Raw genomic sequence first — 57,671 nt, 5'->3', positions numbered from 1 at the left:
GAGCACATTCACCAGAAACTTTAACCTGAGCGTAGCCAAACTCACGTTCGTTAGAACCCGCTACTTTGCCTCCTAGCTGTTCCGCCATGGTTTGCATGCCGTAACATACGCCAAGCAAAGGAACACCAGAATCAAACACATATTGAGGCGCGCGTGGAGAGTTCTCTTCCGTTACGCTTTCTGGACCGCCAGATAGGATAATGCCATCTGGGTTGAATTCGCGAATATCCGCTTCTTCTACATCCCAGCTCCATAGTTCACAGTAAACGCCGATTTCACGTACGCGGCGTGCTACTAATTGAGTGTACTGAGAACCGAAGTCCAAGATCAGAATACGTTGGTCATGGATATTTTTAGTCATTTTGAGCAGTCTTTTTAAGGCTAAGTGATTAAAACCGAGGCGAGTGTACTCGCCTCTTCTTAATGCTTCAAGGAAAAAGCAAACGTTTCCGTTGGGTAATTAGTTCCCTAGACGGTAGTTCGGCGCTTCCTTAGTAATTTGAACATCGTGTACATGAGACTCTTGCATACCTGCACCAGAGATACGTACAAATTCAGCTTTCGTACGCATATCTTCGATAGTTGCAGAACCAGTTAGACCCATGCTTGAACGTAGACCACCCATTTGTTGGTGTACGATCTCTTTTAGACGGCCTTTGTATGCGATACGACCTTCAATGCCTTCTGGTACTAGCTTGTCCGCTGCGTTGTCAGACTGGAAGTAACGGTCAGAAGAACCTTGAGACATAGCACCAAGAGAACCCATGCCGCGGTAAGACTTGTAAGAACGGCCATTGTATAGAATCACTTCACCCGGCGCTTCTTCAGTACCAGCAAACATAGAACCAACCATCACACATGATGCGCCAGCTACGATTGCTTTACAGATATCACCTGAGAAACGGATACCACCATCAGCAATAACCGGAATACCATAATCATTAGCCACTTCTGCCGCATCTGCGATTGCAGTGATTTGTGGAACTCCCACACCCGTTACAATACGAGTTGTACAGATAGAACCAGGGCCGATACCAACTTTCACTGCGCTTACGCCAGCTTCGATTAGTGCTTTAGCACCAGCACCTGTTGCTATGTTACCACCGATGATGTCTAGATCTGGGTAAGCTGCACGTGTTTCGCGAATGCGGTTTAGAACACCTTCAGAATGTCCGTGTGAAGAGTCGATAAGTAGAACGTCAACGCCTGCTTCAACTAGAGCAGCAACACGCTCTTCGTTACCAGCGCCAGCACCAACGGCTGCGCCAACACGTAGGCGACCACGCTCATCTTTACATGCGTTTGGTTTACGTTCTGCTTTGTGGAAGTCTTTCGCAGTAATCATACCGGTTAGTTGGAACTCATCATTCACAACCAATACTTTCTCTACGCGAGCTTCGTGCATTTTCTCTTGCACTTCTTCTCGTGTTGCACCTTCTTTAACTGCTGCCAACTTCTCTTTTGGCGTCATTACTGAAGATACTTTCTTAGAAAGATCCGTCACAAAACGAACGTCACGACCAGTGATAATACCAACAAGCTCATTGCTCTCAGTGACAACAGGGAAACCTGCAAAACCATGCTTTTCAGTGAGTGCAACAACATCAGCGATGGTCGCGTCAGGGTTTACAGTAACCGCGTCAGTGACCATACCAGCTTCGAACTTCTTAACTTTACGAACTTCGGCTGCCTGCTGCTCAATAGACATGTTCTTGTGGATAAAGCCAATGCCACCCTCTTGCGCTAGCGCAATTGCTAGACGAGCTTCAGTAACAGTGTCCATAGACGCTGAAATCATTGGGATGTTTAGGGTGATGTTCTTAGTTAGCTGAGTGCGAAGATCAGCTGTGTTTGGGAGAACGGTGGAGTGTGCTGGCACAAGTAGTACGTCATCGAATGTCAGCGCTTCTTTGGCAATTCTTAGCATTTGCAATATCTCACAATTAGAGGAGTAAAAAGAACAATCCAATCTCATCGTTTCGCATAATGAGGGTAACCTGCGTTAGCAACTAGCTACATTTGGATTAGATATTGCGGAGGGATTATACGGTTAACGCAATCGCTTGACCACAAATTTTTTAATTTTTTTCTTGCAATTACCCCCTTGCTATGTATTATATTGCCGCTAATTTCCATACTCACGTCTAAGAGATTAGCTGTGCTCTCCAAGACCAATCAAAACATCTTTACTGTTTCTCGTCTCAACGCAGAAGTTCGTTTACTCCTTGAAAACGAAATGGGGATCGTTTGGCTCGTCGGAGAGATATCCAACTTTTCAGCTCCTGTCTCTGGTCACTGGTACCTCACTCTTAAAGACTCTCGCGCTCAAGTTAAATGTGCCATGTTTCGTGGTAACAATCGCCGCGTTACTTTCAAGCCCGCTAACGGTAATCAAGTCCTAGTAAAAGCTCGTCTGTCTCTTTATGAGCCTCGCGGTGACTACCAATTGATCATCGAAAGCATGCAACCGGAAGGTGATGGCCGTCTTCAACAAGAGTTTGAAGAGCTGAAAATGAAGCTTGCAGCAGAAGGGTTGTTCGCGCAAATCAATAAGCAATCTTTGCCTGAGCACCCTAAACGTGTTGGCGTCATCACATCGAAAACTGGTGCCGCGCTTTACGATATCTTAGACGTATTGAAACGTCGTGATCCTTCCCTACCTGTTGTGATTTATCCGACAGTGGTACAAGGTGAGGACGCAGCCATTCAAATTGCACAAGCCATTGGTCGCGCTAACAGCCGTGATGAATGTGATGTGCTAATTGTGGGCCGAGGTGGTGGTTCATTAGAAGACTTATGGTGCTTTAACAACGAGATATTAGCTCGCACGATTGCAGCAAGCCAAATTCCTATTATTAGCGCCGTTGGACATGAAGTTGACGTGACAATAGCTGATTTTGTCGCCGACGTACGCGCGCCTACTCCATCAGCAGCCGCTGAGCTAGTAAGCCGTGATAACAGCCACAAAGATCAAGCTTTAGTTACCCGCCAGCATAAGTTAGCGAGCGCGATGCGTTACTACCTAGCACAACAAAAGCAGCAATCTGCTCAATTAGTGCACCGTCTAGAGAGACAGCACCCAAGCTATCGCTTGCAACGTCAGACGCAACAGTTAGATGAGTTGGACATGCGCTTACAGCGAGCGATGAGTCGTTTTATTGCCTTGCGTCAACAGCGAATCGAGCGTCAACATTATCGGCTGCAATTGAATTCTCCTGTAACACGCCTTAGCGAGCAGAAGTCGAAGCTAGAACGTGTTGAGCAAAAGCTCATGGATGCAATGGATCGCAAGTTACTGACTATGCGCCATCAACTCGCGATTACTGCAGAAAAGTTGGACACCGTCAGCCCACTAGCGACATTGAAACGAGGTTACTCAATTACTCAAACTGAGCAAGGTAAAGTAATTACTCAATCTTCAGATGTAAAATCGGGAGATGTATTGATTACTCGATTAGCCGAAGGCGACGTTCGCTCTACCGTTAACTGAATACAAACTCTGGTTAACTGATTTTCTGGAACTCAAATCGGACACGTGATTTTGACTTGAGTTCATTACACACATTGCAAAAGTAACTCGCAGCACCGCATGCTTGCAGCTTCTCCAGCTCCGCCTCACAATCAGGGCAAAAACCTACTTTTTTAAAATCCGATTCACACTGTTCACAATGGTATTGTCCTGTCCATTCCAGTTCGACATTGCAAGTCGGGCAAATGTTCTGCTGCATATCCCGTTCCTCTCTCTAAACTAAGCAATTTCGAGTAACGCATGCTACTCAAAATAACGAACAAGTATGTTGATCTTCATCACCGCCCTAACAAGTTTCACGAGGCGATAACCATACTTGATACGTAGGATCTTATACTGATCGTCTGATATTTACTCCCTGATCAGCGATCACCCCTTAAAAGAATATTTATATAACCACACACCGAAAGCATAAGTTACATATTCTGCATTCCAATTTAAGGCAGAATAAAAAACCTTATAGGAATTTAATTAAACGAAAAATTAGAATTTAATAAAAAGATCTTATTCAGAAAGCAGTGTTTACATTGGTGTGCATTTCGATAGTTTGAGCGTCGAGCTCAACGAGTTTAACTTGGATAAAAGCAAACTCATTTAAATGGCTCGCATGCGTTCCACCACAAGGGATTACCGCTAATTGACCTTCCCCTAAATCGCACTTCCAATAGCGAGAATCCGTTAATCTATCGCCGTGGCATTCCATGGTGATCATCGCATCTCTTTGAAGCCATTCAACCAGTTGGCCATTCACTTTTTCTGCAATCGCCTGGAGGTCATTCAGCATATCTGCACTGTTTAATCCTCTTTTACGGAGTGTTTTGCCTAAACGGTACGTATCGAGGCACTTGTCTGGAGTGACATAACTAGTAACTTGCGCATAGCTATTAAAGTCATAATAACCATGTGGGTCTTTGCGGTCTGCGTCTTTTCGCCAATAGTCTTCCGATAGTACTTTATTCAACGCCAAATACGCTAAGTGTCCTGCTGTGTGGCCTCGACTCAAAGCATTTTGATAGTCTTTATCTACCGCTAATGTTACCAAGTCATTAATTGCAAATGATTCCGTACGTGATAAAACATGCACGACGACAAACACCCAACCTTCAGCATCACGCTTTACAGGGATGTCACTACCCACATACAGCGCACCACTTTTCTGCTCTACTGCGCCCACTTGGCAATCTATCACGTCATATTCAGCCCCATTCACCTTCAACGTTCCTTTGTCTGCAGGGTGGTCCGGCCATATGTGACTAACGGGATGGAACGGCGTGACATCTGTAATAACGTAAGTCACTTCTTCCGTATATTGAACGAGCTGTATTTGTGCTTCTAATTGCCATGTTTGATGACAAAAACGAGTCTTTGTTGCTGTGATAGTCATTTTTACGATTACTTTTGATAAAAAAATACCCAAGTAGAAACTTGGGTATTCGAATTTCATTATTTATTGCGGTTTTTCACCATCGACATCATACGCTTACGTTTACGCTCTTGTGATAGCGTAAGCTTATTCGTACGGTTCTCGTATGGGTTATCACTGTTGTGGAAGTTAATGCGAATCGGTGTTCCCATAATTTCCAGAGACTTACGGAAGTAGTTCATCAGATAACGTTTATACGAATCTGGTAATTCACGAACCATGTTACCGTGGATAACAACGATCGGTGGGTTGTAACCACCTGCGTGTGCGTATTTGAGTTTGATACGACGACCACGAACCATTGGCGGCTGGTGATCATCCACTGCCATCTTCATGATACGCGTCAGTACTGACGTACCCACGCGCGTTGTCGCCGAGTTATATGCTTCTTGGATAGATTCAAACAAGTGACCAACGCCAGTACCGTGCAGCGCAGAGATAAAGTGGATACGCGCGAAGTCGACGAATCCTAGACGGCGGTCCAGTTCTTTCTTCACGCTTTCTTTCACGTCACTGTCTAGACCATCCCACTTGTTAACGGCGATGACAATTGAGCGGCCAGCATTCAGTGCAAAACCAAGCAAGCTTAGGTCTTGGTCTGAAATATTTTCACGTGCATCAATCACCAGTAGAACAACGTTTGCATCTTCTACCGCTTTTAGCGTCTTAACAACAGAGAACTTTTCAACCGTTTCATTGATACGACCACGACGACGAACACCTGCGGTGTCAATTAGTACGTATTCGCGTCCATCACGTTCCATCGGGATGTAGATAGAATCGCGCGTTGTACCTGGCATATCGTATACAACTACACGTTCTTCACCCAGAATACGGTTAGTCAGTGTCGATTTACCTACATTCGGACGACCGATGATCGCCAACTTAATCGGCTGCTCTTGAAGGCGCTTGAATTCAGCTTCTGCGTCTTCTTCAGTGTAATCTTCAACAAGAGGCTCTTCGTCTTCGAATCCAGTCAGGTCTTCAATCTCACCTTCTTCAGATTCACTTGTTAATAGATCATCAAAGAATGGAGATAAAGCACGCTCAAGCAAAGCGGTCACACCACGGCCATGAGCAGCCGCAATCTGGTACATATCATCCACTCCGAGCTGCCAAAAATCAGCACACGCCGCATCGGCATCAATACCATCGATTTTGTTTACTACCAGCATCGCTGGCTTTTCAATTTTACGCAGATGCGCAGCAATTGCTTCATCTGAAGGTGTCAGACCAGCACGACCGTCAACAAGGAACAATACAACATCAGCCTCATCAATCGCGGCTAATGACTGTTCTGCCATCTTTGTTTCCACGCCTTCTTCTGTGCCATCGATACCACCAGTATCAATCACAATGAATTCGTGCTCTTCACCAAGTCTCGCCTGGCCATATTTACGGTCTCGCGTTAGGCCTGGAAAGTCCGCAACCAACGCGTCACGAGTGCGAGTCAATCGGTTAAATAGTGTAGATTTACCTACGTTCGGACGCCCTACTAGAGCTACAACAGGTACCATAACAACCTCTACAATAATCTTTCTTCTGTAGTTATAGGTAACGACTTGCTCGATGCCAAATCAAACCAGCTTTTTACCTATAACCACGTCAGGGTTAATAAATTCAAACAACAAAACGGCTCCTAGCTGTCACCAGCCAGGAGCCGAATGTGAATTATATCACGATATTATTCGTTAATGGTTAGTTTCTTTACATCGCCGTTGCGAGTTGTAATCACATAACCATCCGACAATAACGTCGGGCCAACAGCCAAGCCGCTATCATCGACAAACTGCTGCGCAACAAATTCGCCCGTTGAACGATCCATCCAGTGAAGGTAACCAAGCGTGTCACCGACAACGAGATAATTGCCAACAATAACTGGCGCTGTAAGTTGTCGGTGCTCAAGCAAGCTGTTTTTCCACAACTCAGTCCCGCTTCGTGAATCAACGGCAACAACATGATCTTTTTCAGTTATCACAAAGATGCGACTACCATCTGTAGAAATGTCTGTCGCAGATGAGTAATTACGCTTCCAAATCGGGTTCGCTGAACGCAAGTCAATAGCGATAAGTTGGCCATTGTATCCAATGGTGAAAAGAGTACCGCCTAGCACAATTGGCGATGAATCAACGTCAACCAAACGATCAATTTCTGTCGCGCCTTTTGGCGTACCAACAGGCTGTTGCCAAATCAACTGACCACGCTCAACGATAGCAGCTGCGAGTCGGCCATTTGCCGTTCCCCAAAATACACCGCCACCAATTGCAGTCGGAGTACTGTCGCCACGTAAAGTTAAGTTCGGCACTTCTGTACTCAATGCCCAGCGTTGCTCACCTGTACTCTCATTAAGGGCAATCAACATGCCTCGGCTAGTATTGATGATAATAAGGCCTGAATCTGCAACTGGCTTCGCCAGTACCTCACCACCAACTTTTACACGCCAAACAATTTCACCTGTTTCTTGGTCAAGAGAGATGACTTCACCATTCTCAGAGCCAATGTAAAGGTTTCCGTATGCCGCTGTGATACCACCAGAGAGACGAGCAATGACATCTTCTTCTAGGTCCGTTTGCCAACGTTGTTTACCATTCTCAGGATCCAGCGCTTTTACTAAGCCATCACGACTTGCCACGAACAATGTATCATTCGCAAATACAGGGGATAGCTTTGAAAAGTAATGACCAACACCATCGCCAACCGATGTGCTCCACTCACTACTGGTTGTAAACTGACTGTCTACCTGAGGTAGTGGCGCCATTACAATGGTGTCTTTCTCACCTGCACAACCGACAAGTACTCCCATTGTTAACGCCCCTAGCAAGGCTTTCTTAAAGACTCTTTTCATCCAATGCGGTCCTTATTTCGCCAGATCGTCCAATTTCATTTGTAGTGTCGGGCTTGCATCTGCCGCTTGCTGAGCTTCAGTATACGCAGCGTACGCAGCATCTTTGTCACCTTGGCGAATCGCAATATCGCCACGAAGTTCAGCAATACGACCTGTCCATGCTGTATCAGTGACGTTACTTAGCTCTGCCGTTGCAGCGTCGAAGTTACCCATTTCCGTCTCAATACGCGCAATGCGGTAACTAATCAATGGTAACAACGCAGCATCTTGAGTGTTGCTTTGCGCCCACTTCAGTTGCTCCAATGCAGCAGAAAGGTCTTGAGCTTCAACTTGTGCTTTAGCAAGTTGTAGCGCAGCCAATACTGAATATTCTTTTACTTCATTTGACTCAATGAAAGCTTTCACGTCAGCTTGAGCATCAGTGCCTTTGTCTTGCAAAGCATTCATTGCTGTCGTGTAGCTTTGAGAAGCTGCTTCACTCGCCTGAATCACAGAATCCTGGTAGTAACGCCAGCCAAATAGACCACCTAAACCAACAACCGCACCGATGATGACGGCTTTGCCGTTTTCCTTCCACCAGTCTTTAATGGCTTCAACTTGTTGCTCTTCAGTATCGTAAAGTTCCACTTCCTGTCCTCTTAAAACATGTAAATGGCAGCTTAGCTGCCATTGTTCCTATTTCGTTTAAAGGCTCCACATTTGGGAGCCTTAGCTTACGAACTAGGATGTAATTTTGTTAGATTACTAAAAGACTTAAATCAGTGCTGCGATCTTTTCTGCAACTTCTGCTTGGTTGTAAGTCTCTTGCTCACCACCAGCTAAGTCTTTCAGTACTACGGTATTATCCGCAACTTCGTTTTCGCCCAGAACCAATGCTACAACAGCACCAACTTTGTCTGCGCGTTTAAACTGTTTCTTGAAGTTACCGCCACCGAAGTGATTCATCACACGAACGCCTGGAACAGACTCGCGAAGCTGTTCTGCTAGCTTCATTCCTGCCATCATGGTGCCTTCACCCGCAGTGACTACGTACACGTCAACACTGCGACGAACGTCTGTCAGTTCCAACGTTTCTAGCATCAGTACTAGGCGCTCTAGGCCCATTGCAAAGCCAACCGCTGGTGTTGGTTTACCACCTAATTGCTCTACAAGGCCATCGTAACGACCACCGCCACATACAGTGCCTTGAGCACCTAGGCTCTCAGTGATCCACTCAAATACCGTGCGATTGTAGTAATCCAGACCACGAACTAGACGTTCGTTAACTGTGTATTTGATACCTGCGGCGTCTAAAAGTTCACATAGACCTGCGAAGTGTGCTTTAGATTCTTCACCCAAGTAATCTGAAAGGCGAGGCGCATCACCTAAAATAGCTTGAACGTCTGGGTTCTTCGTATCCAGAACACGCAGTGGGTTCGTGTGCATGCGACGCTTACAATCTTCATCTAGCACATCAATATGTTGCTCAAGGAATGCAACCAGTGCAGTACGGTAGTCTGCGCGGTCTTCTTGAGAACCGATAGAGTTCAGCTCAAGACGGACATGCTCATTGATACCTAGCTCACGCCATAGACGCGCCGTCATCATGATAAGCTCTGCATCAACATCTGGACCATTTAGACCAAACACCTCAACACCACACTGGTGGAATTGACGGTAACGACCTTTCTGCGGACGTTCATGGCGGAACATAGGCCCCATGTACCACAGACGCTGTTCATCACGGTTGATAAGGCTGTTTTGAATACATGAACGTACACAACCCGCCGTACCTTCAGGGCGAAGTGTTAGGCTGTCGCCGTTACGGTCATCAAAGGTGTACATTTCTTTTGAAACGACGTCTGTTTCTTCACCAACAGCGCGGCTGAATAGGTTTGTTTCTTCAACGATTGGCATGCGCACTTCGTTATAACCGTATGCGCTAATTACATTTTTCACTGTGTTTTCTAGTTTTTGCCACAGTGGCGACTGAGTTGGGAGGCAATCGTTCATGCCTCGAATTGCTTGAATTGTTTTTGCCACAATACTTACCGTAATTCTCGTTGAGATTAATCTTGTACTTTAACTTCGATGCGGTTTTCGCCATTCATCATAGCTGCTTTCGCACGGATCTTAGCTTCTAGCTTATTCACAAGGTCATCGTTATCAAAGCGCTCTTTCTGGCGTTTACCATCTTCGTAGAATGCGCTCTTCTTGTTACTACCTGCTAGACCTAAGTGAGAAACTTCTGCTTCACCAGGGCCGTTTACCACACAACCGATGATAGACACATCCATTGGCGTGATGATGTCTTCTAAACGTTGCTCCAGTGCATTCACCGTACCAATCACATCGAATTCTTGGCGTGAGCAGCTTGGGCACGCAATAAAGTTGATGCCTCGAGAGCGAATGCGCAGAGATTTAAGGATGTCGAAACCGACTTTGATTTCTTCAACTGGATCGGCAGCCAAAGAGATACGCAGCGTATCGCCTATCCCTTCAGATAACAGCATACCTAAGCCAACAGATGACTTAACAGCGCCAGCTCGAGCACCACCCGCCTCTGTGATACCTAAATGAAGAGGCTGATCGATTTTCTTCGCCAGCAGACGATATGAATCCACCGCAAGAAAAACGTCTGAAGCTTTCACGCTAACTTTAAATTGGTCAAAGTTAAGACGATCGAGATGATCTACGTGACGCATCGCCGATTCAACCAAGGCTTCTGGCGTAGGCTCACCGTATTTCATCTGTAGATCTTTTTCCAAAGATCCACCATTGACACCAATACGGATCGGGATATTTTTATCGCGAGCGCAATCAACAACAGCGCGAATGCGCTCTTCATTGCCGATGTTACCTGGGTTGATACGTAAACAGTCAACTCCGTACTCCGCCACTTTCAGCGCGATACGATAGTCGAAATGAATATCAGCCACTAATGGTACAGAAACTTGCTGTTTAATCAGTTTGAAAGCTTCTGCTGCGTCCATCGTAGGTACAGAAACTCGAACGATATCTGCGCCGACTTTTTCTAGTGCTCGGATTTGAGCGACTGTCGCTTCTACGTCAGTCGTGCGAGTGTTAGTCATTGACTGTACTGCAATTGGCGCACCATCACCAATTGGCACATCACCCACATAAATACGCGTCGATTTACGACGAATAATTGGAGATTCGTGTTGCATAATTTTTTATAACGGTAGAGTGAATCTAGCTACTTTGCCTGAAGTATACCCAGAAAGGTCGACAGGTTCACTTGCAAATGTCATTGTAACCCCTTCCGGTGCGCCTAATATCACTTTAAATGGCGCTTTTCCGGTAAGTTCTACATCTTGTCCTGGCTTATGAGTACCACTTACCAGCGTTTTACCATTGGTGTCTTTTACTTGAATCCAACAGTCCGCTTTAAACTTCATAGTAAGAAGTGTCATGCCTTCAGGTACTACTGGCGCAGGCTGTTCCTCTTCCGCCGCTTCAATCACGGCAACAGGTTCTTCAGAATCTACGCTTGTTGTATTTTCAGTTTCAGTCAGCAAAGGATCCGCCCCTTGCTCAACGGGTGCTTCAGTCAATTCAGCAACACCTTCATTAGTTGAAGCAACTTCTTCAGGAGTGCTTGCGATTAACTCTTCAGCCGTCATCAAATCGATATCAGCTAATTCTTGAGCAGTGGGCTGCGGCGCTTCAACACTTGAATCCGTTACTTCCTTAGTTAGGCTATTCTCTTGTTGGTTTTGCCACCACCATGCAGCTGAAATGCCAATAATGACTAGCCCGATAACCCAAGTAAGGAGCATAATACGGCTATTGTGCTTCTCGTCTTTTGTTTTACGAGAGAAGCTTTGCATTTCAATTTCTTGCTCTTGAGGCTGAGCATCAGCAGTCTGCTCTAACGCCGTCAAAACCACCTTCTCATCAAGACCTACGAATTTAGCGTAAGAGCGTAAGTAACCACGCGTAAATGTCGCGACTTGTTGAGATTCACATCGGTTATTTTCAATATCTTCAATCACAGAAATGCGAAGCCTCAGGCGGTCGGCAACTTGCTTTTGGCTCATTCCCAAGGATTCACGTTTGTTTTTCAGTAATGTGCCAGCTTCAATAGAGAGTGGCACTTCATTCGTATTTTCGTGTTCTGTCATAATGGCGGTATTTAATCTGTTTTAGTGGCTAACGTGGTCATGTATTTTCGTTATTGTTCTTAAGCCTCTTTAAAGATAGCTAGCCAAAACGCGTTAACCAAAAATAATAATTTTAAGAAACTCTCAGCGATCTGAGTGCGAATACCCGTTTTGCAAAAATCAGCAAAACGTATGTGAGAAAGTGCTGAGAATTATCGGTGTCATCGTTAGTGTTACATATCATGATAAGCGAATGCGCAACGAAGACAAAAACTCTTTACACTCAAACTAACAGATAGCTCAAGCTTTTGTCCAAACTTTGACAAAGGAATTCGAAATTATACCCAAATAACCTTAGGTTGAAGAGTGATAGTCCCAAATCTTGGCGAAAATGTCCTAAACAATAAACAAAATAGCCAGAGCGAATGGCTCTGGCTATTTTTGAATTCCGGTCGTTTATACAGCTTTCACTTCAATGGTATCGGCACCGCGTGACGCTTTCAGCATTGCCGTACGTTTAGTTCGGTCAATTACATCACCGACCAACTGACCACATGCGGCATCAATGTCATCACCACGTGTTTTACGAACCGTAACTGTGTGCTCGTATTGCATCAATGTTTTTTGGAAGCGATCAATACGTGAGTTACTTGGTTTCTTGTAAGGTGAACCTGGGTACGGGTTAAACGGAATCAAGTTAATCTTACATGGTGTGTCTTTCATCAATTCAGCCAGCTCGCGTGCATGGTCCATGTCATCGTTCACATGATCAAGCAACACGTACTCGACTGTTACCTTGCCACGGTTTGCATTCGATGAAGCAATGTAACGACGAACGGATGCTAGGAAATCTTGAATATCCCAACGATCGTTAATTGGCATGATTTCACTACGCAGCTTATCGTTTGGCGCATGAAGAGAGATCGCTAACGCAACGTCGATTTTGCCCGTCATCTGATCAAGACCAGAAACGACACCTGATGTTGATACGGTTACGCGACGCTTCGACAAACCAAAGCCAAGGTCATCCAGCATTAACTCCAATGCAGGAATCAAGTTCTTCATATTAAGAAGCGGCTCACCCATGCCCATCATCACGACGTTCGTAATTGGGCGACGGCCTGTTTCTTTCTCAAGACCAATTTCACGTGCAGCACGCCACACCTGACCGATGATCTCTGAAACTTTCAAGTTACGGTTAAAGCCCTGCTGTGCTGTTGAGCAGAACTTACATTCCAATGCACAACCTACTTGAGAAGATACACAAAGCGTTGCGCGATCATCTTCTGGAATGTAAACCGTTTCTACATCCTGATCACCAACCTTCATTGCCCACTTGATCGTGCCGTCTGAAGAATGCTGAGCTTCTGCTACAGTTGGTGCTTTAATTTCACACTTGTGTAAAAGCTTTTCGCGCAGCTTCTTGTTGATGTTTGTCATTTTTTCGAAGTCATCTACACCGAAATGGTAGATCCACTTCATAACCTGATCGGCACGAAACGCTTTCTCGCCAAGTTCTTCCGCGAAAAACTGACGCATGCCTTTGCGATCAAAGTCGAGTAGATTGATTTTTTCAGTGGTCATGTTGCCTCTCAATGACTGAAACAAGAATAAGGGCGCGAATTGTACAGCCTTTATTCAGCTACAACAAGGGGTGTAAGACCCTGAGTTTGCTAAGGCATTAAAATAAAAACGATTAAATTTTAATCAGACTTTACAGTGAGAATAATGATTAGACAACCGACAGCAAAAGCGTAGAAGTGGTGCAGAGAAAGCAGTGAGAAGAAACACACGTAACTAAGCTTTCCCCCCTGTAAGGTGCTCAGATTAGCCAACGTCTTCGCGAGTACTTACGAATGAACTAGCCGATGAAATGGAGAACGCGGAATAAAAAACCTCGGACAATTCCGAGGTTATTACGAACTAGATCATCACGCAAAAGTGATGCATGAACGAGTTAGCGAGAGAAAACTTCTGATTCAGGGAAGAAAAACTCAATTTCACGAGCGGCAGACTCAGGGCTATCTGAACCATGAACTGAATTGTGACGCATGCTGAGTGCGTAATCAGCACGCAAAGTGCCACATGCCGCGTTCTCTGGGTTGGTTTTACCCATTAGCTCGCGGTAACGTGCAATCGCATTTTCGCCTTCCAATACCTGAACCATAATAGGACCAGATGTCATGAACTCTTTTAGAGGAGGGAAAAACTCTTTACCTTCATGCTCTGCATAAAAGCCGCTTGCCTGATCTTCTGTCAGGTGAACCATTTTGGCAGCGATGATACGTAGGCCAGCCTTTTCAATACGATTGTAGATTTCACCAATTAGGTTTCGCTCTACAGCATCAGGCTTAATGATTGAAAATGTTCTTTCTAGAGCCATAAAATTTCCTTTCTGTACTTGTAATAATAGTTGTGCTTTTAAAGTGACTTACTGGGTAAGAGCAGCACTCAAACAAGAGAGTGCTGCAATCAATCTTATTTTCCAGCTTGCTCATTGAGGAAACGAGCAAGTGTACGGACACCCATACCCGTTGCTCCCGCAGCCCATTTATCAGAAGCGGCTTTACGATACGTACCCGCACAGTCGAAATGTAACCAGCCTTTTTTGTAGTCCTCAACGAAGTAAGACAAGAACGCAGCTGCAGTACTTGCACCTGGAGAATAATCACCAGAGCTGATATTCGATAAATCGGCAAAATTAGATGGCAACATTTCTCGATGGAAATCAGCAAGTGGTAGCGGCCACAAGCCTTCTTTTTCCTGGCTTGCCGCCGTAAGCGCTTGATGCGATAGCTCATCATCAAAGCTCATTAGCGCATGGTAATCGTTACCTAACGCATTCTTCGCTGCGCCTGTTAGTGTCGCGCAGTCAATGATTAACTCAGGCTTTTGCTCACTGGCGTAGATAAGACCGTCTGCAAGCACCAAGCGACCTTCCGCGTCGGTATTCATAATCTCAACGGTTTTGCCGTTTTTGTAAGTGATGATGTCGCCAAGCTTAAGGGCACGGCCAGAAACCATGTTCTCAGCACAACACAAGATCAGTTTTACGCGCTTGTTTAAACCGCGCAAGATAGCTAATCCTAGGCCACCAGTTATAGTACCCGAGCCACCCATATCTGCTTTCATTGCACTCATGAAGGTAGAAGGCTTCAAGCTGTAACCACCGGAATCAAAGGTGATGCCTTTACCCACAAGACATGCGAATACAGGTGCGTTTTCGTCACCAGTTGGGTTGTAGTCTAACTGAAGCATCGCAGAAGTACGCTCAGAACCACGGCCTACTGCGTAAATACCTTCCCAACCTTCTGCCAACAAGTCTTTGTCTTTGACGATACGTGCTGTCACAGTGCCTTTCGGCGCAACAGATTTGATGAATTCAGCAGCCATTGTCGCTAGCTGACGAGGAGCAACTTCTTCTGCCGTTTTGTTGATAATATCGCGGGTAAAATCAGTCGAAGTAATACGAGCTTGAAGCTCTGCTTGATCTTCATCAGACAATGCAGCCCACTCAACTGAGCCATGTTTTTTAGGGTTACGGAACCCTTGGTGGAAAGCCCATACGCTCTCTAGATCCCAGTTATCACCAGAAAGAAAAATAGAACGAATTCCTTGGCCATCTAGCTGACGAGCTGCACGTTGAATTGCGCCGAGATCATAACCTTCACCTAAGTGAATAGTTGCGCCGTTTTCGGCGAATGAAAGCAGTGCTTTTTCACCCCAATGTGGTGCTGCCGACTCTTGACTTAAAAATACAGACATCTGTGTAGACATGGTTTCTCCTTGTCTTATAGCAGCGTTGCCTACGCTGCTTCTTTTTAATAACTCACGGATGTTAGCATTATGTAGGGCAAAAATGTCAATTGGATAAAAAAACGGACCTAAAGGTCCGCTTTTTTTAGTAAGAATTGTTAACTAGGCTGTGTTTTACAGACTTAGTCTGCTTCGTCCATCCAGCACATGATAACGGCTTCTAGAATCTTTTCATTAGAACGGTTTGGCTCATCGTCAAACTCATCTAACTCCATGATCCATTGATGAAGATCGGTAAAACGCACTGTTTTTGGATCGACATCTGGAAACTTGTCACAAAGTTCAATCGCGATATCGCGAGAATCTGTCCATTTCATTGCTCATCTTCCTTTTGCTTCTTCCCTATATTGGGAAGATAGTTTTAGTGATCTTCTGAAGCGTGGTTTAGTGTGTATTTAGGAATTTCTACCACCAAGTCTTCATCAGCGATTCTCGCCTGACACCCTAGGCGTGACTCAGGCTCTAGACCCCACGCTTTATCTAGCATGTCGTCTTCTAGTTCTTCACTTTCTTCTAGTGAATCAAAACCTTCACGGATGATTACGTGGCAGGTAGTACACGCACATGACTTCTCACACGCATGTTCAATACCGATACCGTTTTTTAGCGCTACGTCTAGAACGGTGTCACCAGAGTTTGCTTCCAACACTGCACCTTCTGGGCACAAATCGTCGTGTGGTAATACAATAATCTTAGGCATAACTACTTATCTCTTATATATCGTCTACTGATTGACCTGACAACGCAGCTCGAATCGATTTATCCATACGGCGTGATGCGAAATCTTGGCTCGCTTTATCGGTATCTTTAATGCCTTGCTCTATCGCATCTGCATCATCACCATTACGCAGCTCAATCAAGGCTTCGATGGCTTTAATCAAGTTTTGTTTCTCTTGTTCTGATAGTAAGTCATCACCATCAGCTTGCATCGCTGCAATCAAACCTTCTATCACTCGGTCGGCTTCAACACGCTGCTCAGCTAAGGCACGAGCTTGCATGTCTTCTTTTGCGTGCGTCATTGAATCACGCAACATATCCGCCACTTCATTGTCACTTAAGCCGTAAGAAGGTTTTACTTGAATCTCTGATTGAACACCAGTGCTCTTCTCCATTGCCGTAACAGAAAGAAGGCCATCTGCGTCAACTTGGTAAGTCACGCGAATATGTGCCGCACCCGCTGCCATCGGAGGAATACCTTTTAACGAGAAGCGAGCAAGTGAACGACAGTCATCAACCATTTCACGTTCACCTTGTACCACATGAACACTCATCGCCGTTTGGCCATCTTTGAATGTGGTAAATTCTTGCGCACGCGCAACGGGAATCGTAGTGTTGCGGGGGATGATCTTCTCGACCAAACCACCCATGGTTTCAATACCGAGCGACAGTGGAATCACATCAAGAAGCAACATTTCAGAGTCAGGTTTGTTACCCGCTAGGATATCAGCTTGAATACCCGCACCGATTGCAACAACTTCATCTGGGTTAATGCTTGTCAGTGGTGTACGGCCAAAGAATTCGCCAACCATTTCTCGTACAAGCAATGTGCGTGTTGAGCCACCGACCATGACTACTTCAAGTACATCTTCCGCATCTACATCCGCATCTTTCAGCGCACGGCGGCAAGACATCAGGGTTTTCTTCACTAGCGGACGAATCAGATCTTCGAACTGCTCGCGAGTCACGGTGCCTTTCCAACCAAAAACGTCAACGTCAACACTGTCTTGCTCAGAGAAAGCAATCTTAGCTTCAGTAGCAATGTTCAACAGTGTACGGTTCTTTTCTGCAGAAAGCGGCGCTTCTAGACCCGCTTGCTCCATTAAATAACCGGCAAATAGATGGTCGAAGTCGTCACCGCCTAATGCAGAATCGCCACCTGTTGCTAATACTTCAAATACGCCTTTCGATAAACATAGGATAGAGATATCAAAAGTACCGCCACCTAGATCGTAAACCGCAATCACACCTTCTTGACCAGAGTCTAGGCCATAAGCAATTGCCGCAGCGGTTGGTTCATTAAGTAGACGGAGAACATGAAGACCAGCTAATTTCGCCGCATCTTTTGTACCTGCACGTTGCGCGTCATCAAAGTAAGCAGGAACGGTAATAACGACACCAGCTAACTCACCACCTAACGTATCTTCAGCTCGCTTACTCAATACTTTTAGGATGTCCGCAGATACTTCAATCGGGTTTTTGTCACCTTGAGGTGTTTGCAGAATTGGCAGGCCGTTTTCACTCTCTTTAAAACGATAAGGAAGTGAAGAGTAACGGGACTGAATGTCCTTTAATGAACGACCGATCAAACGTTTTACAGAGATAATCGTGTTCTCTGGTTCAAACTCTGCTTTGGCTTTGGCTTCGTGGCCGACCGTTAACGTTTCTTCAGCGTAATTAACGACTGAAGGTAAAATAGTACGGCCCTGCTCGTCCGCAAGTGGAGTTGCATCGCCGCTACGTACAGAAGCAACCAAAGAGTTGGTAGTACCTAAGTCGATACCCGCTGCTAACTTATGCTCATGAGGTGCCGAGCTTTGGCCCGGTTCTGCGATTTGAAGTAGTGCCATGATAGGTCCTTGTCACGCTTACTAGCCGAGGAGTTTGTCTTCGACTAGCTCAATTTCGTTCTTTAGTTTGGCAATGAATTTTAGCTTACGAACTCGGTCTGCGGCTTCAGCCCATAGACCATCATCAAGCTCTTGCTCGACGCTTGCCAGATGCTGTTTGTACATTTTGCTGACCTTAGAGTCGAAGTCAAAAAGCGCCGATTCAGGATCGGAGCTGTCAGCAATCTCTTCCAGTTCTTCGCGCAGTTCCATTTGCTCCATTAAGAACATCGGATCTTGCATCGTTTGCTGTTCACCTCGGATCTCAACACCTTGCTCTGCGAGGATATACTCGGCGCGAGAAATAGGATTTTTCAGAACTTGATAGGCATCGTTGATTTGCGCCGCCTTTTGCACCGCCATCAAACGGTCACGTTCTGAGCCCGTTGCAAAGTTATCCGGGTGGAAGCGTTTTTGTAGTTCTCGGAACTGAGAAGAAAGAAGGCTACCATCCAGCTTAAACTGACTTGGTAGCCCAAATAATTCAAAGTGATTCATTAAGTTCGGGTCCTAGTAAAGCCTTCCGGACTCGTTTGCCCAGAAGGACAATCAATTAGACGTTGAAGCTTTCACCACAACCACATTCACTTTTCGCGTTAGGGTTGTTGAATTCAAAACCTTCATTCAACCCTTCTTTCACGTAATCCAATTCAGTACCATCTAGGTACACTAAGCTCTTTTGATCGATGATAATTTTCACTCCAGAGAGTTCAAATACTTCGTCTTCTTCATTGAGCTCATCAACAAACTCAAGTACGTATGCCATGCCGGAACAACCAGTCGTCTTCACTCCAAGACGTAAACCGATACCTTTGCCTCGGTTATCTAGGAATGCTCTTACGCGACTTGCCGCTGATTCTGTCATTGTGATGGCCATACTGCACCTTAGTCTGTCTAAATTTCGATTGGAATGGGAGCGTCAAAGCTCCCATTATATTACGGAATAATTATTCTTGGTGTTTTTTCTTGTAGTCAGCAACCGCTGCTTTGATTGCATCTTCAGCAAGAATAGAACAGTGAACTTTCACTGGTGGAAGCTCTAGCTCTTCAGCAATCTCAGAGTTTTTAATTGCTGCCGCTTCATCAACTGACTTACCTTTTACCCACTCAGTTACTAGTGAGCTTGATGCGATTGCACTACCACAACCGTATGTTTTGAACTTCGCATCTTCGATGATACCTTCAGGTGTCACTTTGATTTGAAGCTTCATTACGTCACCACACGCAGGAGCGCCAACCATGCCGCTACCTACTGATGGATCTTCTTTATCGAATGAACCAACGTTACGTGGGTTCTCGTAGTGATCAATTACTTTTTCGCTGTATGCCATGATAAATTACCTCGAATCCTCTATTTCAATCCCTGAGATTAATGGTGAGCCCATTCAACAGTGCTCAAATCAATCCCTTCTTTGTACATATCCCATAGAGGAGACATGTCGCGTAGCTTAGTCACTGCAACGCGGATTTGTTCAATTGCGTAATCAATTTCTTCTTCAGTCGTGAAACGACCAAACGAGAAACGAACCGAGCTGTGAGCCAATTCGTCATCCATGCCTAGGGCACGAAGAACGTAAGAAGGCTCAAGGCTTGCAGACGTACAAGCACTACCAGAAGATACCGCTAGATCTTTAAGCGACATTAGTAGTGATTCACCTTCTACGAATGCGAAACTGATGTTTAGGTTGTGTGGTACACGCTGCTCAAAGTCACCGTTTACCGTCACTGCTTCTAAGTCTTTCACGCCATCAAAAAGACGGTTACGAAGCGCTAAAGCATGATCGTAATCTTTTTGCATGTCTTCTTTTGCAATACGGAATGCTTCACCCATACCTACGATTTGGTGAGTAGGTAGTGTACCAGAGCGGAAACCACGCTCATGGCCGCCACCGTGCATTTGCGCTTCAAGACGAATACGAGGCTTACGACGAACGTAAAGTGCACCGATGCCTTTAGGGCCATAAACTTTGTGAGCAGAAAGCGAAATTAGGTCAACTTTCATCTCTTGAACGTCGATTGGTAATTTACCTGCAGATTGCGCTGCATCCACGTGGAAAACAATTTTACGCTCACGACACAATTCGCCGATCGCTGTAATGTCTTGAACCACACCAATCTCGTTGTTTACGTGCATAATAGACACAAGCACTGTGTCATCACGCATTGCCGCTTTAAGCTTCTCTAGATCGATCAAGCCATTTGATTCTGGCTCAAGGTAAGTCACTTCAAAGCCTTCACGCTCAAGTTGACGACATGGGTCAAGAACGGCTTTGTGCTCTGTTTTACAAGTGATTACGTGCTTGCCTTTCTTCGAGTAAAAGTGCGCTGCACCTTTAATAGCAAGGTTGTCTGATTCTGTCGCACCAGATGTAAATACGATTTCGCGAGGATCTGCATTTAGAAGGTCAGCAATTTGCTCACGAGCAGTATCGACCGCTTCTTCTGCCTGCCAGCCGTAACGGTGCGAACGCGACGCTGGGTTGCCAAATGTGCCATCCATTGTCATGTACTGAACCATTTTTTCAGCAACACGTGGATCAACTGGACATGTAGCGGAATAATCAAGATAAATCGGCAGTTTCATTCTCTACTCCAATGTAAAAAGCTGACCGCTAAGAGCGGACGTTTACACCGATGGGCGCGGCGGTTGTATTTTTGTTTGATAGCCCATGGGTTACCGCCAGATCAATGTCCTGACGATCAGAAATTTCGAGTACTTCATTGTCTGTCATCAACTCACCAAGAGTGATGTTATTCAAAAAGTCACTAATGCGAGAGCTTAGGTCACGCCACAGCGTGTGAGTAAGGCAACGTGTTCCACCTTGGCAATCTCCTTTACCTTGGCATTTGGTTGCATCTACTGACTCATCAACGGCAGCAATCACGGTACCAATAGCGATACTGTGAGCGTCGGCACCAAGTCGGTAACCACCACCAGGACCACGAACGCTGGCAACGAGACCTGCTTTACGCAATTTTGAAAATAGCTGCTCTAAGTAAGAGAGCGAGATCCCTTGACGCTCTGAAATATCAGCCAGAGGTACAGGGTTTTGTTGCGAATGCAGTGCCACATCCAGCATGGCTGTCACCGCATATCTTCCTTTAGATGTAAGTTTCATACCACACCGTATCCACATGGTTTGTAATGGTTAAGATTTTTCCATACCTGAGTAATTTGGTCAAGTATTTATTTGACCATTTTACTCAGGTATTCATCCTTACACCTAAAGTGGTTATTATTCACTCAGAACTTCTTTTCTATCGAAGTCAAAACGCCTCGTAGAATATTAAGTTCTTGGGTTTCTGGTCGAGCACGAGAGAACAAACGGCGCAACTTATTCATCACCTGTCCAGGTTGCTCTTTGTTAATAAACTGGGTCTCAACCATCACCTTTTCAAGATGCTCGAAGAACATTTCGAGTTCTCGATGACGCGGGTATTCTTCCGATTCATTTGGGGAAAACTGTCTTTGCTCTAAGTTCAAGTGTGCAACTCGCACTTCGTAACTGAGAGTTTGTACAGCCATCGCTAGGTTAAGCGAGCTGTACTCAGGATTAGCGGGAATACAAACATGGTAGTGGCACTTTTGTAGCTCTTCGTTTGTCAAACCAGTTCTTTCTCGGCCAAACACGAGCGCAACCGGATGCTTTCGGCCTTCAACTGCAAATTTCTCACCGCATTCACGTGGCTCGAGCATTGGCCATTCTAATGTACGAGAGCGGGCGCTAGAACCCACAACAAGGCCACAATCTTCAACCGCTTCTTCTAATGTGCCGACAATCTTTGCATTTTGAGCAATATCACCAGCACCCGCAGCTAAAGCAAGAGTTTGTTCATCCACTTCACATTGTGGATCGACTAATACTAGTTGGTTTAAACCCATCACTTTCATTGCTCGAGCTGCTGAGCCAATATTGCCTGAATGAGAGGTACCTACGAGTACAATTTTTACTTGATCCAACATCTGTGTTTGCTACCTAAATTAAAACCGCAGAATGTTATCATAGTTTTTTAAGACACCCTAGAGGCAAGCAGACCTCTCTTCTCATTCTTGGTTATTGTTGTCGTCCGCAGTATGATCTGTACACTCAGCCGTCCGCAATTAGAGCAAAAAATAACCACTTCCCTTTTTGATTATCTCTGGTATACTCGCCGCCGCTTTCATTTGTTCTTTAACATCCGTTGGGAAATTCGTATGCATCCAATGCTAAACATTGCTATTCGCGCTGCGCGAAAGGCAGGCAATCATATTGCTAAATCATTAGAAAACACTGATAAAGTAGAATCTACTCTTAAAGGCACTAATGACTTTGTCACTAACGTAGACAAAGAAGCAGAATACATCATCATCGATACTATCAAGCAGTCTTACCCTGAGCACTGTATCGTTGCTGAAGAACAAGGTCTTATCGAAGGTAAAGATAAAGACGTACAATGGATCATCGACCCACTGGATGGCACCACTAACTTTGTAAAAGGTTACCCAACTTTCGCGGTTTCTATCGCTGTTCGTATTAAGGGCAAAACTGAAGTTGCTTGTGTTTACGATCCAATGCAAAACGAGCTATTCACTGCACAACGCGGTGCCGGCGCTCAACTAAACAGTGCACGTATTCGTGTTGCTCAACTAAAAGACCTTCAAGGTACTGTTCTAGCAACAGGCTTCCCATTCAAGCAGAAACAACACGCTGAGTCTTACATCAAGATCGTTGGTGCGCTATTCACTGAATGTGCTGATTTCCGTCGTAGCGGCTCTGCTGCTCTTGACCTTTGTTACGTGGCTGCTGGCCGTGTTGATGGTTACTTCGAGCTAGGCCTAAAACCTTGGGATATGGCAGCAGGTGAGCTTATTGCTCGTGAAGCTGGCGCAATCCTAACAGACTTTGCTGGCGGCACTGACTACATGAAGTCTGGTAACATCGTTGCTTCAAGCGCTCGTGGCGTAAAATCTATCCTTAAGCACATCCGCGAAAACGGTAACAGCGCGATCCTTAAGTAAGATTTGAAAGTCATATATAGCCCGTCACGCTGATGACTTTAGAAAGCCCCGCTCATTGAGCGGGGCTTTTTTATTTCGAACAATCAGCCTGTTTGTAGAAACGGTCGTAGTCAGATAAGTGGTCTATTTTTACGTGCTTAACCTTCCATATTTGTTCCTTCATTAAAAACTGCAGCGAAACCGTGACTGGCTGGTATACATCACCAAAGCCGTTTACAGAAAGACATCCAACTCCTCCATCCTCACTGTACTCTTCAAAGTAAGACAGCTCTGTAACCAAACTTGATGGGATAGATGATAAAAATGGAAATTGATGACCAAATTTTATTGGGTGAGACTTAATACTGTTCAGCTCTTCAATCGATAGATTTGGTCCTGCCATAGCTTCTACCACCTCTATATACTGCATCTTGTATAAATTATTACGTATATCAAGGTAAGTATCGTGGAGTGGACTTGCGATGCAGGGCGTTGAAACACTTAGTAAAACCGGAATAGGTAGAATTCTATTTAGCATAACCAACTAAACCCCAGCTTCACGGAGCGCTTGATCAATTTTACTCGGCTTAAATCTGTACTTACAAAGCCCCCACTCGCACTGCTCTAAAAGCTCACGGACATTTACCTGCCCAGTAACTCCAAAGGAAACAACACCAAAAAGAGAAACACTCCCACTGTATGTCAAAACACCATCACGAGTAGTTTTAAAAGTAACAGAAACGGCTTTTAATTTTATGCCCAGCTCTTCAACCATTTCTTTTGAAACTTCAAACTTAGTAAATCCAAGCTCACCAGATAAAGTTACTTTACCTGACTCATCAACTGCTAACTTGAACCTTTTCCCTCCAGTAACTAGCTTGGTGGTAACACCTTTATTGTGCTTGTAAGAAATCTCTACAAACTTCAGTAACTGTACTTTTATTTCAGCTTGCCTTGACATTATTTCCTCCCGAAATTGTTGAACATACTTCCGATATTCAACTCAATCAAAAAACTACAATTCAAGCTGGAAGTACCTCAAAAAAAAATGAAACTTTCAAATCTATCAGGCATAAAAAAACCGCTGATTGTTCAGCGGTTTTTGTTTTCGGTTCTCAATCTGCCTTATGGCATTTCGTCGAACTCTGCACCCTCTTTTTCTACTTGAGGTGGCATCAAGTGCTCTTTCTGGATACCCAGTTTTAGAGCCAGTGCTGATGCTACGTAGATAGAAGAGTAAGTACCTACAGTGATACCGAGTAAAAGTGCGGTTGCAAAGCCGTGAATCATAGCACCCCCCTGCATGAACAGTGCAATTACCACGAACAACGTCGTACCAGATGTAATCAATGTACGGCTCAACGTTTGAGTGATTGAGGCGTCCATAATGTCTGAAGGTTCACCCTTACGCATCTTACGGAAGTTTTCACGAATCCGGTCAAATACAACGATGGTATCGTTGAGTGAGTAGCCCACAACCGTCAGTAGCGCAGCTACGATAGTCAGGTCAACTTCAATTTGTAGAAACGAGAAGACACCTAGCGTGATAATTATATCGTGAGCCAATGCCATTACCGCACCAGCCGCTAGACGCCATTCAAATCGCATCGATACATAAAGCAGGATACAGATCAGCGATACCAAGATCGCTAGACCACCAGCTTCTGTTAGCTCATCACCAACGTTGGGACCTACGAACTCAATACGACGCATTTCTACGCTTTCGCCAGTACCATCTTTGATAGCACCAATGATTTGGTTACCTAGCGTTTCACCAGAAACGTCATCACGTGGACGAAGACGGACCATGACTTCACGAGCACTACCGAAGTTTTGTACTGTCGCATCACTAAAGCCTTTGGAATCTAGTGCTGCACGAATCTCTTCAAGGTTTGCTGGCTGTTCAAAACCGACCTCGATAAGCGTACCGCCAGTGAAATCTAGACCCCAATTAAGCCACTTGGTTGACAAAGTGAAGATAGAAGCAGCAATCATTATAATTGAAAAAACGAATGCTACTTTCGACCAACGCATAAAGCCGATCGTCTTCTCTGCTTTTAGAATTTGAAACATATTAATTCCCAGCCTTAGATCGACAATTTATCAACGCGTTTGCCACCGTAGATCAGGTTCACGATACAACGTGTACCAATAATGGCGGTGAACATTGAAGTTAAGATACCGATAGATAGAGTAACTGCGAAACCTTTCACCGCACCTGTACCGACCGCAAATAGAATGATTGCAGTAATTAGTGTTGTGATGTTCGCATCAGCAATCGTGCTGAATGCATTCGCGTAACCTTGGTGAATCGCTTGTTGTGGACTACGTCCATCACGAATTTCTTCACGGATACGCTCGAAGATCAGTACGTTCGCATCAACCGCCATACCGACTGTTAACACGATACCGGCTATCCCCGGAAGCGTCATGGTAGCGCCTGGAATCATCGACATAACACCAATGATAAGCACCAAGTTTGCCATTAGAGCGATGTTTGCAATCAAACCAAAGCCGCGGTAGTAAAGCAGCGTAAATAGCATTACGGCAACCATACCCCAGATACATGCTTGGATACCCATATCGATGTTTTGCTGGCCCATTGATGGACCAATGGTACGTTCTTCAACGATAGAGATAGGTGCAATCAGTGCACCAGCACGTAGTAGAAGTGCTAGGTTGTGTGCTTCTGCAGCAGAGTCGATACCTGTGATACGGAAGTTACGACCAAGAGCCGATTGAATCGTTGCTTGGTTGATGACTTCTTCATGCTTATCCAGAATAACTTTGCCTTCAGGCGTACGACGGCCACTGTCTTTGTATTCTGCAAACACGGTAGCCATTAGCTTACCAATGTTCTTCTTAGAGAACGCAGACATCTTATTACCACCTTCGCTGTCTAGCGAGATGTTAACTTGTGGACGACCATATTCATCAACACTTGAGCTTGCATCTGTGATGCTTTGACCGCCAAGAATAACGCGCTTCTTAAGCACAACTGGGCGACCATCACGGTCCATCTTGATTTCACTACCTGCTGGCGCACGACCATTTGCCGCTGCCGATAGGTCAGCTTTATCATCAACTTCACGGAATTCAAGCGTTGCCGTAGCTCCGAGAATTTCTTTTGCACGAGCAGTGTCTTGAACACCAGGCAGTTCAACCACAATGCGACTAGCACCTTGACGTTGAACCAATGGTTCCGCAACACCTAGTTCGTTGACACGATTACGTAAAATCGTAATGTTTTGCTCAACAGCATAGTTACGGATCTCTTGTAAACGTTGCTCAGTAAAGGTTGCAGTAAGAGCGTAACGGCCATTTGAATCAGAATCGACAAAAATCATGTCCGGGTGATTCTTTTCTAGCGTTGCTTTCGCTTCTGCTAATTGCTCTTCGTTACGCAACAACACTTCTACCGCTTCTTTTCCAGAAGGGCGGATTGCACGGTAACGAATCTTGGCGTCACGAAGTTCGCTACGGAAAGCTTCTTCTTGTTGACCAACAAGCTTTTCCATCGCTGCATCCATATCCACTTCCATTAAGAAGTGAACACCACCGCGAAGGTCAAGACCTAGCTTCAATGGTGACGCGCCAATCGCTTCTAGCCAATCGGGTGTAGAAGGTGCAAGGTTAAGTGCAACAATTGTGTCTTTGCCTAGCGCTTCGCTGATGACATCACGAGCACTGATTTGTGTGTCAGTGTCGTTAAAACGAACAAGAATTGATCCATCTTCGAGAGCAATGGATTTATGAGAAAGTTGCTCTTTGTTAAGAGCAGTAGTGACAGCATCCAGCGTTGACATATCTACAGAGGCGCCACGCGCCCCTGTAACTTGAATAGCCGGATCTTCACCGTAGATATTTGGAAGTGCGTATAACGCAGCGGTGATGATGGCAAAAAGCACCATCAAGTACTTCCATAATGGATAACGGTTTAGCACAGCGAGGATCCTTTAGCTGTTTTATAGAGACTTAAGCGTACCTTTTGGTAGCACTGCAGTGATGAAGTCTTTCTTGATTACTACTTCATTGTTCGCGTTAAGCTCAATTGAAATGTAGTCATTGTCTTCAGCAATCTTAGTGATTTTACCCACTAGGCCACCGCTAGTTAAAACTTCGTCGCCTTTGCCCATAGAAGCCATTAGGTTTTTGTGTTCTTTTACGCGTTTCGCTTGTGGGCGGTAAATCATGAAGTAAAAGATCACTGCGAACATGCCAAGCATGATTAGCATTTCAAAACCACCGCCTGCTGGCGCGCCTTCTGCTGCTGCGTGAGCCTGAGAAATAAACATTAAAACATCCTCATTATATTTTATTGATAATCAAACAAATTGGGCTTTCGCATTTTAGATTCAAGTCTGAGAGTAACTAATAGAGATCGCTCTCTCAAAAATAACGTGCGTTAGCCTACTTTATTAGCAAAAGCCTCTGGCGACATGCCAAAGGCTTTAATTCTTTTAGTTTTTCAATTACTGCTCTTTTGCTAGTGGTGGCACTTCACGGCCACGACGCTCATAGAACTCAGTAACAAATTCATCGAAGCGATCTTCATCAATTGCTTTACGAATGCTTTCCATCAGACGCTGGTAGTAACGCAGGTTATGGATTGTATTCAAGCGAGCGCCTAAGATTTCATTACAACGCTCTAAATGGTGAAGGTACGACTTGCTGTAGTTTTGACAAGTGTAACAGTCACAATGCGGATCCAATGGTGTTGTATCCGTTTTATGTTTCGCATTACGGATCTTGATCACACCACCAGTCACAAATAAGTGACCATTACGTGCGTTACGCGTTGGCATTACACAGTCAAACATGTCGATACCACGACGAACACCTTCAACCAAGTCTTCTGGCTTACCTACGCCCATCAAGTAGCGAGGTTTGTCTTCAGGAAGTTGAGGACAAGTATGCTCAAGAATACGGTGCATGTCTTCTTTAGGCTCACCTACTGCCAAACCACCAACCGCGTAACCGTCAAAACCGATTTCCGTTAGACCTTTTACCGACACATCACGTAAATCTTCGTAAACACCACCTTGGACAATACCAAATAGGTTGTTCGGGTTTTCTAGCTTCTCGAAGTGGTCACGTGAACGCTGTGCCCAGCGTAATGACATTTCCATCGATTTCTTCGCTTCATCGTGTGTCGCTGGGTAAGGCGTACACTCGTCAAAAATCATAACGATGTCAGAGCCCAGGTCTTTTTGAATTTCCATCGACTTTTCTGCGTCCATGAAAATCTTGTCACCGTTTACTGGGTTACGAAAGTGAACACCTTCTTCAGTGATCGTACGCATCTTACCAAGGCTGAATACTTGAAAGCCGCCTGAATCAGTAAGAATAGGACCGTGCCAGTTCATAAAATCGTGCAGGTCACCGTGCATTTTCATCACTTCTTGACCAGGACGTAGCCACAGGTGGAACGTATTACCTAGCAGAATTTCTGCACCAGTACCTTTTACTTCTTCTGGTGTCATACCTTTAACGGTACCGTAAGTACCTACTGGCATGAACGCAGGAGTTTGAACAGTGCCGCGTTCGAAAGTCAGTTGACCACGACGTGCATTGCCGTTTTTCTTCTTAAGATCGAATTTTAATTTCACGATGCCTCCGGGTGTCAGAGAAACAGTCTGACTGAGTGTTTAGGGCTCTACCCTACTTTAAGGAGCGGTCGCTTTTCCTTGCGAGAGACAAAGCAATGGATGCTTTATTTCCTAGCTTACTGCTAGCACTCGTAAATCTATTTTTAACTACGCTGTTTTCTTCTTGATGAACATTGAATCGCCATACGAGAAGAAACGGTATTTGTTTTCCACCGCATGTTTGTAAGCATTCATGGTGTTCTCGTATCCAGCAAATGCACTCACCAACATGATCAGTGTTGATTCAGGCAAGTGGAAGTTTGTGATCAAGCAATCCACTAGCTGATATTCGTAACCAGGGAAAATAAAGATTTCAGTATCGCCAAAGAATGGGGCCAGCTCAGTCCCTTTTTGCAATGCGTCTTGCGCTGCACTTTCAAGTGAACGCACAGATGTGGTACCAACAGCAATAATTCGTCCGCCACGCGCTTTCGTCGCTTTAATTGCTTCGACGACTTCTTGCGGTACTTCTACGTACTCGGCATGCATGTGGTGATCGTTGATATTTTCCACTTTTACTGGCTGGAATGTACCCGCCCCAACGTGCAAAGTAACGTAAGCAAACTCTGCACCTTTCGCTTTGATTTTCTCCAAGAGAACATCATCAAAGTGAAGGCCCGCTGTCGGTGCCGCAACCGCACCTGGCTTTTGATTATATACCGTTTGGTAACGCTCTTTATCTGCATCTTCGTCTGGACGGTCGATGTAAGGAGGAAGCGGCATATGGCCGATTTCTTCCAGAATTTCTAGTACCGTCTTATCAGAACTAAATTTCAGTTCAAATAAAGCATCATGGCGTGCAACCATTTCTGCTGAATATTCATCATTCTCGCCAACAATAATGGTTGTACCTGGTTTTGGTGATTTAGAGCAACGAACGTGCGCGAGGATGCTTTTCTCATCCAACATACGCTCCACCAGCACTTCTAATTTACCGCCCGATTCCTTGCGGCCAAAAAGACGAGCAGGAATAACACGAGTATTATTAAACACCACTAAGTCACCGGGTTGAACTTGGCCCAATACATCAGTAAATGTGCCATCAATGAGCTCTCCGGTATTGCCGTCCATTTGCAGCAGTCGGCTAGCGGTACGCTCTGGTTGAGGGTAGCGAGCGATGAGTTCATCTGGAAGGTCGAAATGGAAATCTGATACTTGCATGTTACTTGTCTTATCTATTGGTCAAATCACGTCTAGGCGACGATAAAATTGCGACGAGTTTTTCGCAGCAGACTAGTATATGTTTACATGCTGCAATAGCAAGCAAATCACCAGAATATAGCAGTAAAAGCCATGGTGAAGAGTGTAATAAAACGTGAAAAGCCTCGATTACTTGGCACTATTTTTAATTTGAGCCCCAAAGAGAACATGAAAAAAGCAAAGCAGCGTATACCGCTGCTTATTAGTTTGGCATTCCAATCGCCCTATCAAACCTCACGCTTTCGCCACAAGAATAACGGCACGAATAAACCCAATAACCAAAACCCTAGACTGCCACCTTCATCATCTGAGCCTTTGAAATCACAGTTATTGGTCGCAATGCCATCGTGACACTCTTTATTGTCACCACTTTCATTGTTAGCACTTTTGATAAAATTCGGCGCAATGATGTAACGACTTGGTGGCGCATCGGCAGTGATGTAAGACTGTACCCAGTCGTAATAGTGGCTCACCTTGGTGTAGAAACTTGGGATCGTCAAAGAGCCACACGTTGGTAGAATAAGGGGGCCGCCACTAACAATACCAATTTGTTTGCCGGTCGCCACATCGACCAACGGGCCACCACTGTCACCTTTACATGCAGAGTTGCCATATTGAGTATGGCTATCTGGCTCCAATACATGGTTTTGTGTTGGTAGCGTACAAATTTTGGTTTGGTTGTCTCTTGAATCAATGATCCCCGGAAAACTGCTGCCAATTTCTAAACGCTCATAACATTTGTCGATGGGTAAAAATGTGCTAATGGTGGTTTTGAGCGTATTAGAAGGTTCAGAAGCATCCGGCTGAGTAGCCCCCCATCCAAACACTTGCACATTTTCGACACGTTGATTGGTCAGGTAATTATCGTTCCAATCCGCCGCCAAACGTGCTTCGATACTCTCCATGTCAACTTTACTCGCTAGGTCAGCAAAGCTCGCGTTTGCCACTGGGCGCGTGAGATACAGCAACGCGATGTCTGAATCTAAACCGGTTTGGATAGGTTTCACGTTGCCATTACTGTCGGCCTCAGCTTTTGAAATCCGGGTGTAATCCGGATGAACCACAACGTGAGACACCGGATAGAAGTTATCAAGCCCTGCAGAATTAAGTTCATACACATTCGCATTCACCGACAACTCACCCGGCGGGGTCACATAGTAGGTTGCTTCATTGGTTCCTTGTCCCATCACCACACAGTGCGCCGCAGTCAGTACCCATTGCTCTGTCAGCATCGTTCCCCCACACAGCGGAAACTCTGCCATATTACTTGCTCGCAAAGTAACGCGGTCAACAGGATCGGTTTGTTCATCTCCTAACACAATCGCCTGTGTTGATGGCACACTGAATGCCGCCACTGCCAGCGCAATAAGTTTGTTACACGTTGTTCGTTTCATCTAGGTTGCTGTCTTCAATTTGGTAAGCCTGGGCGTATCTTCTTCGAGAGAAGAATCTTGGAAAATCCAGCGAATAAAAATGTGCGATTCAATTCATTGGATTACCTTGGGGACACATTCAATATCAACTAAAAATGCCAACTGACTCGCACACAAACCGACTTATTCAAATTAATAAAAACACCAATAAAACACCAATAAAACACCAATAAAACACAGATTACGCAGCCCATCAGCATTGTGCTATTTAATTGATGAAAAACGAGTTAGCTCCCAGATATACAGAAAAATATTCTCTATATTTAAGAGAAGGACAATGCCGCTGGAGGTCTCTATGATCAAGGTTGAAGACATGATGACTCGTAATCCTCATACCTTACTGCGCACGCACACCTTGCGTGATGCAAAAAGCATGATGGATGCGCTTGATATTCGACACATTCCGGTTGTTGATGCCAATAACCACTTACAAGGCTTGGTGACTCAACGCGACATTCTTGCTGCTCAAGAATCGAGCTTGCACCCAGATGAGGCTGAACAATCTTTTACTTTTGACACACCGCTCTACGAAATGATGCACACCAATATCATGACGGCAGAGCCTATCGCGGGGCTCAAAGAGAGCGCTATCTATATGCAAAAGCATAAAGTTGGCTGTCTACCTGTTGTCACCAAAGGTCGATTGGTCGGCATTATTACTGATAGTGACTTCGTGACGATTGCGATTAACTTATTGGAACTACAAGAAGAAGTGGAACCTGAAGAAATCGAGCAGGAAGAATAGTACGCAAGCGTATTCTCTTTGTTGTAAGTTTCGTTTTTACACCGGTTAAACGAAAAAAGAGCGGCAGGGTTGCCGCTCAAAATGCCATTACTGACGCTGATTAAGGAAGTGTTTCTCTGCCAATTAGAATTGGTCTTCTTCGGTCGAACCTGTCAATGCTGTCACTGAAGAGTTACCACCTTGGATAGTATTGGTCATTCTATCGAAGTAACCTGTACCTACTTCTTGTTGGTGCGCAACAAACGTATAACCTTTTTCAGCCGCTTGGAATTCAGGACGCTGAACTTTCTCAACATAATGACGCATACCTTCACCTTGAGCGTAAGCGTGTGCCAGTTCAAACATGTTGAACCACATGTTGTGAATGCCTGCTAGCGTGATGAATTGGTACTTGTAGCCCATGTCTGCAAGCTCTTGTTGGAACTTAGCAATGGTTTCTGCATCTAGGTTTTTCTCCCAGTTGAATGAAGGCGAGCAGTTGTATGCCAACAATTGATCTGGGTATTCAGCGTGAATTGCTTCTGCAAACTTACGTGCTTCTTCCAAACATGGCGTAGCCGTTTCACACCAAATCAAGTCTGCATATGGTGCGTAAGCCAGACCGCGAGAAATCGCTTGGTCGATACCCGCGCGAACGCGGTAGAAACCTTCTTGAGTGCGCTCACCTTCAATAAAGTCTTTATCATATGGGTCGCAATCTGAAGTAATGAGATCCGCCGCATTCGCATCAGTACGAGCAATAACTAATGTTGTTGTTCCCGCTACGTCAGCAGCCAAACGAGCTGCAACGAGCTTTTGTACAGCTTCTTGCGTAGGAACTAATACCTTACCACCCATATGACCACACTTTTTCACCGATGCTAACTGGTCTTCAAAGTGAACGCCCGCGGCACCGGCTTCGATCATCGATTTCATTAGTTCGTAAGCGTTAAGCACACCACCAAAGCCCGCTTCCGCATCCGCTACGATAGGTAGGAAGTAATCAATACCACCTTCATCTTCAGGCGTCTTACCAGCAGCCCACTGAATTTGGTCTGCACGACGGAATGAGTTGTTGATACGCTTTACTACTGACGGTACAGAATCTACTGGGTAAAGAGATTGGTCTGGATACATCGTCGAAGCGGTGTTGTTATCCGCCGCTACCTGCCAGCCTGACAGATAGATCGCTTCAATACCTGCCTTAGCTTGTTGAACGGCTTGACCACCCGTTAGCGCACCAAGACAGTTTACGTAACCTTTTTTCGCACTACCGTTGACCAGTGACCAAAGTTTGTCTGCACCACGTTGTGCAATTGTGTTTGCAGGCACCATAGAGCCACGCAGTTCCACCACTTCCTCGGCAGTGTAAGTACGCTTCACATTTTTCCAGCGTGGGTTAGTTGCCCAGTCTTTTTCCAGAGCTTCAATTTGTTGGCGGCGAGTTAAGTTAGTCATTGGTCTATCCCTCTTTATAATTTGCACTTTATGCGTGTGCGTTGAGTTTCCGTTCTCAGGCAGTACTTCCCTATCTGCCTTGAAAATCCTTCACGTTATTGGTGTTACAGTTATTCTTTATTAATCCAGGTAGTCATAACCAGGAACTGTCAAAAAGTTGGTCAGTTCATCGCTCGTCGTGAGCCTTGCCATTAAGTCTGCTGCTTCTTCAAATCGACCCGCATGGTAGCGCTGCACGCCAATTTCTTGCTTCACGACTTCAATCTCCTCTTTGAGATAGAGCTCGAACAGCTCTTTAGTGACCTTTAATCCGTTGTCTAGCGACTTGCCGTGTTGAATCCATTGCCAGATAGAGGCGCGTGAGATTTCTGCCGTTGCTGCGTCTTCCATCAGTCCGTAAATCGGCACACAACCATTGCCAGAAATCCAAGCTTCGATGTATTGCAGCGCAACGCGAATATTGTGGCGCATTCCGCCTTCAGTGCGCTCGCCTTCACAAGGCTCAAGCAGTTCAGCTGCTGTAATAGGCGCATCCTCTGCACGGCTCACATCCAACTGGTTGGTGCGTTCACCCAGCACAGCACTAAAGACTTCCATAGCAGTGTCAGCCAAACCTGGATGAGCCACCCAAGTACCGTCGTGGCCGTTGTTAGCTTCTAACGATTTGTCAGTCTGGATCTTGTCTAATACTTTTTGATTCTCTTTCGGGTCTTTAGCTGGGATAAATGCGGCCATTCCTCCCATCGCGAAAGCACCTCGTTTATGGCAAGTACGTACCAATAATCGCGAGTAAGCGTTTAAGAATGGCTTGTCCATCGTTACCACTTGGCGATCTGGCAGTACTCGGTCTGAGTGTTTTTTCAATGTTTTGATATAGCTAAAGATGTAATCCCAGCGACCACAGTTCAAACCAACGATGTGTTCTTTAAGCGAGAACAGAATCTCGTCCATTTCGAATACCGCTGGTAAGGTTTCAATCAGCACAGTCGCTTTGATGGTGCCTGTATCCAAACCGAAATAGTCTTCCGTGAAATGGAACACTTCGCTCCACCACTTCGCTTCGTGATGCGATTGCAGTTTTGGAAGGTAGAAATAAGGGCCGCTGCCTTTTTGAAGTAACGCTTTGTAGTTGTTATAGAAATACAGAGCGAAATCGAATAGCGCACCTGGAATGATCTGACCGTGCCACGTAACGTGTTTTTCTTTTAAATGAAGGCCGCGAACACGGCAGATCAACACCGCTGGGTCATCTTCCAGCTGATAATGTTTGCCATTGCCAGGATTGGTGTAACTGATGGTGCCATTAACAGCATCGCGCAAGTTAATTTGACCATCCAGCACTTTACTCCATGCAGGAGACATTGAATCTTCGAAGTCTGCCATGAACACTTTTACATTCGCATTCAGTGCGTTAATCACCATCTTGCGGTCAGTTGGTCCGGTAATCTCCACACGGCGATCTTGCAGATCTTGTGGGATTCCTAGGATCTTCCAACTTCCTTCACGGATGTCTTGTGTCTCTGGTAGAAAATCTGGTAGCTCACCAGCATCAATACGTGCTTGCTTCTCTTCTCTTGCTTCCAGCAACTGTTCAACACGTCCGGCAAATTTTTCACACAGTAGAGATAAAAAGGTTTGGGCTTCAACAGGGAAAATTGCTTGATGTTCTGGAGCAACGACTCCATTCACCTCAAGCATGCCTTGGGTTTGCTTTAGTTGTTGTGTTTTTTGTTCTGTCTGAGCAAGCATAATCATTCATCCTTAACGTGCTTTATCAATCTTGGGCAGTCAGCGTAAAGCTACATTTGTAAGTTATGAACAACAAATTACATCCTTTAACTTTGTGTTCAACTCGTCTAGCCATGCCGATAGATTGCGTAATGCTACGTGTATTTTCAATCTAGACATAAGTCGTATCGGCCTTTAAATAAGCTATATCAACAAAGGGTTTAGTGAAACCCCTAATATAAACAAAACAGAAAATTCAAAGTTTTATTCCGCAAGGTAAAAACCATCTATCAAGCGCCTTATTTTGTAAGTTATTACGTAATAAAATTACATTAAATTTAAAGTCGCTTTATAATTTCAAACAAGCGTATGAATATTGACAGGTAAACAAACACCTTGTATTCACAAGGGCTGAAGAGATGGATTTAAACAGGGGTCAAACAAGACATGCAGGGCTTTGTGTAAAATTAACATTGTGAAATTTCACTATTTTATGAAAGCTTCATCAAAGAAGAGCTGTAAAATTTTACAAGTCAAAGTTTACCAGCAGAATAAAATACTAGAAAGCGCACTGTTTCCAGTGCGCTTTTAGATAAATAATGGAGAAGTAAGGGCTAATACTAATAGCTAAAGCAGCTCTGAAACGACTTCTGCAAGTTGATTAAATGTTTTCGTTCTTGACGAGCTCGGACGCCAAACTAAGCCGATTTCGCGATAAGCTTGTTTACCTGGAGGATCGATCACGACTAAATTCTGGTTATGCAGCAAGCCATGGTCGATAGCCATTTGAGGAATGAACGTTGTTCCCAAACCATTCGCAACCATTTGCACCAGTGTATGGAGGCTGGTTGCCGTAAACGGATTGATTTTTTCTTTGTCTGTTAATTTACACGCTGATACCGCATGTTCCGTTAAGCAATGTTCTTTCTCTAGTAGAAAGACGGATTCGTCAGGTAAATCCGCGTAACGAATCGGCACAGGGACCGATTGGGCTTGATTAGCGCTTATAACCATTCGAAACGGATCCTTACCCACTACTCGGCTTTCCATGCCATCAATTTCGACTGGTAACGCTAAAATAAGCACATCCAGCTCACCATGTCTGAGCGCTTGAAGTAAGTTTGTCGTCGTGTCTTCTCTTAATAAAAGATTCAGTTGTGGAAAACGGTAGTTCACCTCTTGTACCAAATCACACAGTAAAAACGGAGCAATTGTTGGTATACATCCTACTTTTAGCTGGCCTTGCATATCGTCGCCTTGGCACATACGTCCAAGCTCGACCAAATCTTGCCCTTTTGCTAACAGCTCTCGCCCCTGCTTTACTACCATTTCTCCTGTTTGGGTAAAAACCAGTGGACTTTTCTTGTCTTTCTTTTCATATAATGGACAGCCAATCAACTCCTCTAAGTTTTGAATACCCTTACTTAAAGTCGACTGACTGACAAAACAACGCTCTGCAGCGTCACTAAAATGTCTTGTTTCATGCAGTGTGACTAAATAGTGTAACTGCTTCAAACTGGGCCATTTATTCATAATTGTATTTGTATCTACCGCCGTTCCAGTGATCGAGTTAAGAGTTTTGTTATTATCGTTTTTTTCGATTAACTCAATCTATTTATTTCGCTTTTTTCAATACTACAATCTGTACTATAGTTTGTCTCGTACAAACACGAACCAAACCGACACAACTGAATTCGGTTTGGAGCTAACCATACTTTTTAGGAGCAAAAAAATGGTACTAGTAGGTCGTCAAGCCCCTGATTTTACTGCAGCAGCTGTTCTAGGTAACGGTGAAATCGTTGAAAACTTCAACTTTGCAGAGTTCACTAAAGGTAAGAAAGCAGTAGTATTCTTCTACCCACTAGATTTCACTTTCGTTTGCCCATCTGAGCTAATCGCATTCGACAACCGTCTAGCTGACTTCCAAGCTAAAGGTGTTGAAGTAATCGGTGTTTCTATCGATTCTCAGTTCTCTCACAACGCATGGCGTAACACTGCTATCGAAGATGGCGGTATCGGTCAAGTTAAGTACCCACTAGTTGCTGACGTTAAGCACGAAATCTGTAAAGCTTACGACGTTGAGCACCCAGAAGCAGGCGTTGCTTTCCGTGGTTCTTTCCTAATCGACGAAGAAGGCGTTGTACGTCACCAAGTAGTTAACGACCTACCACTAGGCCGTAACATCGACGAAATGCTACGCATGGTTGACGCTCTTAACTTCCACCAGAAGCACGGCGAAGTATGTCCTGCACAATGGGAAGAAGGTAAAGCAGGTATGGACGCATCTCCAAAAGGTGTTGCAGCGTTCCTATCTGAGCACGCAGCTGACCTAGGCAAAAAATAATAGACCTTCACCCTAGCTCAACGGGTGTGATGGTTGGATGTATATAAAGCAATAAGCTAATGCGGAAAACCGCAAACGCCAATCAGTCTAAGTAAAGTCCTATCAAAGCCCAGAGCCTCTGCTCTGGGCTTTCTTTTTCCTTCAGATAAACCGCCAAAATGAGGTAACGCTTTAGCGTAAACTTTACCTCTATTTATCATCCCCTCCATACAGATTCTGCTTACTGGCCCTGTTAATATCTTAGCCACAACACTTATTTGTAACGTTAGCAGGATAAATGAACGTGGTTACTCACCTAGAAGTCTGTATTGATAATATTGAATCTCTGCACTACGCCATTGCTGGCGGCGCCACTCGGATTGAACTTTGCTCCTCTTTGGCTTTAGGCGGACTAACACCCAGTTATGGCTTTATGCAGCAAGCGGCTAAGCTTTCTAGTGTTCCAGTTTATGCCATGATCCGCCCACGCCAAGGTGACTTCTTCTACAATGAAGAAGAGATCGAAATGATGCGTTGGGATATTGAAGCAGCTCACCAATCAGGCTTGAGCGGTGTCGTGTTCGGCGTGCTCACTCAAGACGGTGATATTCATATGCCTTACGCGGCTGCGCTGTGTGAATTTGCTCAAGCGCTTGGCTTAGGCGTGACCTTCCATCGTTCCTTTGACCAGTGTCGTGACGCTGAAAAAGCTTTGGAAGAAGTGATCAGCTTAGGTTGTGAACGTATTTTAACCTCCGGTCTTGCGCCTTCAGCACCGCAAGGGATCGATGTGCTTAGAGCTTTGGTTAAGCAAGCCCAAGGACGCATAGCAATCATGGCGGGTGCTGGCGTTAATGCGAGTAACGTACGTGCGTTAGTAGAAGACACTCAAGTTCCTGAAATCCATCTGTCAGGCAAAACCACACGCCCTAGCCAAATGACCTTTGTTGCTGAACAAAGCAAAATGGGCGCATCCGATGTCGATGATTTTTTAATCCCCATCACAAGTACACAAGCCATTACCGATGTCGTAGCAGCTCTCAAATAGACGACCGTAACCTCACGCGCATAGCTTTTGAGTGCTAACATATTGTTTATCAAGGAGTGAGGAAAGGTGTATGTCTAAATTGAAGAAAAAGGAATACGAAAAGGAGCTCAAAAACCTTCAAGTTGAGCTCGTAAAACTTCAAGAGTGGGTCAAACACAAAGGGTTAAAAGTGGTGGTTCTGTTTGAAGGCCGTGATGCTGCGGGCAAAGGCGGAGTGATAAAGCGAATTACAGAAAAGCTAAACCCGCGTGTTTGTCGCGTAGTAGCTCTGCCTGCACCGACAGAAAAAGAAAAAACGCAATGGTACTTCCAACGTTACGTCGCTCATTTACCATCTGCTGGTGAAATCGTTTTATTTGACCGAAGTTGGTATAACCGAGCAGGTGTCGAAAAAGTCATGGGGTTCTGTACTCCAGACGAATACGAGGAGTTTTTACGCTCTTGCCCTGAATTCGAGAGAATGTTGCAACGCTCTGGGATTATTCTGATTAAGTATTGGTTTTCGGTTTCAGACGAAGAGCAGGAAAAACGTTTTCTAGGTCGAATTAATACGCCGATCAAACGTTGGAAATTCAGCCCCATGGATTTGGAGTCACGTCATCGCTGGGCGGAGTATTCGGAAGCAAAAGATAAGATGTTTGCCTATACAGACACGAAAAGCTGCCCTTGGTGGGTCGTCCCTTCTGATGACAAAAAGAAAGCGCGCTTGAACTGTATCAGTCATTTACTAAGCCAGATTGATTACAAAGCACTTGAGTACTCACCCATCGAATTACCTGAACTCAATAAAGAAGGTTACGTCAGAGCGCCCATTGATGATCAGACCTTCGTTCCTGATAAATATTGACGTGCTTTCCTTCTCTCTAATAAATAGACCAGCCTAAAAGCTGGTCTATTTATTGAAGTCAGTTACTTCAGTACGTCATCAATACTTTGATCACCTAGATGGCGTACATCTTTCCCTTTCACGAAGTAAATAATGTATTCACAGATGTTCTGGCAGCGGTCACCCACGCGTTCAATCGCGCGTGCCGACCACATCACTTGCAGAATATTAGGGATATTTTTTGGATCTTCCATCATGTAAGTCATCAACTGACGAATCACCGCTTCATACTCGGCGTCTAGTTTGTCATCTTGTTTGTGCACCTCTGCTGCCGCTTCTACATCCATACGGGCAAACGCGTCTAAAACCTGATGCAGCATATTAATTGCCTGACGGCAGAGAGGCTCTAACGACACTTGGAATTGTCGTTCTTTTGATGATGGGCTTTCAATGGCAACGTAAGCAATGCGTGTCGCCACATCACCGATGCGTTCTAAATCCGTGATCGTTTTGATGATAGCCATGATTAAGCGCAAGTCTTTTGCCGTTGGCTGACGCTTAGCAATAATGCGTGTACAGGCGTCATCGATCGAGACTTCCATCGCATTCACTTTATGATCGTCACGCACAACCTTACGCGCCAGTTCGATGTCTTCTTTATGCAAGGCTTGAATAGCATACGAAAGCTGCTGCTCTACCAAGCCTCCCATGGTTAATACATGAGTACGAATCGATTCTAGCTCTACGTTAAATTGTCCTGAAATATGACGTCCAAAGTGCATGATGTTCCTTATTCCGTATAGAGTCGCGACTTAACCGTAGCGACCCGTAATGTAATCTTCGGTCTGTTTCTTCATTGGCGAAGTGAAGATCGAGTCCGCGTCAGAGTATTCAATTAACTTACCCATATGAATGAATGCAGTATGATCGCTCACTCTCGCCGCTTGTTGCATGTTATGGGTAACGATAACGACAGTATATTGAGTCTTCAGCTCATTGATAAGCTCTTCAATAGTTAAAGTTGAGATTGGATCCAACGCTGATGTTGGCTCGTCCAATAACAGGACTTCCGGCTCAATCGCCACCGCACGCGCAATGACCAAGCGCTGTTGCTGACCACCAGATAAACCAAATGCGTTCTCATGCAAGCGGTCTTTTACCTCATCCCACAACGCCGCCGAGCGCAAGGATCGCTCCACTGCGTCATCTAAACTGCGGCTGTTTTTTACACCTTGTAAGCGTAAGCCATAAACTACATTTTCATAAATAGACTTAGGAAATGGATTGGGTCTTTGAAACACCATCCCCACTCGGCGTCGAAGTGTCGCAACATCGACATTAGGATGATAAACATTCTTGCCATGGAGACGCACTTTGCCTGTGACTCGACACCCTTCCACTAAGTCGTTCATGCGATTGATGCAACGTAATAACGTCGACTTTCCACACCCTGAAGGACCGATAAAAGCGGTGACTCGCCCTTTGGGAATTCGCATCGAAATATCATGCAGCGCCTGAGTTTGACCATAGAACAGATTAAGGTTCTCGATTGAGATGGCTGTTTGTTCATCCGTTAAATTATGAACGTCCAATGGTGGCTCATAACCTAATGTACTATCAAAATTAAACATACTTAATCTTGTCCTAACGTTCTGTATTTTTCTCGTAAATTATTGCGAATACTGATTGCTGTTAAGTTTAGCCCGACAATCACTGTCACGAGTAAGAAAGAGGTAGCATAAACTAATGGTCGCGCCGCTTCGATGTTGGAGGTTTGAAAGCCAACATCGTAAATGTGAAAACCTAAATGCATGAACTTTCTATCCAAATGCACATAAGGGAATTGTCCGTCAACCGGTAAACTGGATGCCAATTTCACGACCCCCACCAGCATCAGTGGCGCTACTTCGCCAGCTGCACGTGCAATCGCAAGGATCAAACCTGTGATAATAGCTGGCGTCGCCATAGGTAAAACCACACGCCATAGTGTTTCGAACTGAGTTGCACCAAGCGCCAGAGAACCATGTCGTACTGAGCTCGGAATACGAGTTAAACCTTCTTCAGTAGTCACAATCACAACTGGAAGCGTCAGCACGGCAAGAGTTAGTGCAGACCATAACAAACCCGGCGTACCAAAGGTTGGTGCCGGTAGCTTCTCCGCATAGAATACGTTGTCGATAGAGGCACCAATCGTATAAACGAAGAAACCTAAACCAAACACGCCATAAACAATCGATGGAACACCCGCTAGGTTTATAACCGCAATACGAATAACTCTGGTTAGAGCGTTATTCTTAGCGTATTCATGTAGATAGATAGCGGCGATCACCCCGAGTGGCATCACAATGATCGACATGATGAGTACTAAGAAAACCGTACCAAATATCGCAGGGAACACGCCTCCTTCGGAGTTAGACTCTCTTGGATCTTCAGATAAAAACTTCCAAACCTGTTTTCCCCAATGCATGACTTTATCAGGCAGTGACATTTGGTTTGGATACCAGTAGTCCAAAATGTCTTCGAGCGGAATCGATACTTGTGACCCCGTCATATCCTCGACAATCAAGGCATAGTCAGAGAGCTGAAGTCGTAAACCATCAAGTTGCAAATCTAACGTCGCAAGCGCTTTTTCTATCTGCTCTTTTTTCGTCTGGTTTTCGTTTAAGAAGCTTTCTGTCAGCGTGTCATTCAATTCATGCTTGCGCTTTTCTAATCGCAACTGCTCTAGCTTCCAACCAAGCTCTTTAAGCTGATCGACCACCAAAGAATCAATCTCATGGTGCAGAGTTTCTGCATCATCAAGCTTTTTATTTAGTACCGATTGAATATCACTGGTGTATATATTATCACCATCTTGAAACGCCACCAGCTTACCAAAGAAATAACCACCGCTACTGCGCTCTATCACCGCCCACTCTTCTGGCGTCGTGGGCTCATCCAACTGCATTTGCAATACGGAGATAAAATCGGCGGGATACAACTCTCGGTTAGCGATTTTGATGTTGAGTCGCGTGGCAAAATCTTCATCGTCTTCTAACTGTTGTGCTGCGCTTTCAGGCAAATAACTCTTCGGTACAAAGCTGCGCTCATACACTTGACCAATCAGAATAGTATTTTCATGTAGCACTTCACCTTGTACAGGAGTCAGCGCTGCAACATTCCACTGATACAAGGGCGCTGGCCAAAAGTAAGTCAGGCCTTTCCAGCCGATAAGGAGTAACAACCCTAATACCGACAACAAACTGATGCTGACTGCACCGCCTGTTAGCCATATCCACGGTGCGCCAGAACGAATCCAATTTAACACGTTATTACTCGCTCTTTATTCAAACCATTGTTACAACGCACGGTACTTATCTCTCAGTCTCTGACGAACCCACTCCGCAAGCGCGTTTACTGCAAACGTAAACACAAACAAAATCAATGCAGCTAGGAATAGCAGGCGATAATGCGAACTTCCAACTTCCGACTCTGGCAACTCAACGGCGATGGTCGCCGACAGGCTGCGCAATCCTTCCAAAATATTCCAATCCATTAATGGCGTATTGCCCGTTGCCATTAACACAATCATGGTTTCGCCAACGGCGCGTCCCAGGCCCATCATAATGGCAGAAAAAATACCTGGGCTTGCAGTAAGCAAGACAACATAGATTAAAGTTTGCCAAGGCGTGGCCCCTAATGCCAAAGAGCCATCCGATAAATGCTTCGGTACAGAGAAAATGGCATCTTCGGCAATGGTAAAAATCGTCGGGATAACAGCAAACCCCATCGCTAACCCCACCACCAATGCATTGCGTTGATCGTAACCAATACCATGCTCGGTTAAGAATAAGCGCATATCGCCACCAAAGAACGTCTGCTCAATCGTAGGCGAAATCCACACTCCAAGCACAATCAGTACCAATATGACAGGCATGAGCACTAAAGCATGCCAACCATTGGGCAGACGATTCCGCAAAGGTTGCGGTATTAATGCCCATAGCCCGCCCATAATCATGGTGCTCAAGGGCAAAACAAACAGCATAACGACGATCGTAATCAGGTGATCTTCGACAATAGGCGCGAACCACAATCCCGCGAGGAAACCTATGATCACCGTCGGCAGTGCTTCCATTAGCTCAATCGACGGTTTTACTACACGACGCATGCGTGGCGACATAAAGTAAGCCGTATAAATAGCACCTAGCACTGCGAGCGGTACTGAAAACAGCATCGCAAACATCGCCGCTTTTATCGTTCCAAACGCAATAGGTACTAGGCTGAACTTAGCCTCAAAGTTATCGCTCGCCGAAGTCGATTGCCACACAAATTCAGGCTCAGGATACCCTTCGTACCACACTTCTTGCCATAATGAAGACAATGAAATTTCCGGATAGGCATTGTCCACTTCCGCAACATTTAACGCATTATTTTGCCAAGTGATTAAGTAGCGTTCATTGTTAGACATTGCTGCGATTGCGGGCGCTTGATTGTACGCACGCTTAAACAACACCAGTTTTTCACTGGTTGTATAATGGCTTTGCAACGTGCCGTTGGTGTAAAAGCTATAAAATCCTTTTCGATGAGAATCCGGCAACAAATACTTAAGCTCTGATGCCAATTTAAAATCACGAATATGCGTTAACGTGCGTTTTTCTTCTTGCAGCGTATCAAACCATTGCGACACCCGACCATCGTTGTGCGTCACCAAAAGCGAGTAAGCACCAGCCAATAAGTCTATCGTACGAACGGAATGCTTCTTATCACCTTGAGTGAGATCGACCACCTCTCGTACAGCAAATTTACGTGCGGTTTTCTTTAACACTATCAACTCAGAGCCATCGCGCAAATAAAGCGTTTCACCGTCAGGTGTCAACAACATTTGCTGAGGCGTATTAAAGCCTGAAGAGAACGTAAAATCGATCGTTGTAGGAGACGTACCCAAAGACGAAGCCACTTGCCAGCGAGCTTTCACTTCACCGCTTTGCGTCTGCCAAACAACCGTTGGTAAGGGCGTCGAAGCTGCAAATACAAACTGAGTCACAGGTTCTTGAGGCATACTCAGCGTCAGATCCATGCTGGTGTCTAGCTCAATCACTTCCGGAGGACGTGTATTTTCTCTCAATGTGGCATTAAATTCTGGCTTGAAAAGGTTCGCTTTACCCTGCCCATCAACAAATCCATACCAACCTAGCCCAGGAGCAGATTGAGAGAAAGCGACGGGTTTCTGGACGATTTGCTGTGTATACACCGCAGGTTTCGTAGGATCGTCCATCGACAAATATTGAATCTCACCACTTTGGGTTAGAACGAACGCGAGCTGAGCGTAATCATCCACTGAAATCGCAAGTGGTGTTTCAATATGAGTAGCTCGAATGGCTTGGTTGGTTTTGATCTCCGCATCAGAAAAAAGCGGAATGATCACCATAGCGAGGTAGACAAAGATCAAAATAAGCGCCGCGAGTACGCCGACACCACCGGATGTCACTGCAAGTCGAACTAAACGATCTTTTATCAGTCGTTTCTTATCTTTTTCCTGCAATGAAAACTCGGCTTGTGCCATTTAAATCTCTACCTTTTTTGACTTAGTACTAGAATATGTCGTTAAGATGACAATTATATTACAGATCACATTAAACACCTGAAAAGAATACAACTCTTATGCAATGCGTGGTATGAAATAAATCTGTAATGAAAATCTCATAATGTTCTCACTCATCCATTTTTCCAAGATGAGTACGTATTACTTCACTTTTGGCTAGGTAAGGTTATGAGCGCAGAAAAACTATATATAGAAAAAGAACTGAGTTGGTTGTCTTTCAACGAACGAGTATTACAAGAAGCTGCCGATAAAACCGTCCCTTTGATCGAACGTATTCGCTTTCTTGGGATCTTTTCCAACAATTTAGATGAATTTTACAAAGTACGCTTTGCGGACGTGAAGCGCAGAATCCTAATCAGCCAAGAGCGCGGTGGCAGTGATAGCCCTAAACGACTGTTAACCAAAATGCAGTCGAAAGCACTAAAGCTTAACGAACAATTTGATGAGCTTTACAGCGAATTGATTCGAGAAATGGCACGACGTCGCATTTTCTTGGTCAACGAACAACAACTGGATGAATCGCAACAAAAGTGGATCGCAAAATACTTCCGTAGAGAGGTAATGCCGCATATCACTCCCCTCCTAATGAAAGACGAGATCGATGTTCTGCAATTTCTCAAAGACGAGTACGCTTACATCGCCGTAGAACTGCGTAAACAAGAACATTACCAGTACGCTCTGATCGAAATTCCGACCGATCACCTTCCCCGCTTTGTGATGGTACCAGAACAGAAAGGAAAGCGCCGAAAAACCATCATCTTACTTGATAATATTATCCGCCACTGTTTGGACGAGCTGTTCAAAGGCTTTTTTGATTATGATGAGCTTAGCGGCTATGCGATGAAAATGACGCGTGACGCTGAATACGATTTACGCAATGAAATCGAGTACAGCTTGCTTGAACAAATGTCAGAGGGTGTCAATCAGCGACTGACAGCAAAGCCCGTTCGCTTCGTCTACGAACGCGATATGCCGCCTCAAATGTTAGAGTTTCTGTGTAACAAACTTAATATCTCTAACTACGATAACCTTATCCCCGGCGGACGCTATCACAACTTTAAAGACTTCATCGGCTTTCCAAATGTTGGACGAGAATATCTTGAAAATAAACCTCTCCCGCCAATGAAATGTGCCGATTTCGAAGGTTATGCCAACAGCTTTGACGCGATTAAAGCGAAAGATATTCTGCTCTATTATCCCTACCACACTTTTGACCACATTAGTGAGTTAGTGCGCCAAGCCTCCTTCGATCCCAAAGTACTTAGTATCAAGATTAACATTTATCGCGTCGCGAAAGATTCTCGCTTGATGAACTCTTTAATTGATGCGGTGCACAACGGAAAAAATGTCACTGTGGTCGTCGAACTGCAAGCTCGCTTTGATGAAGAAGCCAATATCGAATGGTCAAAAGTATTAACCGAAGCGGGTGTGCACGTCATCTTTGGTGCGCCTGGTCTTAAGATTCACTCAAAGCTACTGATGATTAGCCGCCGTGAAGGTGAAGAAATTATTCGCTACGCACACATCGGCACAGGCAACTTCCATGAGAAGACGGCACGAATTTATACCGACTTCTCCCTGCTTACGGCAGATCAAGAAATCACTAATGAAGTCCGTAATGTCTTCGGTTACATTGAGAATCCATACCGACCAGTGAAGTTCAATCACCTTATGGTATCTCCTCGTAATTCTCGAACCCAAATCTACCGCTTAATCGATAATGAAATTGCGAATGCCAAGCTAGGGAAAAAAGCCGCTCTTACGATCAAGGTCAATAACCTAGTCGATAAAGGCATCGTCAATAAGCTTTATGGAGCAAGTACTTCCGGTGTAAAAATAAACATGATCATTCGAGGCATGTGCTCATTAGTACCGGGCATTGAGGGGATCAGCGACAATATTCGCATCATCAGTATTGTTGACCGCTTTCTTGAGCACCCTCGCGTGGTGATCACCCACAATGATGGCGATCCGCAAGTTTATATCTCCTCCGCAGACTGGATGACAAGAAATATTGATCACCGTATCGAGGTAGCAGTACCAGTCCGTGATCCACGTTTGAAACAGAGAATTATTGATATAACGAATATCCATTTTACCGATACAGTAAAGGCTCGTTTAATAGATAAAGAAATGAGTAACGCTTACGTACCACGAGGTAATCGCAAAAAAGTTCGCTCTCAAATCGCTATCTATGACTATCTTAAAAATATAGAAAAGCAAACTAGAAAACAAAATTCAGATGCCTCAAATACTTGAACAAGATACTCGCTACATTGCCGCGATAGACCTCGGCTCAAACAGTTTCCATATGGTGGTGGCCAAAGTTGTCGGCAGTGACCTACAACTGGTTAGTCGTCATAAACAACGTGTTCGCTTAGCATCAGGACTCGACAGTGAATTGAACTTAAGTCACGCCGCAATGGAGCGTGCGCTAGAATGCTTAGCCATGTTCGCTGAGAGGCTGCAAGGGCTTGATGAGTCAAATGTACGTATCGCCGCCACACACACACTAAGACGCGCTAAAAATGCCCACCTTTTCATCGAGCGTGCGAAAGAAGTGATGCCTTTCCCAATAGAAATTATCCCTGGAGAAGAAGAAGCCCGCCTGATTTACTTAGGCGTCGCGCACACTCAAGTAGAATCCAACTCCAAACTAGTCATCGATATCGGAGGCGGCAGTACCGAGATGATTATTGGACAAGAATTTGAGCCTGAGCTTCTCAACAGTAAACAGATGGGATGCGTCAGTTTTACAGAGCAATACTTTAAAAACGGCAAACTGTCAGGAAAAAACTTCAGCAAGGCGATGTTAGCTGCCGAACAAAAACTCGAGTCCATCGCTTCAACATATCGTAAAAAGGGCTGGGATATTGCTCTCGGCTCATCAGGAACCATCAAGGCGATTCAAGAAGTGCTAGTAGGATTAGGTTTTGAAGATGGCCTGATCACAGCGAGTCGACTGGATACACTTATCGAAACTCTGTGTAAATTTGATTCCATTGAAGATATTGAGCTGGCGGGTCTAACAGAAGAACGTAAACCCGTATTCGCAGCAGGCGTAGCGATTTTGTCCGCGATTTTCAAAGCGCTTCGCATTGAGCAGATGTTTTTCTCCGATGGTGCTCTACGCGAAGGCCTGTTGTACGAAATGGAAGAACGTTTTGCACGCTCCGATATTCGCATGCGCACCACAGAAAATTTAGCCAACAAGCACCGGGTCGACTTAGAGCATGCCGCTCGTGTTAAGGGGCATGCACGTGAGATGTTATGTCAGGTACGCTCTGAACTAGGCATTAAGAAAAAGAGTGAGTTATTTGACTTACTAGAGTGGGCAGCGTTGCTTCATGAAGTCGGATTAAGTATTAACTTGCGTAGTTTCCATCGCCACTCTTTTTATATTCTGTTGCACTCCACCCTACAAGGCTTCAACCGTGAGCAGCAATTAGTGCTTGCAACATTAGCTCGCTTCCAGCGTAAAGCGCTCAAATTGCAAGAACTACCAGATTTCAACCTCTATAAACAGAGTGACGTTATAAGCCTCATCAAAATATTACGACTTTCTATCGTATTAAATGGGCAGCGTAATGAAGATCCATTGCCTGATATCACCTTATCTATCAAAAATGACGAATGGATTCTCACATGCACAGATGAAGCATGGCTAGAAAACAATAAATTACTTCACGCGGATTTACAGGAAGAACAAGAACGTTGGGACAGCGCGAAGTGGACACTCACTTTCTGATCTCGTACTCTTCATACCTAAATAAAAAGTCGGCTTACAGGCCGACTTTTTTTAACTCTTCTTCTGCAAAATCTGCCGTAATGGGCACATAACCATCTTTCTCAACCAACGCTTGTCCCTGAGCAGAAAAGATAAAGCGAATAAATTCAGCTTCAATTGGTGTTAATGGGTAATCAGGGTGCTTATTCACGTAAACATATAAGTAACGTGATAGTGGGTACTTACCACTAACAATATGTTCTCGCGTTGGAGTCACGTAGTCATTTCCCATTTTAGCCACAGGGACTAAGCGCACGCCTGCCACTCGATAACCGACACCGGAATAACCAATTCCACTGATGGTTGACGCTACAGCTTGCACAACTGACGCGGAGCCTGGCTGCTCGTTAACTCGGGTCTTGAAATCGCCGCCACACAAGGCATTGCTTTTGAAGTAACCGTAAGTTCCAGAAACGGAGTTACGACCAAACAACTGGACGTTTCGCTTTGCCCACTGTGATTCAAGACCGAGTTGCTGCCAGTTTGTGACAAATTGACTTTCACCACAGCGCAGCGTGGCAGAAAACAAAGCATCTAACTGACTAAAGTTAAGCCCTTGAATTGGATTATCTTGATGAACAAAAATACCGATTGCATCGATGGCGACCCTGAGCGCAGTTGGCTTGTAGCCATGTTCACGTTCAAACGCTTCAACCTCTCTTAAACGCATAGGGCGGCTCATGGGACCAAACTGAGCTGTTTGTTCGGTCAATGCTGGGGGGGCAGTAGAAGAGCCAGATGCTTGGACTTGCGCATTAATATTCGGGTAAATGGATTTAAACTCTTCAACCCAAAGCGTTGTCATACCCGCAAGTGTATCGGAGCCAACAGAGAGCAAGTTCCCGACAATCCCCGTCGTTTTATGATAAGTCGGCAATGGTTTATCTTGAGCGGCAGCAATAAAAGAACAAACAAGCGCGAATAAACTGAATGTTTTTGCCAATCGTAAAGCCATTATTTCACCACCAAACGCTCAGGCAATACGAAAGAAAACTTACTGCCCACACCTACTTCACTGTGAATTTCTAAATGAGAGTCATGGTGACTCAGCGCGTGTTTTACAATGGCTAGCCCTAAACCACTTCCACCAGTATCACGTGATCTTGCTTTATCCACTCGATAAAAACGCTCGGTAAGTCGGTGTAGGTGCTGAAGTTCAATACCATCACCACTATCTTCCACCTCTAAGCATGCGCCTTGAGAGGTCTGGAACCAGCGAACATTAATGTTTGCACCAGGCGGCGTGTATTTGACGGCATTATAAACGAGGTTAGAGATAGCACTACGTAACTGGTCATCATCGCCCAACACGCGTAGGCTAGCATCAACATCAAATTTCAATTTATGTTGATTGTCCCCACTAAGGCTAACTGCCTCTTTTTCTAACACTTCAAGCATCGCAGGCACATTCACGACTTCCTCAAGTTCATGCATAGGTGCCGCTTCAATTTTAGATAGTGTCAGTAGTTGGTTCACCAAACTGTTCATGCGGTTGAGCTGCTCCGTCATGACACCATGAGCTTTGCTCCACATTGGACCCACGACCATATCAGGGTCTTCTGTCATCTCCAAATAACCTTGTAGCACCGTCATTGGTGTACGCAGTTCATGAGATACGTTGGCAAAGAAGTTGCGACGCATTCCCTCAAGTTGTTTTAATTGGCTCACATCACGCACTACCATCAAGTGCTCACCCTCGGTATACGGTACGATACGCAATTCCAGCATGCGTTCGACGTTGAGTGGTGAACGCATTTCTAATGGCTCTGAGAAGTCTTTCTTGTTGAGGTACTTGATAAAATCAGGTGTACGAATGAGATTGGAGATAGGTTGACCTGAATCTTCTGGCCAATGGAAGCCCAGTAAGTGCTGAGCCAGCTTGTTGCACCAAACAATATTACCTTCAGCACGGAATACCACTACGGCATCGGGTAGCGATTCTGCACCATTTCGGAATCGACGAATAAGATTAGTAAGCTCTTTTCGTTTACGGCGTTGGCGCTGTTGTAAGCGATACAACCCATTGAACAAAGATTCCCAGTTACCACTACCAGATGGTGGCGTGAGGCGTTTTTCATCCCATAACCAAGAAGATAAACGTACTTGGTTATGCAAATGCCACACAAGCTGCAATGCCGTAGCAGCCAAAAGCAACCACGGCATATAACCGAATATCCAACCTACTATCACCCATGGGGTGTAAAAAAAAGCCAGCTCCCAGGCCAGCTTTTTCCACGTTAATCTTTCAACCACTCATAACTCCAGAAATGGTACCGATAAGCTGCGTGTTCATTTATGCCTTCGTCGAGAAGCGGTATCCAGCACCACGAACAGTTTGGATCAGCTTATCATGCCCTGCAGCTTCCAATGCTTTACGCAGGCGGCGAATGTGAACATCGACCGTACGGTCTTCGACATACACGTTAGTGCCCCAAACATTGTTTAATAGCTGCTCACGGCTGTATACGCGTTCTTGATGCGTCATGAAAAAATGAAGCATCTTAAATTCTGTTGGACCCATGTCTAATGGCGCATCATTAGCCGTAACACGGTGCGATACAGGGTCAAGCTTCAATCCCTGTACATCAATTACATCTTCTAGTGCAGTAGGGGTAACGCGACGAATCACCGCTTTTAGGCGTGCAACCAACTCTTTAGGAGAGAATGGCTTAGTAATGTAGTCATCCGCACCGACTTCTAAACCGCGCACTTTATCTTCTTCTTCACCACGAGCGGTAAGCATCACAACTGGAATGTTGCGCGTTAATTCCTCTCGCTTCATATGTTTGATGAAGTTAATGCCACTACCGCCTGGTAACATCCAATCCAGTAAAACTAAATCAGGGAAGGGTTCAGCCAGTTTGGTTACTGCAGTATCGTAATCTTCCGCTTCTACCGCTTGGTAACCTTTCTGCTCAAGTACGAAGCACAGCATTTCGCGAATAGGAGCTTCGTCTTCAACAACCAGAATCCTTCTAGACATAATTGAGTAACCTTATGTTCGTTGAGCTAATGAATTTAAGAGACAAAGCGCCTCTCTTTGCATAAGCATTATCACTACCAATTATGACACTTTTGTGACCTTTGAAAACAAATTTTCATATAACTTTCTTTTGAGGTTCATTCGGATATTTTTCATTTCTATTAAGACATCAGCACAAAAATTCCCTATGATTAGTCCCTTGTCATCAAGCCTAGAGAAGATTTATGTGGTTTAAAAACTGTCTGGTATACCGCGTTAACCGCGAGGTTACCTTTAACGCCGAACAACTAGAAACTCAGCTGTCTGAATTCCGATTCACCCCGTGTGGCAGTCAAGACAAACAGAAATTTGGCTGGGTCAGTGCAATGGGTAGACATGGCGATATGATGACTCACGTGTCAGAAAACCGCATTCTGATTTGCGCCAAGAAAGAAGAGAAAATGCTACCTGCCTCTGTGATCAAAGAATCATTGAATGCAAAAGTAGAAGCAATGGAAGCGCAAGAAGGTCGTCCTCTGAAGAAGAAAGAGAAAGACAACCTGAAAGATGACATCGTAATGGATTTACTGCCGCGCGCATTCAGCCGCAGCAGCCACACTCACGTGCTCATCATGCCAAAAGAAGGTTTTATCCTTGTTGATGCAAGCAGCTATAAAAAAGCAGAAGATGTATTAGCATTGCTTCGTAAAACCATGGGTAGTCTACCTGTTGTTCCTGCTATTCCAGAAGTGGCGATTGAAACTACGCTAACCGAGTGGGTGAAAAGCGGTGACACACCTCAAGGTATCAGCATGATGGACGAAGCTGAGCTAAAATCCGTACTTGAAGAAGGTGGTGTGATTCGCTGTAAGAAGCAAGAGCTAACCACTGATGAAATCCGCAACCACATCGCTGCGGATAAAGTCGTGACGAAACTTGCGCTTAATTGGCAAGATCGTATTGAGTTCATTATGACGGAAGATGCGGGCATCAAACGTCTAAAATTCTCTGATGAATTGAAAGATCAAAACGATGATATTCCACGTGAAGATCAAGCAGCTCGATTTGATGCAGACTTCTCTCTAATGTGTGGAGAGTTCAGTGCTTTCCTTCCCAACCTATACGATGCGCTAGGCGGCTTACCGAATCCTAACGCTTAATTTTGTATAAAGGTTAACCATAACGCCCTCACTTTTTTTGAGGGCTTTTTTTCTATCTGAAGCACAATTACCCTAGTCACAGTTCACATTTTGACGTAAAATTTGCGCCCCATTTCCATTAGGTGGAATTGGCCTGACTTGTGATCAGATAAAAGAGAATTGAGCAATGACAACTGAGAAAGCATTCGTGCCTGAGCTACTATCTCCAGCGGGCAGCCTGAAAAACATGCGTTACGCATTCGCCTACGGGGCAGATGCAGTTTACGCTGGCCAACCTCGCTACAGCCTTCGCGTACGTAACAACGAGTTTAACCACGAGAACCTAAAAATCGGTATCGATGAAGCCCACGCCCTAGGCAAAAAGCTTTATGTGGTATGTAACATTCAACCACACAACTCGAAGCTAAAAACCTTCATCCGTGATCTTAAGCCAATCGTAGAGATGGGTCCTGACGCATTGATCATGTCAGATCCAGGCCTAATTATGATGGTTCGTGAAGCTTTCCCAGAAATGCCAATTCACCTTTCTGTACAAGCAAACGCTGTAAACTGGGCGACCGTTAAGTTCTGGGCAGCGAATGGCGTGGAACGTGTGATCGTTTCTCGCGAGCTGTCTCTAGAAGAAATCGAAGAAATTCGTGAGCATTGCCCTGAAACTGAGCTTGAAGTATTCGTTCACGGTGCATTATGCATGGCTTACTCTGGTCGTTGCCTACTTTCTGGCTATATCAACAAACGTGACCCTAACCAAGGCACTTGCACTAACGCATGCCGCTGGGAATACAAAGTTGAAGAGGGTAAAGAAAACGACGCTGGTGACATCGTAGAGAAATTCGACCCGACGGAAGCACAGCCTGTCGAAGTACAAGACGAGCGTCCTGAAACCACAATTGGTCGCGGCAAACCAACAGATGAAGTCGTTCTGCTTTCTGAAGCGCACCGTCCAGAAGAAAAAATGGCGGCTTACGAAGATGAGCATGGTACTTACATCATGAACTCTAAAGACCTACGAGCGGTTCAGCACGTTGAACGCTTAACTAAGATGGGTGTTCACTCATTGAAAATTGAAGGTCGTACTAAATCGTTCTACTACTGCGCACGTACCGCTCAAGTTTATCGTAAAGCAATTGATGATGCAGTAGCAGGTCGACCATTCGATGAAAGCCTAATGGGTACACTAGAAAGCCTAGCTCACCGTGGCTACACTGAAGGCTTCCTACGCCGTCATACACACGATACTTACCAAAACTACGATTACGGTTACTCAGTCTCTGATGCTCAACAGTTTGTTGGTGAATTCACTGGCAAACGTCGTGGTGACATGGCTGAAGTAGAAGTAAAAAATAAGTTTCTTGTCGGTGATAGCCTTGAACTAATGACGCCAAAAGGCAATATTGTTTTCACGCTAGAGGCAATGGAAAACCGCAAATCAGAGTCTATTGAAGACGCGAAAGGAAACGGTCACTTTGTATTCATTCCAGTACCAGCAGAGCTAGATTTAGAATATGGCCTATTAATGCGTAATCTAAACTCAGGGCAGGACACCCGTAACCCGACTGGTAAGTAACCATGGCCTTGCTCATTACTGATAAATGCATTAACTGCGACATGTGTGATCCCGAATGCCCCAATGGGGCAATCAGTATGGGAGAGAGCATTTTCGAAATTGATCCAGCGCTATGTACAGAGTGTAAGGGGCATTACGAAAAGCCGACCTGTCAGTCAGTGTGTCCAATTACAAAATGCATAATCACTGATCCGAACCATGTCGAAACTGAAGAGCAGTTGCTTGAAAAATTCGTGATTATTCAAGGGTTAGCATAAGAGCAATTAGGTTCAACTTTGACATCAAAGTTGAACCTTTTCTCAACCTGATTTTTCAATAGGGATAATATTGCAGAATAGCTCTTTTTCAAAATGATACTCTAGTCTCTCACGCCAATTCTCCGCTTGAGAAACAGGTATTAAATAAAAGTTTTCTCGGCTCGTATCAGTAACGAAAGCCATTCCATATTGCATCAGCTCATAATGCACATCATTAACAAAACCCGGATCAAGGCGTTGACGCCCAGTCAGGTGATTCACATCCTCTCGAGTCAAAGAGACTCCTTTAGTATCACTGCTAAATCTGTGTCTTAACCACTCTGCAAATTCTTTTGCACAAATCATAGTCATGGTTTTGTCCTTGATTTACTCTTCTAACAGGAAAAGGGGATATCCCTGCCTTACACACTTGTCTGCGTTGTTATCGCTTTTTAGCCAACTGACAGACATATTGCTAAGAAACCAGAGTATCGTGACGAAAGATCTTTTTCTAAACAGAGAAGTTACAACTTACCCATACTACAACTCTTTGTTTAATTTAGATTTCTATAATATGTCCCCAAAACTGATTGGGTTAGTTTTTGTATTGGTACTATTCAATGTAGACAAAAGTATGATGTTTCTCCAGTTTCATAAAAGAGATCACCAAGTACAGATAAACCTGAAGAGTAACACTAATTAGGATTGATAAGCGGCAAGCATTGAGGTGGAACGACTTTTTTTCGTTTGGGCTTAGAGGTTGTTTTTACCCGTTGAGGGGGATCAGTAGGTTTTGCTTTCGGGGCCCAACTTGCAAGCTCAGCACCGCAACCATCACCTACTGGAGGTGGTGCTTGATCAACACAATAGTCGCTCGAATCAGGACAAGATAACCTGACGTGAAAGTGGTAATGATGCCCCCACCATGGACGTACTTTACGTAACCAAGAACGATCTTTGCCGTTTTCTTGCAAGCAAAGTTGCTCCTTAATAACAGGATGTACAAAAATTCGTGCAACATCCTTACTTTTTGAAGCGTACCGAATTAGCTTAAAGTGCCGCTCTTCCCAGCGATGATTAAGTATGGAATCACCTTTTAAATCCACCACACTCATGGGTTTAGGAAGTTGTAATTCGTTATAAGAAAGCGGTTGGTCAGCAAGTCTTAACCAGATATCGATATCTAACCCGGTTTGATGACTAGAATGACCAGAGGAGAACCTTCCACCTCTAGGTAAAGACAAATCACCAATTAGCAGAGTGGTGTTGAGATTTTGATGAGCTTTAAGCGCCAGATTTTCAATAAACTCTATCGTTTTAGGGTGCCCATAGTAGCGCTTCGTTTTACTACGTAAGACTTGATAACCAACGCCATCGAGAGGCAAGGGTAATGCACCATCTAAACAACCGTTAGCATAACTACCAATAGAGGAGGAAGAGTTTCGGGTAGGATTAACCGCAGACTCCCAAGGAGTAGAACATACTGAAGCTGAGAAACATAAACCCAAAGTTACAATGAAACTCAGCCTCATAGCCTTTAACCTTTAGTAGTGTTCGCCATTATCGTAATAAGCTTTAGGAGATAAGGCGGAAAAGATAACTGCAACATCAATATCGGCACCAGCGATACCGCGCACTTGTTGCGTAATAAGCTTGGCAACTTCATCTTGCACTTCCTGGCCACGGTCGAACCAAAGCACTTCGACAAAAGGATATGCAGCACTCACCTCACCCTCATTGAAAAACGTAGTGTAGATATACTCAAAAGTAAAATCCTCACGCGGACAGTCCATTAGAGGCTGAAGTTCATCCGTAAGAGGTTTTGATAATGCCTGAACAGCTTGTGGCTCTACAGCACGGAATCGAAAATGTGGCATAAACTTACTTCCTAATTATTAGCATCAATGCATGATGATAACAGGAACCAAGTCAGTAATCATCCAAGCCAATGTAACCACTGACCTTTCAATAGATTGTGAATCAGATGTGCTCGATAACGAAGAAAAAGCGTTATGAAAATTCGAAGGTAAAACAGAAAGAGCAAAGCGATACATCAACATTTAATAATTACATTACTAGAAAATAAAACTATCTGAAGCAAAGGTATGCCATATTCGTTGGATAAACATACACCTGACGTCGAAACTATACGTTAGGAATAAAAGAGCCCCTGACCTAAGCCAGAGCTTATGAACATGGGGGATAGGTGAAGTGGACCAATATCCCGGAGATATGAACTTTCAATCCCCCGATACTTTGGTATCAGAGGAATCGACAACTCTCCAACTAGTCAGATTCTCTTTTCTTCAGATGCAAAAAAGCCCCAGCATTACTGCTGAGGCTTTAGAGTATGGCAGGGGTGGAGAGATTCGAACTCCCAACACGCGGATTTGGAATCCGCTGCTCTGCCAATTGGAGCTACACCCCTGTGATTCGTGTTTATTGAGACGACGCTCAAATAAGTGGCGGAGTGGACGGGACTCGAACCCGCGACCCCCGGCGTGACAGGCCGGTATTCTAACCAACTGAACTACCACTCCGCAGTGGTATCACTCGCTTTAATAAGCAAGTGTCCGCTTTTGTCTTCACTTTTCGAAAAAGTGAAAATAAAACTAAAGCCTGGCGATGTCCTACTCTCACATGGGGAAGCCCCACACTACCATCGGCGCTATTTCGTTTCACTTCTGAGT

The 57,671-nt window shown here is 44.8% G+C and carries 54 protein-coding genes and 2 tRNA genes (1 of these 56 running past the window's edge); 11 read left to right on the top strand and 45 right to left on the bottom strand.

The window, feature by feature from the left end; genetic code table 11:
• Positions 1-361: the 5' portion of a glutamine-hydrolyzing GMP synthase gene (gene guaA, locus R7044_RS17625; protein WP_005383721.1), read on the bottom strand. The gene continues 1,193 nt to the left of window position 1, outside the view; the window shows 361 of its 1,554 coding nt (coding positions 1-361); its start codon is at positions 359-361; its stop codon lies off the left edge, out of view.
• 99 nt (positions 362-460) lie between these two features.
• Positions 461-1,927, bottom strand: a complete 1,467-nt coding sequence (gene guaB / locus R7044_RS17620) for an IMP dehydrogenase (protein WP_225455717.1) — start codon at positions 1,925-1,927, stop codon at positions 461-463.
• Positions 1,928-2,158: 231 nt separating this feature from the next.
• Between guaB and xseA the strand changes: the two genes are divergently transcribed.
• Positions 2,159-3,490 carry an exodeoxyribonuclease VII large subunit gene (gene xseA / locus R7044_RS17615; protein ID WP_225455716.1) on the top strand — a complete coding sequence of 444 codons (1,332 nt, stop codon included), beginning with the start codon at positions 2,159-2,161 and terminating at the stop codon, positions 3,488-3,490.
• Positions 3,491-3,503: 13 nt separating this feature from the next.
• On the opposite strand, the gene R7044_RS17610 is transcribed toward xseA, so the two are convergent.
• From R7044_RS17610 to trmJ, 20 genes are all read right to left on the bottom strand, one after another.
• Positions 3,504-3,728, bottom strand: coding sequence for a zinc ribbon domain-containing protein (locus R7044_RS17610; RefSeq protein WP_031780210.1), 225 nt, complete (start codon positions 3,726-3,728; stop codon positions 3,504-3,506).
• A gap of 309 nt (positions 3,729-4,037) precedes the next feature.
• Entirely contained in the window at positions 4,038-4,913 is an 876-nt protein-coding gene (locus R7044_RS17605) for an alanyl-tRNA editing protein (protein WP_130545196.1), read from the bottom strand.
• Between the two features lie 59 nt (positions 4,914-4,972).
• Positions 4,973-6,469: a ribosome biogenesis GTPase Der gene (gene der / locus R7044_RS17600; RefSeq protein WP_017820569.1), complete on the bottom strand. Its 1,497-nt coding sequence runs from the start codon at positions 6,467-6,469 to the stop codon at positions 4,973-4,975.
• Between the two features lie 167 nt (positions 6,470-6,636).
• Entirely contained in the window at positions 6,637-7,797 is a 1,161-nt protein-coding gene (gene bamB, locus R7044_RS17595; RefSeq protein ID WP_130545194.1) for an outer membrane protein assembly factor BamB, read from the bottom strand.
• 12 nt (positions 7,798-7,809) lie between these two features.
• Positions 7,810-8,424, bottom strand: a complete 615-nt coding sequence (locus R7044_RS17590) for a YfgM family protein (RefSeq protein WP_005381697.1) — start codon at positions 8,422-8,424, stop codon at positions 7,810-7,812.
• A 126-nt stretch (positions 8,425-8,550) separates the two neighbouring features.
• Positions 8,551-9,819, bottom strand: coding sequence for a histidine--tRNA ligase (hisS, locus tag R7044_RS17585; RefSeq protein ID WP_005381698.1), 1,269 nt, complete (start codon positions 9,817-9,819; stop codon positions 8,551-8,553).
• A 26-nt stretch (positions 9,820-9,845) separates the two neighbouring features.
• Positions 9,846-10,964, bottom strand: coding sequence for a flavodoxin-dependent (E)-4-hydroxy-3-methylbut-2-enyl-diphosphate synthase (gene ispG / locus R7044_RS17580; protein WP_005381699.1), 1,119 nt, complete (start codon positions 10,962-10,964; stop codon positions 9,846-9,848).
• Positions 10,965-10,970: 6 nt separating this feature from the next.
• The gene (rodZ, locus tag R7044_RS17575) at positions 10,971-11,921 is read right to left on the bottom strand and encodes a cytoskeleton protein RodZ (RefSeq protein ID WP_225455715.1); all 951 of its coding nucleotides are present in this window, start codon (positions 11,919-11,921) and stop codon (positions 10,971-10,973) included.
• A gap of 435 nt (positions 11,922-12,356) precedes the next feature.
• Positions 12,357-13,484 (bottom strand): bifunctional tRNA (adenosine(37)-C2)-methyltransferase TrmG/ribosomal RNA large subunit methyltransferase RlmN, encoded by a 1,128-nt coding sequence (locus tag R7044_RS17570; protein ID WP_017633913.1) that lies wholly within the window; start codon positions 13,482-13,484, stop codon positions 12,357-12,359.
• Between the two features lie 373 nt (positions 13,485-13,857).
• Positions 13,858-14,283, bottom strand: coding sequence for a nucleoside-diphosphate kinase (gene ndk, locus R7044_RS17565; protein WP_225455714.1), 426 nt, complete (start codon positions 14,281-14,283; stop codon positions 13,858-13,860).
• Between the two features lie 95 nt (positions 14,284-14,378).
• Positions 14,379-15,677 (bottom strand): aminopeptidase PepB, encoded by a 1,299-nt coding sequence (pepB, locus tag R7044_RS17560; RefSeq protein WP_064376911.1) that lies wholly within the window; start codon positions 15,675-15,677, stop codon positions 14,379-14,381.
• 161 nt (positions 15,678-15,838) lie between these two features.
• Entirely contained in the window at positions 15,839-16,033 is a 195-nt protein-coding gene (gene iscX / locus R7044_RS17555; protein ID WP_005381711.1) for a Fe-S cluster assembly protein IscX, read from the bottom strand.
• Positions 16,034-16,077: 44 nt separating this feature from the next.
• A complete protein-coding gene (fdx, locus tag R7044_RS17550; RefSeq protein ID WP_005381713.1) occupies positions 16,078-16,416 on the bottom strand; it encodes an ISC system 2Fe-2S type ferredoxin in 339 nt (112 codons plus the stop codon).
• 13 nt (positions 16,417-16,429) lie between these two features.
• Positions 16,430-18,283: a Fe-S protein assembly chaperone HscA gene (gene hscA / locus R7044_RS17545; protein WP_225455713.1), complete on the bottom strand. Its 1,854-nt coding sequence runs from the start codon at positions 18,281-18,283 to the stop codon at positions 16,430-16,432.
• 21 nt (positions 18,284-18,304) lie between these two features.
• Positions 18,305-18,820, bottom strand: a complete 516-nt coding sequence (hscB, locus tag R7044_RS17540; protein ID WP_017820566.1) for a co-chaperone HscB — start codon at positions 18,818-18,820, stop codon at positions 18,305-18,307.
• A gap of 55 nt (positions 18,821-18,875) precedes the next feature.
• Positions 18,876-19,199, bottom strand: coding sequence for an iron-sulfur cluster assembly protein IscA (gene iscA, locus R7044_RS17535; protein WP_005381717.1), 324 nt, complete (start codon positions 19,197-19,199; stop codon positions 18,876-18,878).
• Between the two features lie 70 nt (positions 19,200-19,269).
• Positions 19,270-19,653, bottom strand: coding sequence for a Fe-S cluster assembly scaffold IscU (gene iscU, locus R7044_RS17530; RefSeq protein ID WP_005381718.1), 384 nt, complete (start codon positions 19,651-19,653; stop codon positions 19,270-19,272).
• 38 nt (positions 19,654-19,691) lie between these two features.
• Positions 19,692-20,906, bottom strand: a complete 1,215-nt coding sequence (locus R7044_RS17525; protein ID WP_025768862.1) for an IscS subfamily cysteine desulfurase — start codon at positions 20,904-20,906, stop codon at positions 19,692-19,694.
• A 28-nt stretch (positions 20,907-20,934) separates the two neighbouring features.
• Positions 20,935-21,441, bottom strand: coding sequence for a Fe-S cluster assembly transcriptional regulator IscR (gene iscR / locus R7044_RS17520; RefSeq protein ID WP_005381720.1), 507 nt, complete (start codon positions 21,439-21,441; stop codon positions 20,935-20,937).
• 125 nt (positions 21,442-21,566) lie between these two features.
• Positions 21,567-22,286, bottom strand: coding sequence for a tRNA (cytosine(32)/uridine(32)-2'-O)-methyltransferase TrmJ (trmJ, locus tag R7044_RS17515; protein WP_025768861.1), 720 nt, complete (start codon positions 22,284-22,286; stop codon positions 21,567-21,569).
• 231 nt (positions 22,287-22,517) lie between these two features.
• Here trmJ and suhB point away from each other — a divergent pair, with 231 nt between their 5' ends.
• Complete coding sequence (gene suhB / locus R7044_RS17510) at positions 22,518-23,321, top strand: inositol-1-monophosphatase (protein ID WP_005381722.1); 804 nt, start codon at positions 22,518-22,520, stop codon at positions 23,319-23,321.
• A gap of 70 nt (positions 23,322-23,391) precedes the next feature.
• Here the strand turns inward: suhB and R7044_RS17505 are convergent, their stop codons facing one another.
• From R7044_RS17505 to R7044_RS17470, 8 genes are all read right to left on the bottom strand, one after another.
• Positions 23,392-23,703: a hypothetical protein gene (locus R7044_RS17505; RefSeq protein WP_017633920.1), complete on the bottom strand. Its 312-nt coding sequence runs from the start codon at positions 23,701-23,703 to the stop codon at positions 23,392-23,394.
• 141 nt (positions 23,704-23,844) lie between these two features.
• Positions 23,845-24,261: a hypothetical protein gene (locus tag R7044_RS17500; protein ID WP_017633921.1), complete on the bottom strand. Its 417-nt coding sequence runs from the start codon at positions 24,259-24,261 to the stop codon at positions 23,845-23,847.
• Between the two features lie 164 nt (positions 24,262-24,425).
• A complete protein-coding gene (secF, locus tag R7044_RS17495) occupies positions 24,426-25,373 on the bottom strand; it encodes a protein translocase subunit SecF (protein WP_033905800.1) in 948 nt (315 codons plus the stop codon).
• 14 nt (positions 25,374-25,387) lie between these two features.
• Positions 25,388-27,244: a protein translocase subunit SecD gene (gene secD, locus R7044_RS17490; RefSeq protein WP_005381724.1), complete on the bottom strand. Its 1,857-nt coding sequence runs from the start codon at positions 27,242-27,244 to the stop codon at positions 25,388-25,390.
• Between the two features lie 21 nt (positions 27,245-27,265).
• A complete protein-coding gene (yajC, locus tag R7044_RS17485) occupies positions 27,266-27,595 on the bottom strand; it encodes a preprotein translocase subunit YajC (protein WP_005381725.1) in 330 nt (109 codons plus the stop codon).
• Positions 27,596-27,772: 177 nt separating this feature from the next.
• Positions 27,773-28,909: a tRNA guanosine(34) transglycosylase Tgt gene (gene tgt, locus R7044_RS17480; protein WP_005381727.1), complete on the bottom strand. Its 1,137-nt coding sequence runs from the start codon at positions 28,907-28,909 to the stop codon at positions 27,773-27,775.
• 147 nt (positions 28,910-29,056) lie between these two features.
• The gene (queA, locus tag R7044_RS17475) at positions 29,057-30,109 is read right to left on the bottom strand and encodes a tRNA preQ1(34) S-adenosylmethionine ribosyltransferase-isomerase QueA (RefSeq protein WP_005381728.1); all 1,053 of its coding nucleotides are present in this window, start codon (positions 30,107-30,109) and stop codon (positions 29,057-29,059) included.
• 266 nt (positions 30,110-30,375) lie between these two features.
• On the bottom strand, positions 30,376-31,542 hold the full coding sequence (locus R7044_RS17470) for a trypsin-like serine protease (RefSeq protein WP_033905798.1): 1,167 nt from the start codon (positions 31,540-31,542) through the stop codon (positions 30,376-30,378).
• Between the two features lie 334 nt (positions 31,543-31,876).
• On the opposite strand from R7044_RS17470, the gene R7044_RS17465 reads away from it, so the two are divergent.
• A complete protein-coding gene (locus R7044_RS17465) occupies positions 31,877-32,326 on the top strand; it encodes a CBS domain-containing protein (RefSeq protein WP_152560889.1) in 450 nt (149 codons plus the stop codon).
• 123 nt (positions 32,327-32,449) lie between these two features.
• Here R7044_RS17465 and aceA read toward each other — a convergent pair whose 3' ends face one another.
• From aceA to R7044_RS17450, 3 genes are all read right to left on the bottom strand, one after another.
• Positions 32,450-33,763 carry an isocitrate lyase gene (gene aceA / locus R7044_RS17460; protein WP_005381733.1) on the bottom strand — a complete coding sequence of 438 codons (1,314 nt, stop codon included), beginning with the start codon at positions 33,761-33,763 and terminating at the stop codon, positions 32,450-32,452.
• Positions 33,764-33,883: 120 nt separating this feature from the next.
• Complete coding sequence (gene aceB / locus R7044_RS17455) at positions 33,884-35,512, bottom strand: malate synthase A (protein ID WP_225455712.1); 1,629 nt, start codon at positions 35,510-35,512, stop codon at positions 33,884-33,886.
• Positions 35,513-36,118: 606 nt separating this feature from the next.
• The gene (locus R7044_RS17450; protein ID WP_005383681.1) at positions 36,119-37,024 is read right to left on the bottom strand and encodes a hydrogen peroxide-inducible genes activator; all 906 of its coding nucleotides are present in this window, start codon (positions 37,022-37,024) and stop codon (positions 36,119-36,121) included.
• A gap of 199 nt (positions 37,025-37,223) precedes the next feature.
• Here R7044_RS17450 and R7044_RS17445 point away from each other — a divergent pair, with 199 nt between their 5' ends.
• From R7044_RS17445 to ppk2, 3 genes are all read left to right on the top strand, one after another.
• On the top strand, positions 37,224-37,835 hold the full coding sequence (locus R7044_RS17445) for a peroxiredoxin C (protein ID WP_005381738.1): 612 nt from the start codon (positions 37,224-37,226) through the stop codon (positions 37,833-37,835).
• Positions 37,836-38,118: 283 nt separating this feature from the next.
• The gene (locus R7044_RS17440; protein ID WP_132937069.1) at positions 38,119-38,862 is read left to right on the top strand and encodes a copper homeostasis protein CutC; all 744 of its coding nucleotides are present in this window, start codon (positions 38,119-38,121) and stop codon (positions 38,860-38,862) included.
• A gap of 70 nt (positions 38,863-38,932) precedes the next feature.
• Positions 38,933-39,709: a polyphosphate kinase 2 gene (ppk2, locus tag R7044_RS17435; protein ID WP_047102160.1), complete on the top strand. Its 777-nt coding sequence runs from the start codon at positions 38,933-38,935 to the stop codon at positions 39,707-39,709.
• 62 nt (positions 39,710-39,771) lie between these two features.
• Here the strand turns inward: ppk2 and phoU are convergent, their stop codons facing one another.
• The 4 genes from phoU to R7044_RS17415 are packed head-to-tail and all read right to left on the bottom strand — an operon-like array spanning position 39,772 to position 45,230.
• Positions 39,772-40,470, bottom strand: coding sequence for a phosphate signaling complex protein PhoU (gene phoU, locus R7044_RS17430; protein ID WP_005381744.1), 699 nt, complete (start codon positions 40,468-40,470; stop codon positions 39,772-39,774).
• A 30-nt stretch (positions 40,471-40,500) separates the two neighbouring features.
• Positions 40,501-41,319 (bottom strand): phosphate ABC transporter ATP-binding protein PstB, encoded by an 819-nt coding sequence (gene pstB / locus R7044_RS17425; RefSeq protein WP_005381745.1) that lies wholly within the window; start codon positions 41,317-41,319, stop codon positions 40,501-40,503.
• A 2-nt stretch (positions 41,320-41,321) separates the two neighbouring features.
• Positions 41,322-42,995 (bottom strand): phosphate ABC transporter permease PstA, encoded by a 1,674-nt coding sequence (pstA, locus tag R7044_RS17420; RefSeq protein WP_205390722.1) that lies wholly within the window; start codon positions 42,993-42,995, stop codon positions 41,322-41,324.
• Between the two features lie 30 nt (positions 42,996-43,025).
• Positions 43,026-45,230, bottom strand: a complete 2,205-nt coding sequence (locus R7044_RS17415) for an ABC transporter permease subunit (protein ID WP_225455711.1) — start codon at positions 45,228-45,230, stop codon at positions 43,026-43,028.
• 207 nt (positions 45,231-45,437) lie between these two features.
• Between R7044_RS17415 and ppk1 the strand changes: the two genes are divergently transcribed.
• Complete coding sequence (gene ppk1, locus R7044_RS17410; RefSeq protein ID WP_213971404.1) at positions 45,438-47,528, top strand: polyphosphate kinase 1; 2,091 nt, start codon at positions 45,438-45,440, stop codon at positions 47,526-47,528.
• Positions 47,512-49,017: an exopolyphosphatase gene (gene ppx, locus R7044_RS17405; RefSeq protein ID WP_033905789.1), complete on the top strand. Its 1,506-nt coding sequence runs from the start codon at positions 47,512-47,514 to the stop codon at positions 49,015-49,017. The genes ppk1 and ppx overlap by 17 nt, the downstream gene beginning before the upstream one ends.
• Before the next feature lie 34 nt (positions 49,018-49,051).
• Here ppx and R7044_RS17400 read toward each other — a convergent pair whose 3' ends face one another.
• The 3 genes from R7044_RS17400 to phoB are packed head-to-tail and all read right to left on the bottom strand — an operon-like array spanning position 49,052 to position 52,039.
• Entirely contained in the window at positions 49,052-50,011 is a 960-nt protein-coding gene (locus tag R7044_RS17400) for a PstS family phosphate ABC transporter substrate-binding protein (protein WP_005383668.1), read from the bottom strand.
• Complete coding sequence (gene phoR, locus R7044_RS17395) at positions 50,011-51,309, bottom strand: phosphate regulon sensor histidine kinase PhoR (RefSeq protein WP_213971403.1); 1,299 nt, start codon at positions 51,307-51,309, stop codon at positions 50,011-50,013. Before phoR ends, R7044_RS17400 begins: the two co-directional genes overlap by 1 nt.
• A 40-nt stretch (positions 51,310-51,349) precedes the next feature.
• Positions 51,350-52,039, bottom strand: a complete 690-nt coding sequence (gene phoB, locus R7044_RS17390) for a phosphate regulon transcriptional regulator PhoB (protein WP_005381752.1) — start codon at positions 52,037-52,039, stop codon at positions 51,350-51,352.
• A 224-nt stretch (positions 52,040-52,263) separates the two neighbouring features.
• Between phoB and rdgC the strand changes: the two genes are divergently transcribed.
• The 3 genes from rdgC to R7044_RS17375 all read left to right on the top strand — a co-directional run bounded on the left by rdgC (position 52,264) and on the right by R7044_RS17375 (position 55,002).
• Entirely contained in the window at positions 52,264-53,178 is a 915-nt protein-coding gene (gene rdgC / locus R7044_RS17385) for a recombination-associated protein RdgC (RefSeq protein ID WP_005381753.1), read from the top strand.
• A 166-nt stretch (positions 53,179-53,344) separates the two neighbouring features.
• Positions 53,345-54,745: a tRNA 5-hydroxyuridine modification protein YegQ gene (gene yegQ / locus R7044_RS17380; protein ID WP_005381754.1), complete on the top strand. Its 1,401-nt coding sequence runs from the start codon at positions 53,345-53,347 to the stop codon at positions 54,743-54,745.
• 2 nt (positions 54,746-54,747) lie between these two features.
• Positions 54,748-55,002 (top strand): YfhL family 4Fe-4S dicluster ferredoxin, encoded by a 255-nt coding sequence (locus tag R7044_RS17375; protein ID WP_005381763.1) that lies wholly within the window; start codon positions 54,748-54,750, stop codon positions 55,000-55,002.
• A 42-nt stretch (positions 55,003-55,044) separates the two neighbouring features.
• On the opposite strand, the gene R7044_RS17370 is transcribed toward R7044_RS17375, so the two are convergent.
• From R7044_RS17370 to R7044_RS17350, 5 genes are all read right to left on the bottom strand, one after another.
• Positions 55,045-55,353, bottom strand: a complete 309-nt coding sequence (locus R7044_RS17370; RefSeq protein WP_005381765.1) for a hypothetical protein — start codon at positions 55,351-55,353, stop codon at positions 55,045-55,047.
• Between the two features lie 323 nt (positions 55,354-55,676).
• On the bottom strand, positions 55,677-56,513 hold the full coding sequence (gene mepA, locus R7044_RS17365; RefSeq protein WP_213870991.1) for a penicillin-insensitive murein endopeptidase: 837 nt from the start codon (positions 56,511-56,513) through the stop codon (positions 55,677-55,679).
• A 12-nt stretch (positions 56,514-56,525) separates the two neighbouring features.
• A complete protein-coding gene (locus R7044_RS17360; RefSeq protein WP_005381768.1) occupies positions 56,526-56,858 on the bottom strand; it encodes a DUF1904 domain-containing protein in 333 nt (110 codons plus the stop codon).
• Positions 56,859-57,332: 474 nt separating this feature from the next.
• Positions 57,333-57,409 (bottom strand) — tRNA-Trp (locus tag R7044_RS17355).
• A 35-nt stretch (positions 57,410-57,444) separates the two neighbouring features.
• A tRNA-Asp gene (locus R7044_RS17350) sits at positions 57,445-57,521 on the bottom strand.
• Positions 57,522-57,671: the final 150 nt, after the last annotated feature.

This window comes from Vibrio sp. 1402, from assembly GCF_033340275.1.
Note: the sequence above shows the minus strand (reverse complement) of the source record. Positions and strands in the feature narration are given on the sequence as shown.

Excerpts from the sequence above, each read along its gene's own strand:
- bamB (WP_130545194.1), bottom strand. The coding sequence starts at position 7,797 with ATGAAAAGAGTCTTTAAGAAAGCCTTGCTAGGGGCGTTAACAATGGGA.
- R7044_RS17370 (WP_005381765.1), bottom strand. The coding sequence starts at position 55,353 with ATGACTATGATTTGTGCAAAAGAATTTGCAGAGTGGTTAAGACACAGA.
- R7044_RS17470 (WP_033905798.1), bottom strand. The coding sequence starts at position 31,542 with ATGAAACGAACAACGTGTAACAAACTTATTGCGCTGGCAGTGGCGGCA.
- yajC (WP_005381725.1), bottom strand. The coding sequence starts at position 27,595 with ATGTTTATTTCTCAGGCTCACGCAGCAGCAGAAGGCGCGCCAGCAGGC.
- ppk1 (WP_213971404.1), top strand. The coding sequence starts at position 45,438 with ATGAGCGCAGAAAAACTATATATAGAAAAAGAACTGAGTTGGTTGTCT.
- R7044_RS17375 (WP_005381763.1), top strand. The coding sequence starts at position 54,748 with ATGGCCTTGCTCATTACTGATAAATGCATTAACTGCGACATGTGTGAT.
- R7044_RS17605 (WP_130545196.1), bottom strand. The coding sequence starts at position 4,913 with ATGACTATCACAGCAACAAAGACTCGTTTTTGTCATCAAACATGGCAA.
- trmJ (WP_025768861.1), bottom strand. The coding sequence starts at position 22,286 with ATGTTGGATCAAGTAAAAATTGTACTCGTAGGTACCTCTCATTCAGGC.
- mepA (WP_213870991.1), bottom strand. The coding sequence starts at position 56,513 with ATGAGGCTGAGTTTCATTGTAACTTTGGGTTTATGTTTCTCAGCTTCA.
- phoU (WP_005381744.1), bottom strand. The coding sequence starts at position 40,470 with ATGCACTTTGGACGTCATATTTCAGGACAATTTAACGTAGAGCTAGAA.
- iscU (WP_005381718.1), bottom strand. The coding sequence starts at position 19,653 with ATGGCATACAGCGAAAAAGTAATTGATCACTACGAGAACCCACGTAAC.
- R7044_RS17610 (WP_031780210.1), bottom strand. The coding sequence starts at position 3,728 with ATGCAGCAGAACATTTGCCCGACTTGCAATGTCGAACTGGAATGGACA.
- secF (WP_033905800.1), bottom strand. The coding sequence starts at position 25,373 with ATGTTTCAAATTCTAAAAGCAGAGAAGACGATCGGCTTTATGCGTTGG.
- R7044_RS17360 (WP_005381768.1), bottom strand. The coding sequence starts at position 56,858 with ATGCCACATTTTCGATTCCGTGCTGTAGAGCCACAAGCTGTTCAGGCA.
- ndk (WP_225455714.1), bottom strand. The coding sequence starts at position 14,283 with ATGGCTCTAGAAAGAACATTTTCAATCATTAAGCCTGATGCTGTAGAG.
- iscR (WP_005381720.1), bottom strand. The coding sequence starts at position 21,441 with ATGAAACTTACATCTAAAGGAAGATATGCGGTGACAGCCATGCTGGAT.
- phoB (WP_005381752.1), bottom strand. The coding sequence starts at position 52,039 with ATGTCTAGAAGGATTCTGGTTGTTGAAGACGAAGCTCCTATTCGCGAA.
- R7044_RS17415 (WP_225455711.1), bottom strand. The coding sequence starts at position 45,230 with ATGGCACAAGCCGAGTTTTCATTGCAGGAAAAAGATAAGAAACGACTG.
- ppk2 (WP_047102160.1), top strand. The coding sequence starts at position 38,933 with ATGTCTAAATTGAAGAAAAAGGAATACGAAAAGGAGCTCAAAAACCTT.
- R7044_RS17445 (WP_005381738.1), top strand. The coding sequence starts at position 37,224 with ATGGTACTAGTAGGTCGTCAAGCCCCTGATTTTACTGCAGCAGCTGTT.
- ppx (WP_033905789.1), top strand. The coding sequence starts at position 47,512 with ATGCCTCAAATACTTGAACAAGATACTCGCTACATTGCCGCGATAGAC.
- ispG (WP_005381699.1), bottom strand. The coding sequence starts at position 10,964 with ATGCAACACGAATCTCCAATTATTCGTCGTAAATCGACGCGTATTTAT.
- rodZ (WP_225455715.1), bottom strand. The coding sequence starts at position 11,921 with ATGACAGAACACGAAAATACGAATGAAGTGCCACTCTCTATTGAAGCT.
- queA (WP_005381728.1), bottom strand. The coding sequence starts at position 30,109 with ATGCAAGTATCAGATTTCCATTTCGACCTTCCAGATGAACTCATCGCT.
- iscX (WP_005381711.1), bottom strand. The coding sequence starts at position 16,033 with ATGAAATGGACAGATTCTCGCGATATCGCGATTGAACTTTGTGACAAG.
- pstB (WP_005381745.1), bottom strand. The coding sequence starts at position 41,319 with ATGTTTAATTTTGATAGTACATTAGGTTATGAGCCACCATTGGACGTT.
- hscA (WP_225455713.1), bottom strand. The coding sequence starts at position 18,283 with ATGGCACTACTTCAAATCGCAGAACCGGGCCAAAGCTCGGCACCTCAT.
- suhB (WP_005381722.1), top strand. The coding sequence starts at position 22,518 with ATGCATCCAATGCTAAACATTGCTATTCGCGCTGCGCGAAAGGCAGGC.
- yegQ (WP_005381754.1), top strand. The coding sequence starts at position 53,345 with ATGACAACTGAGAAAGCATTCGTGCCTGAGCTACTATCTCCAGCGGGC.
- pepB (WP_064376911.1), bottom strand. The coding sequence starts at position 15,677 with ATGTCTACACAGATGTCTGTATTTTTAAGTCAAGAGTCGGCAGCACCA.
- R7044_RS17570 (WP_017633913.1), bottom strand. The coding sequence starts at position 13,484 with ATGACCACTGAAAAAATCAATCTACTCGACTTTGATCGCAAAGGCATG.
- aceA (WP_005381733.1), bottom strand. The coding sequence starts at position 33,763 with ATGACTAACTTAACTCGCCGCCAACAAATTGAAGCTCTGGAAAAAGAC.
- der (WP_017820569.1), bottom strand. The coding sequence starts at position 6,469 with ATGGTACCTGTTGTAGCTCTAGTAGGGCGTCCGAACGTAGGTAAATCT.
- guaB (WP_225455717.1), bottom strand. The coding sequence starts at position 1,927 with ATGCTAAGAATTGCCAAAGAAGCGCTGACATTCGATGACGTACTACTT.
- R7044_RS17465 (WP_152560889.1), top strand. The coding sequence starts at position 31,877 with ATGATCAAGGTTGAAGACATGATGACTCGTAATCCTCATACCTTACTG.
- hscB (WP_017820566.1), bottom strand. The coding sequence starts at position 18,820 with ATGAATCACTTTGAATTATTTGGGCTACCAAGTCAGTTTAAGCTGGAT.
- fdx (WP_005381713.1), bottom strand. The coding sequence starts at position 16,416 with ATGCCTAAGATTATTGTATTACCACACGACGATTTGTGCCCAGAAGGT.
- iscA (WP_005381717.1), bottom strand. The coding sequence starts at position 19,199 with ATGGCCATCACAATGACAGAATCAGCGGCAAGTCGCGTAAGAGCATTC.
- R7044_RS17525 (WP_025768862.1), bottom strand. The coding sequence starts at position 20,906 with ATGAAACTGCCGATTTATCTTGATTATTCCGCTACATGTCCAGTTGAT.
- R7044_RS17500 (WP_017633921.1), bottom strand. The coding sequence starts at position 24,261 with ATGTCAAGGCAAGCTGAAATAAAAGTACAGTTACTGAAGTTTGTAGAG.
- R7044_RS17400 (WP_005383668.1), bottom strand. The coding sequence starts at position 50,011 with ATGGCTTTACGATTGGCAAAAACATTCAGTTTATTCGCGCTTGTTTGT.
- R7044_RS17450 (WP_005383681.1), bottom strand. The coding sequence starts at position 37,024 with ATGAATAAATGGCCCAGTTTGAAGCAGTTACACTATTTAGTCACACTG.
- rdgC (WP_005381753.1), top strand. The coding sequence starts at position 52,264 with ATGTGGTTTAAAAACTGTCTGGTATACCGCGTTAACCGCGAGGTTACC.
- aceB (WP_225455712.1), bottom strand. The coding sequence starts at position 35,512 with ATGCTTGCTCAGACAGAACAAAAAACACAACAACTAAAGCAAACCCAA.
- R7044_RS17505 (WP_017633920.1), bottom strand. The coding sequence starts at position 23,703 with ATGGCAGGACCAAATCTATCGATTGAAGAGCTGAACAGTATTAAGTCT.